Source organism: Johannesbaptistia floridana, from assembly GCF_057440575.1.
The window spans coordinates 1-47,267 of record NZ_JALKVM010000382.1; the positions used below are offsets into that span (position 1 = coordinate 1).

The window sequence follows — 47,267 nt, forward strand, 5'->3', positions numbered from 1 at the left end:
TTTAACCTACTTCAACAGGAACGAATCGCACATCGAGATGTGAACAGAGTCTATTGACTCGCCCAATGTCTTTCTCGCCAACTTCTAGAAGAGTTTCTCCATCATATCCAGTCAAAAAAGTTCTATTGCCGGGATCCAAAGCAATTACTCTTTCTACGTCTAAATTTTCAGTAGCTTTAACTATTGGAAAGCAAGCGAACCATTTCCCTTTTTGGTATACAAGCTGAGTGCCGTATATACATTCTTTGGGGAACTCTTGTTTAGAGTAAAAACTTAAACCTTTAGTTAACTTGCTATACCAAGTTCCTTTTTTATAGTTACCTGGTTTAAACTTTATAACTTGAGAAGTTGCTTTACAGGACTTAAATTTAGCCATTCCTCCACTTGCTTTAGCTTGACGATGAGCATCTACAGCATCAGCTACGGCTTCCTGTAATTGGTGCCCTGGTAACTTCTTAACCCAATCGGGGAAATCTGCACTCCTAGCAATAGCTTGTAAACTGTATGTTGAGTACTGGTTATCAACTCTTAATTTTTCAATAGTCCAGTTATATATCCGACGATAGGCAGCTAACCATAACTTCCAAATTTTGTAGAGTTCTTTAGATGGATAAACCCTGATTTTCAAGACACTGTTTGGGGTCGGTTTTTTGCTCTGGTTCCGTGGTTTTTTCTTGTACTGCTTTGGTGACTTCTTTTTTGTCCTTGCGTAGTCCGTATAACCTTGCAGAAAAACAGTGGAGGATTGACAGGATATCTTCAACGAGTTCTTGCTCGGGAGAAAGTTTACGCTCATTGAGAACCACGAGTTTTGTTTTTGTTTGCTGGCATAGCCACTCAACAAATGGGAACCCAAATCAGAAGAGTCGGTCGGGATAGGCGCACACAAGACATTGAACATTTCCTTGGAGTATACGCTCCAAAATTTTGAGCAACTTTCGCCTCCTAAAGTTGAGCCCGCTTCCAACTTCTGTAATAAGTTCTCCTCCTGGGTAAGCTTGTTGTAAAAATTGAGCTTGTCGTTCGAGGTCATCTCGCTCTTGATGAGGTAGAGACTCGTGCATAGAGAATAATGGGTTTTTCTTCTTCTTTCTATTTGTTGATGCAGAATCTTCTTTGACCTCCTGGTGTTCTGATTGACTTGATTTTTCCTTCATTTTCCCATCGCCGGAGGGTGGAGACTGAAACCCCGAGGTATTCGGAGGCTTTTGCTGGTGTGACATAACTCATTGTTTATTTTTGATTCATCAATCTTATCATACACGGCTTTAGCAAGTTATGACAAGGTTTAATGAGATATTTCGTTACTAGTCAAAGCTCTAACAGGAGAGGAAACATTTAGAGGTTGAATTAAATAGCCACAACGGTGTTCCCCATTATTAATCCATTGAGTCCTCTCTATTTTACAATCAGGTAAAATCGCTGCAAACATTTCTAACTCATGACCACATACACTAGGATAAGACTCAGCCACATCAGAAATGGCGCAGTTATGTTCTGCTAAAATATAGGAGTTTTGTTGAGCTAAGTGTAATTCCGCCATATAGCCTTCAGCTCGACGTAATTGCATTAATTTAGTTACTCTTTCTTGGAGATTGCCAGAACCAATTCTTTGTTGATATTCCCACGCTTTACGCTGCCATTGTTTGCGCAATACTTGGTTTACCTGTTCTTTGCCCACAGTTTCAGCTAAAGTATCTAAGAAAGTAATGGCAAATTCACCGTAACTATGGGGAAAGCGATCGCGCCCTTGGCGACTTAGTTGATAGATATATTGAGGTCGTCCTAATTTTTGAGTAGACTCTTGATGCTCGATTAATCCTTCGGTTTCTAAGTCTTTGAGATGGCGTCTAATTGCTTGGGCACTTATCTGTAAACTTTGGGCTAACTCCTTAGCACTTGCTTGTCCTTTTCTTAATAAATAGTTAAGAATATCTTGTTTAGAAGATGATGATTGAGATATAGTCATTTTTTTAGCAGTTTTACTATCCAGCTTAAATGTAAAATTATACTTTGACAACAAACTTGTTGTTAATCTATTATATAATAGAGAAAAACAACACGCTAGTTGTTAAAGTCCTCAACTAGTGCCTTCCCATTGAGTAAACATAGTCAATTAATAAATAGAGAGAACACATATAAATATGAGCGCTACATCAGTTAAAAACCTGGTAAACCAACCATATAAGTACGGATTTATCACTGACATCGAGACAGATAGTCTGCCTCGTGGCCTGAGTGAGGACGTAATTCGCCTAATTTCAGCCAAAAAAAATGAACCAGAATTCATGCTCGAATTCCGTTTAAAAGCCTATAAACAATGGCAAAAAATGACTGAGCCAAATTGGGCAGAAGTCGGCTATCCCCCTATTAATTATCAAGATATTATTTACTATAGTGCCCCCAAAAAAAGCAAGGAAAAACTAGAAAACCTAGATGAAGTAGACCCAGCCCTTTTAGAAACTTTTGAGAAACTGGGTATACCACTATCAGAACAAAAAAGATTAGCCAACGTAGCAGTAGATGCAATCTTTGACAGTGTATCCATTGCCACAACCTTCAAAGAAAAATTAGCAGAAGCGGGAGTAATTTTCTGCTCAATCTCTGAAGCCTTACAAGAGCATCCCGAATTAGTTGAGCGTTATTTAGGTGCAGTTGTACCCATTAACGATAATTATTTTGCAGCTCTCAACTCAGCAGTTTTCAGTGATGGCTCCTTCGTATATATTCCAGAAGGAGTAACCTGCCCCATGGAATTATCTACCTATTTCCGAATTAATAGCGGCGATACAGGACAATTTGAGCGCACCCTAATTGTTGCTGAATCAGGAGCCTCTGTAAGCTATCTAGAAGGCTGCACTGCTCCCATGTACGATACTAATCAATTACACGCCGCTGTAGTTGAGTTAGTGGCTTTAGACAATGCCGATATTAAATACTCCACAGTACAAAACTGGTATGCAGGAGATGAAAACGGCAAAGGCGGTATATATAACTTTGTGACTAAAAGAGGACTGTGTAAAGGAGTTAACTCTAAAATATCCTGGACACAAATAGAAACAGGGTCTGCAATTACCTGGAAATATCCTAGCTGCGTATTAGTAGGAGATAACTCCATTGGAGAATTTTACTCAGTTGCTTTAACTAACAATAAGCAACAGGCAGATACTGGTACCAAAATGATACATATAGGCAAAAATACCCGCAGTACTATCATTTCTAAAGGAATATCCGCGGGTAAGTCTCAAAATAGCTATCGCGGTTTAGTAAAAGTAGGACCAAAAGCCATAGGCGCCAGAAATTACTCCCAGTGTGACTCCATGTTAATCGGAGACCAAGCCCAAGCAAATACATTTCCCTATATTCAAGTAGGCCAAAACACTGCTAAAGTTGAACACGAGGCTTCTACTTCTAAAATAGGAGAAGATCAATTATTCTACCTTAGCCAACGAGGTATTTCTGAAGAAGATGCCGTATCTATGTTAGTAGGTGGCTTTTGTAAAGATGTCCTCAACAAATTACCTATGGAATTTGCCGCAGAAGCTGATAAACTTCTAAGTCTCAAGTTAGAAGGCTCCGTAGGTTAAATTCAGACTTCCCTCTTTTCCCCAAGCTACTAGTAGCTTTTGGAATTAGGAATTGAGAGTGGTGAAATAACAATTAAGTGTAATTACTTGATTTTGTAGTAAAAAGGCTCTTTTTACTACTACCTCAACATGCTGGAAATGTGTATCAATCACCAGCAAGAATACTAGTGCAAAATTTTAGGAATTAGGTCATCTATATTCCTAAGTTGAAAATCCCAAAAGGTGACACACCAACAAACCAACAAACCTAATTGTCAATTTTTTATTATCCATGAGTCAAACAGAAAACCAAGTAATACTATCCGTTCGTAATTTAACCGCTAATATAGATGATGTGCCCATTCTCAAGGGAGTCAATCTAGAAGTAAAAGCCGGAGAAATCCACGCGATTATGGGGCGTAATGGCTCCGGTAAGAGTACTTTTTCTAAAGTATTGGCAGGGCACCCTAGTTATGAAGTAACTGGAGGAGAAATTATCTACCAAGGGAAAAATTTACTGGAATTAGAGCCCCAAGAGCGCTCTTTAGCCGGAATTTTTCTAGCCTTTCAGTATCCTATCGAAATTCCTGGGGTGAGTAATTTAGATTTTTTGAGAGTTGCTTACAATGCTAAATTGAAACACCAGGGGAAAGAAGAAATAGATACTTTTGATTTTGAAGACTTGATTGAATCTAAGTTAGATATCGTGAAAATGGATCCCCGCTTTTTAGAGCGAAGCGTTAATCAAGGTTTCTCTGGAGGAGAAAAAAAACGGAATGAAATTCTACAAATGGCTTTGTTAGAGCCTAGTTTAGCTGTGTTAGATGAAACAGATTCCGGTTTAGATATTGATGCTCTGAAAATAGTTGCTAATGGCGTTAATCAGTTAGCATCTCCTGATAATGCTTTTGTTTTAATTACTCATTATCAACGCTTACTTAATTATATAGAGCCTGATTTTGTCCACGTTATGCAAAATGGACAAATTGTTACCACGGGAGGTAAAGAGTTAGCCCTTGAATTGGAATCCCGCGGCTACGAATTCTTAGAAGATGAGTCAGAGGAGAAAGCAGAGGTAGAAGTTTAAATGAGCACCTTAGTAGATAAAAAAGAAACAATAGATAGTTATTTAACAAATTTAGTTAGTAAATTAACTGAGTTAGAAACAAGCTTAGAATTAGAAGAACTACAAAAATGGGCGATCGCTCAATTAGCTAATCAGAAGTATCCCGGCAAAAATGATGAAGATTGGCGCTTCACTGATTTATCAGAGTTAACTAGTTTTCCTTGGGAATTGTCTACCCCTAGGGAAATAGATACAGAAACTTTAGCTCAGTTTATCCTTCCTGAGGCACAAACTAGTAGAATGGTCTTGGTTAACGGTGTCTATCAACCTCAACTGTCTGATGTATCGGGATTGCCAAGGGGAGTGTATGTAGGCAATTGGCAGGATTTGAGTGCTAAGGAAAAAACCACAGTTATTGAGTATTTAACTAGCAATCAGTCCCATAGAGATGTATTTTCTCTACTTAATAGTGCTAGTGTGAAAGAATTGGCAGTTATTTGGGCAGAAGCTAACGTAGTAGTCGAACAACCAATTCATCTGGTAAATATAAGTATACCGACAACATCCCCTAGTTTAAGTCAACCATATTTAGTGGCGATCGCCCAGAGAAACTCTCAATATACTCTCATTGAACAATATTCTACTATAACCCTTAATTGTTCCGACATACCGCAAAATCTCCCCTACTTCAACAACGTTGTCACGGACATTTTCCTAGAAGACAACGCTCAAATCAAACATAATCGGATACAAAGAGACTCAGGAGATGCCTTTCATATAGGCAACACAGTAGTTAATCAAAAACGCGATAGCAGTTACAGTATCATTGAAGTAAATATGGGTGCTAAGCTATCCCGTCACAACCTTTTAGTCTTACAACAAGGTGAACAAACCACAACTAATCTACAGGGATTTAGTTTAGTAGGCGGGCAACAATTAGCCGATACTCATACTAAAGTTGCTCTCAACCATCCCCATGGAACTACCAATCAACTACACAAGTGTATTGTAGACGATACAGCAACGGTTGTCTTTAATGGTAAAATAATAGTGCCCCAAACAGCGCAACTTACCAGCGCTAACCAGCTTAATCGAAACTTAATGCTCTCAGAAAAAGGCAAAGTAAACACCAAACCAGAACTACAAATTACCGCCGATAACGTCAAATGTACCCACGGCGCCACCATCAGTCAATTAGAAACCGATGAAATATTTTATCTCCAAAGCCGTGGCTTGAGTCAATTAGATGCTCGTCACTTACTTATAGATGCTTTTGGGGCAGAAATTCTAGAGATGATAGAAGTAGATTCCCTAAAAAAACGTCTTTCTCAATGTGTTGCTTGTAGAAATTACTAATTATCAATAAATATGACCTATACACCAACTAAAAGCCTTGCTGACACAGTTAGCGCAGATTTTCCCATCTTAAGACAAGAAATTAACGGCAAACCCTTGATTTATTTTGATAGTGCCGCTACTTCTCAAAAACCCACATCGGTAATTGAAGCTTGGCAAGGATACTATAAACAGGATAACGCTAACGTTCATAGAGGTGCCCATACTTTGAGTAATCGCGCCACAGAAGCCTATGAAGGGGCGCGGGAAAAGGTAGCTAAATTTATCAAAGCAACCTCCGCCAGAGAAATTGTCTTTACCCGCAACGCCACCGAAGCAATTAACCTAGTAGCCAACACCTGGGGATTAGCTAATTTACAACCAGGGGATGAAATTATTCTATCAGTGATGGAACATCATAGTAATTTAGTACCCTGGCAAATGCTCGCCGCTAAAACTGGCGCTGTGTTGAAGTATGTGTCATTATCGGCTGAAGAAGGCTTTGATATGGAAGCCTATCAAGGTTTACTCAACTCTAAAACAAAGTTAGTAGCTGTAGTCCATGTTTCTAACACCCTCGGCTGTGTGAATCCTGTAGCAGAAATAGTGACCTTAGCCCATAATTACGGCGCTAAAGTACTTATTGACGCCTGTCAGAGTGTCCCTCATCTCCCTACTAATGTACAGGAAATTGACTGTGACTGGTTAGTAGCAAGTGGTCACAAAATGTGCGCCCCCACAGGTATCGGCTTTCTTTACGGCAAAGAAGCTTTACTTAACTCTATGCCTCCTTTTTTAGGGGGAGGTGAGATGATTGAAGAGGTTTCCCTCGATGGTTTTACCTGGGGTGAATTACCTCACAAATTTGAAGCAGGCACTCCCGCCATTGGTGAGGCGATCGCCCTTGGGGCCGCCGTAGACTACCTTAGTGCTATAGGTGTAGAGCGGATTCATGCCTACGAAGAGGAGTTAACTAAGTATTTATTTGCCAAACTTTCAGAAATTCCCCAACTAAGAATTTATGGCCCCAAACCCACAGAAAATAGGGTTAATAGAGCTGCATTAGCTGCTTTTAATGTAGAAGGTATCCATGCTAGTGACTTATCTACTTTACTAGATAACGAAGGAGTAGCGATTCGTTCGGGTCATCATTGTACTCAACCTTTGCATAAATTATTTCAAGCTTCTGGAAGTGCCCGCGCCAGCCTCTATTTTTATAACACTTTCGCTGAAATAGACCGTTTTGTCGTGGCTTTAACAGAGACTATCGACTTTTTTCAAGGGATGAGGTAGATATCTTAACCACCTCTTTCGGCATTTGGTGGTAAATTGTATCAAATTTGAGGCAGGACTCTCTTTTTAATTAAAACGCTACAAATAGCTTTTGTATACTCTTTTTGTAGTAAAAAAGAAGAAGCCTTGCTATGTAGGGTACGGGTGAAAAAGTAAGTTTTGGTGAGGAGAAAGGCAAGAGAGGCAAGAGAGGTAATAATGATTTATGAATTTTCGAGTAATCAAAGAAAAAAATGCACTCTTTCTAGCATAATATATCAAAAAACCTTGCACTTTTTATGATAAAAATGGGATCAAACCTTTATCTAGCAAAAGTTTTACATTTATTCAGCAAGCCCTATGTATACTGTTCCTGATGGGGTGACAAGGTGGCGCTTGATATAGACGCCGATTTAAGTTATATAGCGCTACGCACTAGGGAACAGGGAACAGCGGTGGGACCCCGCTGTTCCCTGTTCCTTCCTAAAAACGATAACTTATGCGTCCTAATAGACTATTGCTATAACTTAAAAGTCATAATAGATATCACTATCATATAGAGAAATTCTAACAGATAAACAAGAGCGATATCTAATAGTAAAACAATTAAACCACCATAATCTGCTGATTGCTCAAAGCTGGTTTTGAAGTTAGAGTGGCTAAATGAATTCTGCTACCACCTGAAGAATAAAAAGCATCAGCATCAGGATAAGAATCGAAGAAAAGATTTCCAGTGTTTTGATCGTAAACAAAATTGCCTGTATTAATTTCTGTCTTTTCTGTACCTAAGCTAAAATTGGCTGCTGGCAATTCACCTAAAGGTAGTCTGTCAGAGTTTCGACGAGTACCCCTTGGGTTGCTAAATACTTTTTGAGGAATAACGATTTTATCTTTAAAAATGTCGAAATCTGTAAGCTCATCTTGACCATCATCGGGACTGTAAAAGACAAAGCTATCTTTTCCCGGACCTCCAGTTAGTTGATCTGATCCTCTTCCACCTAACAAAGTATCATTACCTGTATTACCTTCTAATGTATCATTATGAATGCCGCCTGTTAGCTTATCATTACCACTATTTCCACGTAAGAGATCATGACCAGAATTACCGAACAGAAAATCATTGCCGCCACCTCCACTGAGAGTGTCATGACCACTTCCACCAGAAATGCTATCTTCTCCGTTTTCCCCTATGAGAACATCTTGGTTTCGTTGTCCTAAGATTGTATCATTTCTGTTAGTACCTATAATGTTATTGTCTTTGTTATCACCGATTAGAATACTTTGAAACAATGGAAATCGATTGTTTGATTCTTTAACTTGTATTATTTGATTAGCTTTAACATTGCGTAGAATCTGTTTCAATCCAGAGGGCCAAAAAATTTCAACTCTTTGGGCAAATTCATGTTGATTTAAGCCAAAATGCACCCGAGAGGAATTCTGGCCAAATGATTGATTAAGTACAGAATAAAGCTCTCTATATTGAGTCATTCCGTCAGCTGTAGTCAATTTTACTTGAGCTCCCAAAGCATCCCGATTCGATCTAGTTCCTTCTAAATCGATCTGTAACCAATTATTTCTATTTCCTTTATTTGCAAAAAGATAAGACGGTGTTATTTGTTCATGTTGATTATTTTTATCGCGATCGCTTACAACATTCGTAGTGAATACATCAGGAAAACCATTCATATCGTAATCTACATTGAATACTCTTTGAATGTTACTTGTTAACCTTCCGTATACTCCTGTGGGCACTTTGCTGGTTCTTTTCGGTATAATCCCACCATTTCCCTTTACCCATACAAATTCTCCATCTCCTCTATTTTTATACAGAATACCTGCTCCAGTACGAAGTTTATTGTCTTTAGTCTTGGTCCATGTTGTCATGTATATATCGAGATAGCCATCGTTATCAAAATCCGCAACTGTTGCATCCGAAGTATATAAAGGCTTATCAAGTCCTGCATTTTTAGATACTTCTACATAAGTCTTAGTATTATTGTCGTAGTCAAAATATAAGGGAGTTGTAGGTTCTTTGGCGTCTTGTGATACAATAACTAAAACTTCAGGTGTTTCATCATTATCAAAATCTTCTACAAGAACGTCAGTAATAACTTTTCGTTGTACTTCTTCTATTTCAGAAGGTAGAGTATTCAGTTTAATAACAAATCTACCGTTGTTCTGTGATTCGTAGGTTTTTAGAGTGTTTCTATACCCAACTTCTACTAATAAGTCAAGTACTTGGTCTCCCAATAAATCAGCTGGATAAATCGCTGTTGAGTACAGGGGTGATCCTGTAAAATTTCGAATTTGTTTAAATTTATTATTTGGAGTTTGAAGATATAAAGCTGTTTGATCTAGACCTTTATCTGAGAGTTCCCTCATTAAGGGACTTATCTTCTTATGCTGTTCCGTATATTCCCAGTTGCTATGGATTAAGTCTAAGCGACCATCTGAATTAACATCGGCCCAAGCAATTCCTCTACCTCTATGGCCATGAGCATCAACTGTTTTTTCATTAAGATCAACATTACGATCACCAATAATCCCCTCAACACCTAAATCTCTCGCTTTCTCTTTGAGCCATCCGTCTTCATTAACGTAAAAAAGACTAGTCGTGCTTGACAAAGTAAAGCTCGCGGGAGCCCCACCTGTAGTAAATGCTATGTCTTTATCTCCATCATTATCATAATCCGCCACAGTCATGCCGTGTGTATCGGAATTACGCTCATAGTAATCATTCAATACGTAGGGAGCAATATCATCAAAGGTTCCATTCCCATTATTTATATATATACTAAGTTGCTGAGCACCCGGCTTGTCTAATTGGAGCGGTTGGATCCAATGAGGAACATCAACTAGATCCATTAATCCATCTTGATTAAAATCAACCCAACTTGCTGAATAAGTTGCTAATCCTCCATCCCAACTAATCCCAGATCTTTTAGTTTTATCAGTAAACTTCATGTTAATTCCTTACTTATTATGTCATGAGTAAATATACGGCTATCACGGTAAGCTGGGAAATTTTGGGTGGGTAGGAGGTTGAAGGGGTTCAATGGTTTCCCAGGTCCTGGATTGGAAATCCAGGGAACGAATGACCTGACAACTCGTCTCCACTAGCTTGTCCCGCCTTAAGTTGCTAGCCGATATACTTACAAATTTGTACTGTAATTAATCATATCAAAAAAATTCTCAGTAAATTGTACATTCAGTAGATGGAAAAGTTTTTCCCCAGAGCGATCTCGTGCGAGATCCGCTTCGCTCTAGTTAAAATTTTTGGACATTAATTCTATAAAAAATGACGCTTAATTTGTCACTAAAGCTTAAACGACAAAGAATTTGTCACTGTACAAGTACAAACTGTACAGTGACACATTAAATGACGTGATGCCAAATTATTGTCGTCGGCTGTTATCCTTAGATAGTATTGATTCATGACACTTTAATATATTAAAGCCTTTGTTAACAAAATGCCAAATTAGATGTCGCTTATAAGATTAGTGCCAAATTAGATGGCGTGTTCCTAAGCATCGATCTTCAGATTAGTGACAAATTGAATGGCGCTTTTATTGATTATTGGTTAGAATAACATTATGTGTTATTAAAACAAAAATAGTTTAACAAATGGCAGATGATAAGCGATACAAACTCCCCTTCTGAATCTGATGATCAAGTAGTGATTATCTCTGAACTGACTGAAGAAGCACAAACTAAATTAGAAGTGATTCAGTCTCTGTTAGAACCGTGCGATCGCGCAACTTATGGCGAAAGGCTTCGAGAAGGAGCAAAGAAACTTGATATTTCTGTCCGTTCTGTACAAAGACTCTTTAAGCGTTATCAAGAAGAAGGTTTGACAGGTTTAGTTAGTGGAAAGCGTAGGGATAAAGGCAAATACCGAATAGGTGATTTTTGGGAAGACTTTATGATCAAGACTTATAAGCAAGGGAATAAAGGTAGTAAACGGATGACTCCCAAGCAGGTAGCCTTAAGAGTAGAAGTGAAAGCATCGGAAATAGATGATCTTGATCCTCCTAGTTATCGCACAGTTTTAAGAGTATTGAAGCCAATTCTCAATAAGCAGAAAAAGACTATTCGTTCGCCAGGATGGAAAGGTTCTTCTTTATCAGTGAAAACTCGTGATGGCTTTGATTTAGAGATTAACTATAGCAATCAAGTTTGGCAGTGTGACCATACTCGTGCTGATGTTTTGTTAGTTGATAATCATGGTGAGTTAATTGGTCGTCCTTGGTTAACAACCGTAATCGATAGTTATTCTCGTTGTGTTGTTGGGATTAATTTGGGTTTTGATGCCCCTAGTTCTCAAGTTGTCACTTTAGCTCTACGAAATGCTATATTACCAAAGCAATATGGCGAAGAATATAAACTTAATTGTGAATGGGGAACCTATGGTTTACCTCAATATCTTTTTACTGATGGAGGTAAGGATTTTAGATCCAATCATCTGACGGAAATTGCTACTCAATTAGGATTTGTGCTGAAGTTACGCGATCGCCCTTCTGAAGGAGGTATTGTAGAACGTCCTTTTAAAACTCTTAATCAAAGTCTTTTTTCTACTCTACCTGGATATACTAAGGTTCAAGAAGAGGAATTAATAGAGACACCGATAGAAGAGGCTGATAGATTAAAACCAGATACATTCCCAGAAGTACGAGATATTAATGATAAGTTAGAAATTTCAGTGGTTTTAGTTGGTACTGATAGATTAGATGCTGTCATTAAGCGAGATGAACAAGTTTACAATCGTTTTCGCTCTCATCGTCGCTTTGGTAAGTTGACAGGAGCTGATTTTAAGAAAACTGTTGCTATTTGGGAAGAAAAGGTTTTACAGTTGCCTGTTGCTTCTAATTTAAGCCGTCAGGAGATGATCAAGATCTTGTTTAAGGCAACTGAAGGCTACATTGGTCGTTTAGATGAGCTTTTGAGAGAAGCAGCAATTAAGTCTCTGTCTAGAGGCAGTAAAAAAATTGAAAAGACGGTTTTACAGGAAGTAGCCAGGGAATACTCATGAAAGCAAATAATGAAATTAAACCTTGGTTGTTTATTGTTGAACCAATGGAAGGAGAAAGCCTCAGCCACTTTTTAGGACGATTTAGACGACTAAATCATTTAAGTCCCAGTGCTTTGGGACAATTAGCAGGGATTGGGGCAAAAATAGCTCGATGGGAACGATTTTATCTTAATCCTTTTCCTTCTGATGCGGATTTACAGGCTTTAGGAGAGATTGTTGGGGTTCAGGGGGAACGTTTACGTTTAATGCTACCTCCTTTGGGAGAAGAGTTGATGTTCAAGTCAATTCGCTTGTGTGGAGAGTGTTATAAAGAGTTGCCCTGTCATAGGATTGAATGGCAATTTAAGTCAGTTTGGATGTGTGAGAAACACAACTTAAAGCTGTTGTCTAAGTGTCCTAATTGTGACAAGAAGTTTAAGATTCCTGCTTTGTGGGAGTTTGGAGAGTGCGATCGCTGTCGGCTAGTTTTTGAGAAATGGGAGTACATTTAGCACAGGTTTCGCAGAATTAGCTTGTGCTTATAATCTTACCAAGCTTGCCCTAAATATCAAAGTTTTTGTCCTTATTTTAAATTTGCTTATCCAGATATAGAAACCTTTTTGCTACTAACAAAGCCAGATTAGTTTTTATGAGCAGCTTACTATCCATTTTTTTTGACAGCTACAAATAAATTTTTACTCATACTTTTTTCGTACCTAATACCTATTATGCCCTCTAGCTCATTTTTAATGAAATTTATATCATATTCATAGGGCTTTAAAAAAGCTCTTTGCTTATATTTCACAGCAAATAAGACGAAATATAAGTAGTAAAAAAGTCTAGTAATAAGAAGGAGTAATATAAATCTGTTATGCCTAAAAAACAGTATGATCCATGTAACCCACCCGGAGTCACTAATTTTAAAAAGGAGTGTTGCAATACGCAAAAGGAGGTCAAAATCAACTTTTCAGTACCTAAACCTCAATTTAACTATAGTCAGTCATCACAAAAAAATTGCAAACCTTTAACAGATTGCGCAATAGACAAAGCTAAAGCCTGTGAAGTTTTCAAACAGTCGCAGTCCAAAAAATAGAATGAGAGATGACAAGCAAAAATAAAGATAGTGTATATCTTTGCTAACTTTTTTATAGAAGCGCAATTATTGCGCTTCTTTTTATTATAGAGGGTAAATACAGGCAATAAAACAAATGTCCAACCCAGACACAGGTCAACATTGTTAAAATTATATTAATTATGGTTGTTCAATTTGAAATAGTAAGCTAATACGTATTCAAACTGGATATTATCAAATTAATTGAAAAAACTGATAGTCATCACTATTCCCTGTTACCTTGGTCTTAACAGTTTAATTTTGTTTCTCATAAAGTTTCAAAAACTCCTTGGCAAATCCATGCTCCCCAGTTTTCAGGATGGCTAAGAGGTTTGACATCTCCTTGGGATGTCATTAGACTATCAATACGAGTTTCAAAATCATCAGGTGAGCCTAATTTTTGTTTGATAATTTCTTTACCCCAATCAAATTCAAGCAATTCAGCAACAGTTATATCTTTCACATATATTTGTGCCTCTCGGAGAGCTTGATGGCGTTCCATTTTTTGGTCTAAATTGTGGAAGTATCTTTCCATTAATAAGGGTGTGGTTAAATCTGGTACTGAATATAAGCTCATCAATAAGGTTTTTGTACCTGCTAAAGAAAAAGCATACCGTAAGCCATAAACTCCCTGCCCGTTAATTACTTCTCCTAATGCGGTTTGACAAGCATTAAGTATTGTTACTTCTGTTTTCCATAAGTCAAGGGCTAATAAATCTTGAGCAAAAACTACTCCTTTACCAGCATTTTCCGGTAATTGTCCTTTTTTAAGCCATGTATTCGCCCCTGCTAAGGCTAAAAATGACCTTAATAATGGGTTAGGTTGTTGTTGAATGTGATAGAAACGATTTTGGGATGTTATAGTCTGTAGTTTTAATGGTTCTGGAGGCGGTTCGTTGCCTTTATAGGGGGCAAAGACTCCATGAGTAGCTATCATAAAGTATTTAGGGCATTTACTGGCTTTTAAGGCAGATTCAAGGGCTTCTTCACCGAAATAAGGCTGGACCTTGAATTTTTCGGCGAGTTTAGCCGTGGTAATTCTTGTCCCTTCTAATTGTTCTAAATCATGGTTTTGGATCCAATCACGGTATTGTTCGTTGTTTGAGTGACTTGATGATTCTTTAAAGTTTTTTGTTTCTTGATTATCAACGAAACTAGCTGATAAATTAAAATCAGGATCTGCAATGAATAATGATTTGGTAGTGGGGCGGTCAATTTCTACCTTACCTCGCATTATATCCCGTCCACTGGTAAAAAAGTTAAGAGCTATTTTATCCACTAAGAAACCGCCTTTAGTATCCGTAGAAAGAGCAGCAAAGGGGACAAGGTTTAATTGCCCATCGGGGGCTAAAAATAATTGTTCTCTCTCGCCGATAACTCCCCATAAGGGATTAAATAAGGCTTCATAAAGCTCAAAACCTGCTTGGTTATCAAATTCTTTGAGAGTTAATTCCGTTTTTTCAGGATTGCTCAATGAATTTTCTACACTATTAAGACAGCGAGATTTACCATCAGGAGGGATAATAGTATCACGATAAATATTAATAAGTCTGTCAATATGTTCAGCATCAAAAAAGAGCATTTCTACTTTTTCAGGTTGCTCTTGATTGACTATAAAGGCTAAGTAAAGAGGTTTATCCCATTTGTTTTCCTCAAAGTCATAAACATTAAAGTGAATAAATTCGATGAGGCTACTATTTTTAGGTAACTCCAAAGCGATGGATTGACGAGATGCGAACTGATATAGTTTTTTTAATTCCGGTATTTGTGAGGTGAGGTTTTTTTGCAATTCATCCCGTTTGTTGATAATCGTTTGTAAGTCGATGTTAGTTTGATTTAGTTGAGCATCAGAGTATGATAAATAAGTTATTTGTTCATATAAATGACGTAGTTCTTCAAAATCCTTTTCTAAATGAGGATATTTTTCACTATAAAGGTATTGATTAAACAGGGCTTGGGAATAAGCAATAATAGCTTTACGTTGAATAATAAATTCAAAAGCGGTGTTAATCACTTCAGTAGAATCAGAAAAATGTTGTTTAACTAGAGATAGAAAAATATCTAAAGAAACTTTTTTATTGCTAATAAGTAATTCACGGTTAGAAAATGAACTGAAACCAAATTCCCGTTGAATGATATTATTATCAATTTCTACTGATTGTTTTAGGTATTGATATGCTTTTGAGTAGGATTTTTTTATAGAGTATACTAAACCCAAATTCTTGAGATTTGCTGCTATATTTGGATGATTTTCTTCTCCATATATATTTTTCATCATTTTCAAGGCTTCTTCAAGGTAAAACAGCGCGTCCTCTATTCTTCCCCTTTTTTGGGATAATACTCCCAGATTACTGAGGCTTTTTGCTATATTTGGATGATTTTCTTCTCCATATATATTTTTTATCATCTCCAAGGCTTCTTCAAGGTAAGACTCAGCTTCTTTCATTTTTCCCATTTCTTGGGATAAATTTCCCAGATTATTAAGGCATCCTGCTATATTTGGATGATTTTCTTCTCCACATATATTTTTTATCATCTCCAAGGCTTGTTGATAGTAAGACAGCGCTTCTTCCATTTTTCCCATTTCTCGGGATAAATTTCCCAGATTATTGAGGATTGTTGCCATAAAAGGATGATTTTCTTCTATATATACCTTCTTATACATCTCCAAGGCTTGTTTATAGTAAGACAGCGCTTCTTCAATTTTTCCCATTTCTTGGGATAAATTTCCCAGATTATTAAGGGTTGCTGCCATAAGAGGATGATTTTCTTCTATATATACCTTCTTATACATCTCCAAGGCTTGTTTATAGTAAGACAGCGCTTCTTCAATTTTTCCCATTTCTTGGGATAAATTTCCCAGATTATTAAGGGTTGCTGCCATAAGAGGATGATTTTCTTCTCCACATATTTTTTTCATCATCTCCAAGGCATCTTTAAGGTGAGACTCAGCTTTTTTTATTTTTCCCATTTCTCGGGATAAATTTCCCAGATTATTAAGGATTGTTGCCATAAAAGGATGATTTTCTTCTCCACATATTTTTTCCCTCATCTCCAAGGCTTGTTGATAGTAAGACTCAGCTTTTTTTATTTTTCCCATTTTTTGGAATAAAGTTCCCAGATTATTAAGGATTCTTGCTATATGACGATGATTTTCTTCTATATATACCTTCTTATACATCTCCAAGGCTTGTTGATAGTAAGACAGCGCTTCTTCAATTTTTCCCATTGTTTCATATAAACCTCCGAGATTATTAAGGATTGCTGCTCTATGAGGATGATTTTCTTCACCATATATTTTTTTCCTCATCCCCAAGGCTTGTTGATAGTAATACTCAGCTTCTTCCATTTTTCCCATTTCTTGGGATAAACTTCCCAGATCATGAAAGATTTCTGCTATATCAGGATGATTTTCTTCTCCATATATTTTTTTCCTCATCTCCAAGGCTTGTTGATAGTAGGACTCAGCTTCCTCTAGTCTTCCCATTTCTTGAGATAAAAATCCCAAATTATTAAGGCTTGTTGCTACATCAGGATGATGTGTATTAAGGCTGTATAGTACTGTCACATAAAGACATAACTCACAAATATAAATGGCTTCGGGATAATTTCCTTGATTTTTGAATTGAGTAGCCAGAAGAATCAAAACATTGTAAATTATTTGTCCAGCCACTAGTAGAATTTGATGAACTGTATATGCTGCTGTTTTATCTTGCTGTTGATTTAAAGAAATAATAGTCTGATTGAGTTTCTCTAAGATACTCATTATAGCTGGTGAGATTTCATTATTAGCAAATACAAATTCATGATTGTTTATATTATCTAGTTGAAGGATAGCAATTTCTTTTGGTGAAATAATATTCTGAAATAATGCCCATGAAAGTGCTTGGTGATATTCTTGTTCGTCCATTTAAAAAGCTTTAATCCACACAATTAATATTTTTAGTTAACAATGTTGTTGGAACTAAATGACGTAAAACTCACATCGTAAAATTTGATAATCTCTTCTATTTTTTAAATTATTAAGTAATTCTTGTAAATGATGTGTATAAAGTTTTAAATGTGTATATTCCATAGTAAAATGCAGTGGCCAATTTAATTTTATTGGCTTTGATGTAATAATAGCTACTTGTTCAACAGTTCCTTTTGCTATCATTGGAAAATCATCCATATTTTTCTGTGGTAAAATAAGTGGTTCTTTTTTCTGACAACTATAACTTGCAATTATTGAAGGACATAAAAGTCCATAGTTATCATCTACACCCTTTTCTAAAACCATAACATACCTGTTTGGTTCTTCTAAATTAATCTGAATTTGGATTTTTTCTCCTAATCTTACTTGACGGTAAAAAGGACTATCATTATTCTCATTTTCTGTGAACGATAAAAGACACCCTTGCATTTTTTCTGTTTTGATTGCCCCCATTTTAGAAACCTCAGCTTTTTCTTGAAGTTGTTTCCAAAGTTCATCTATTTCAACATATTGTTTTTGAAGATAACTACGTAAAACATCATATTTACCCTTTTTATCTTGCTTTAATTCTTCACATACACTCTCAAAATTTTTATAAACTCCCCCAGCACGATTATCACTATAATATGTTGATTTCTCTATATTTAATGCTTGACAAATTTCTTTTACACTCAAATCGCTGTTGTAATTAGGATACATAGCCTTTAAAGTTTCTAACTGAGTACCTTTCAATTTCCAACTATCTTTTAAACAATTTGCTTGTTTAGTCAAAAATTCTTGCCAATCTCTCATTGCAGTACTTTCCTTATTAATGTAGAGTAGAATACTTCTATCCTAGCTTATGTTAAACTAGGATAGAAGTATAAATATAAGTTTACTGAATATTTTTAACTACAGTACTTGATTAGTATTGTAGTTATTTTTACCACCTTCTTTCTATAGAAAAAGTGGTAAATCCAGTGTTCGTATTGTGATCTAAACAACCTGTAGTTGATCCATCTTGACTAGTATGACAAAAAGTACCTTTTGTAGGATTAACTGTTAAATGATTATGATCATTTGATAAAGAGATGGATCGAGTATTTACATCAACATCAATACAACCTGTATTTGCTCCATCTTGACTAGTATGACAAAAACCGCCTCCTGTAGGATTAACTCTTATCTGAGAATTACCATTAATGTTTTGAGATAGTCCTAGTTCCCCGCTTGGAGACATATAAGGTTGAGGATAATTAGAGGTATTATTTTCTGGCATTTTTGACCTTTGAATTCAACTTAGTAAAGAGCTTTTTTTGCCCTATGAGTATATGATAGAAATTTCCTGAAGGGGTGAAAAGGTACTTTTTTATCAATAAGGTACTAGTTTTGTGGGAGGAGACCAAATTAAGGTAACTTGGCTAACAATCGGCAAATACCGAATATGGTTTTTCAGAATCTAAGCAAAAAACAGATTTCCAAATCCCTTGTTGGAAAGTCATTAGTAGCAAAATATTAACTATTCATGAGAATATGTGAAGGGTGCAACGTAAAATTGCCTAAAATCAATAGCTTTTAATTAACTACCCTACTTTTATCTTAATTTTTAGAAAATTCTTTTAAATTTTCTCTTAAACGTTTATGAATCCTCTCTCCCCAAAACGGCACCAGGGGTAGTCCCTGACCATTGACCCTTGAAAACGCATCTTCATCGTTATAAATCGCTAATTCTAAGTTATTAGGACTCATTAAAATCATTAATCGGTTTAATTCTTCTAATGATACATCCGCTTTAAAAACCTCAGGGTAATGTTCTTTCAAAATTTCCAGGGATTTTTGCGCCGTATCAAAACTTAACCCCACTGACAGCAAATACTCCATTACCATCAACTGTAATAAATCTGAGACGGAATAATAGACATTACGCCCTTTTCCACTAGGGTTAACTGTTGGTATAACAAGTCCTTTATCTCGCCAGTATTGTAATTGCCGACGAGAACATCCTGTAATTTTAGATGCTTCTGTACTGGTAAAAAACATGTTTTCCATATAATTTTGATTATATAAAAAAGCTTTTACAAAACATACTTATGTTTTAAAACACATAATGTGTTAATATAATTAAGATGAGTTTATGTACTAAGTGACGATTCTATGAGTATCATTACAATTCAATGTCGCCTCGTCGCCCCAGAAACAACCCGTCAATTCCTTTGGCAGTTGATGAAGGAAAAAAATACACCTTTGGTAAACGAACTTTTAAGACAAGTAGCCCACCATCCTGACTTTGAAACCTGGAGACAAAAAGGCAAGCTTGAAGCAGGGATTATCAAAAAACTCTGCGAACCCCTCAGAAAAGATCCCCATTTTCGAGATCAACCTGGGCGCTTTTATACTAGTGCGATCGCTCTTGTTGATTACATTTACAAATCATGTTTAAAACTTCAACAACAGTTACAGCGTAAATTAGAGGGACAAAATCGTTGGTTAGTAATGCTCAAAAGTGATCAAGAATTAGTTCAAATCAGTCAGTCTAATCTGGAAACCATTCAAGCAAAAGCCACTGAAATTCTTTCTTCCCTTAAACCAGACCCACAGTCCACTGAAAAAAGTAAAAAATCTCAAAATAACAAAAGCTTGTTTACTCAACTGAATGATTTATATGACAAAACTGAGGATAGTTTAACCCGTTGTGCTATTCGTTACCTGCTCAAAAACAGTTGTAAAATTGCTAAAAAGCCTGAAGATCCCAAAAAATTTGCTCAACGTCGCCGTAAAGTTGAAGTCAAGATTCAACGTCTTATTAAACAGATAGACAGCTCAATTCCTCAAGGTAGAGACTTAACAGGGGACTGTTGGTTAGAAACTTTAAATATTGCGGCTAATACTGCCACCATGGATGCAGAAAAAGTTAAATCATGGCAAAATCAACTTTTAAGCCAATCTAAATCTACTCCTTATCCTGTTGCTTATGAAACTAATGAAGACTTAACATGGAGTATTAATAAGAAAGGTCGCCTCTGTGTGCGCTTTAACGGCTTAGGAAAGCATACTTTTCAAATATACTGTGACCAACGACAATTAAACTGGTTTCAACGCTTTTATGAAGATCAACAAATCAAGAAAAATGGCAAAAATCAAGATTCTAGTGCTTTATTTACTTTAAGATCTGGTCGAATTTTTTGGCAAGAAGGCAAAAGCAAAGGTAAACCTTGGAATATTCATAATTTAGCTTTACATTGTAGTTTAGATACTCGTTTTTGGACAGAAGAAGGTACAGAACAAATTCAGCAAGAGAAATCTAAAAAATTTCAAACAAATCGCCTACGAATGAAACCTGAATTAACTTTTGGTATTTTCTTTCGTTGTCAACAGCTTGAAATTTATTGACACCTATGGTTAATTATTACCGTATCTCGGCTTCAATCATTCAAAGAGAAAGGAAATATTGCCAAAGCTAATCACGATTTTCAAAAAGCTATCCAAAGAAATGAATCTTCCCTACAAAAAATTACTAATTCTTATAATCGTCCCCATAAGCCTTTGTATCAAGGAAAATCTAATATTCTAGTTGGTGTTGCCATGGCACTCGAAAAACCAGCCACCCTTGCTATTGTGGATGGAATAACAGGAGTTGCGATCGCTTACCGTAGTCTGAAACAATTATTGGGTGAAAATTATCATTTGTTAAATCGTCAACGTAAACAGAAGCAAAAAACCTCCCATCAACGCCATAAAGCCCAAAAATCTTTCAGTGATAATAAATTTGGTGAATCACAATTAGGTGAATATATTGATCGTTTACTTGCTAAAGCCATCGTAGCTGTGGCTAAAACCTATGAAGCAGGAAGTATTGTTGTTCCTAAGATTAAAGATATGCGAGAAATTATTCAATCTGAAATTCAGGCAAAAGCAGAAGAAAAAATTCCTGGTTATGTAGACAAACATATATCGGGATGACTGGATTCGAACCAGCGGCCCCTTCGTCCCGAACGAAGTACGCTACCAAGCTGCGCTACATCCCGTCTTTACATATTTTACCATATCAAATTTTTGAAATCTATTTTTTAAATAAAATAAATTCTATAAAGGATACTTAATAACCGGATTTAGTTAGTATGATATGCGATCGCACACTATAGCAGTACCAAAAATAGTTAGGACATCGATACTTGAGTGAAAGGGGAACAGGGAACAACAAAAAATGTCCTAATATTAATGCGTAAGGCTAGATCAAAGATGTTACTTAACTTAACAGAAAAACCCATCTGCCTTTTTTGAGGCACCGAGGCAGATGCGCGAACCGCAGAAGCAATGGAATAGCCTGATCATCTTCTGAATTTATGAGATAAAATGGCTTAAGTTAAATATCCATATATTTTTTTCTTAGCTTAGCCTTACTGAGTTTTTCCTTTGTTATTAAACAATTAAACAATAAGGTGATGTGTCATAAGTTTACTGTTGGGTAGAGCCAATTCGGAAAAATTTATAGATAAGGTATCATTTAAGTCTTAGAATAAAAATGAGGAGTTAGAATCTACCTATAGATTAAGATCCCATTTCAGAAAGGACATTTAACTTTACTGTTCCGTCTAGGTAGCAAAAATATATCTATATCTGCTAATATATTATAAAGTTTAGGAGATTATAGGAGTCAATAATTGAATGCTAGAGACAAACCAGGTGAATTTGCCAAAAAGATTAACCGAAGCCTTGGAACCTTAAGAATTTGGGATAAAAACGGGAAATTGCCAGCCAAACGACTTCCATCAGGACACCGCTATTATACAGAGGAAGATTACTATCAAGCCTTAAGTTTAGAAAAGCCAAAAGTTAAGAAACAAACGGTTATCTATGCAAGAGTTTCTTCTAGCAAACAAAAACAAGACCTAATTCGACAAAGAGAAGCTAAGGAACAGTTTTGTCTGGCGAGAGGCTATATTATTGATGAAGTTATTGAAGAAATTGGAGGGGGATTGAACTATACTCGTCCTCAGTTTTGGCGACTAATGACAATGATTGAAAATAAAGAAATTGGGACTTTAGTAATTGCTTTTAAAGATAGATTATGCCGATTTGGATTTGAATACTTTGAAGACTTTTTAGCAACACATGAAGGAAGGTTAATAGTGGCTAATGCACAAAATTTATCTCCCCAACAAGAGCTAGTAGAAGACTTGATGGCTGTGATTCATTCTTTCTCCTGTCGTCTTTATGGATTAAGGAAATATAAAAAAGAGATTAATAAAATAGTTAAAGAGACTCTTGATGAAAAAATATGTTAGAATAAAAAAGTGATTTTCTTGAAAGAAATAGCGAAAAAGAAATGGCGAAAAAGAAATCCTTAAAAGCTAAGTTAACACGGATTAGTCGGTCAAAACAGAAGAATGAAATACCCGTGTATCAAAGAATTATAGGGATTGAAAGTAAGGTAGAATATCATCCATTTCTAGAAGATTGGGGTAATGAATATCAAAGTCTTTTACGCAGGGCTTTAAATGATAGACAAAAAGGAATATCCGAAACTGAAATAGAGAAAAGTTTTCAGAAAAAGTATAATATTCAGTGGGCTTATGCTGATAGTTTGGCTAGAAATGCTAGTTCTGTATTTGACCAATTAACCACTGCTAAAGAACATCAAATCTCTCTTCTTGAAACGGATTTAAAAGCGGGATTTAAGAAAGTAGGAGAAAGTTTAGAAAATCTAGATAATGCTTATTATAATCCGACTCAGGGAAATCTAAGAAACTTTAATAAGAAATTATTAGGAATTAAATCTAAGTTAGAAAGGCTAAAACGAAAGCAACAGCAACTCCTCAAGTTACAGCAAGAAGAAAGGTTGCATATTTGTTGGGGGTCAAAGAAATTATTTAAGGCTCAATATAATTTAGAAGAAAATGGGTATAGTAATCATGAAGAATGGTTAGAAGAATGGAGAAGAAAACGAGGGGGAAACTTTTATAGTGTAGGAAAAGGGTCAGTAAATGGTAATAATCCTGTGACTAAAATTCATCACAAAGCTGATGATATTTTTACTGTGACAATTACGGTTCCTCGTTGCTATCAGAAGATTTATGGGAATAAAATTACTTTAGAGTTTGAAATTACTAAACAACGCAAACATGATTTATTGTATGCTTTAGAATCTAATAAACCCGTTACGGTTCAAATTTATAGAAGAGAACATAAAGATAATCAATGGTATATTCATTTATCCACTTATGTGCAAGGGGTCCCTTATATTTCTCACAAAAGAAATGGTTGTTTAGGTATTGACTTAAATGCTAAATCAATTGACCTTGTTTATGTCAAAAGAGATGGGAATTTACATCAAGTTAATGGACAAAAAACTTTGTTTTCTTGGGATATTCCTACGGGTACCACGGGACAAGTTGAAGCCAAGTTAAGGGATATTGTAGCTGACATTGTTAGGATAGGGGAGAGTTATGGATGTCCCATTGCTTGTGAAGACTTAGATTTTAGTAAAAAGAAAGCTACTTTAAGACATTCTCCGAAAAAATACAACCGAATGCTGAGTGGTTTTATCTATGATAAATTTAGAGCTTTCTTAGTAGCTAGAGCCGAAAAATATGGCATCGAAGTAATTTTCAAGAATCCTTTTGCCACCTCAGTTATTGGGATGGTGAAGTATATGGCTAAATATGGGCTGAATTCTGCTTATGCTGCGGCCATGGTGATTGCCAGACGAGGGTTAGGGTTCTCTGAACGCATACCTCGTTCTTATTGGCAAATAATAGGAATTTGCACCTCTTCACCAGAGGATAAGGAGGTGCAATCATGGGGTCAATGGGGGAAAATTTGCAAGCTTATTGGTAAGCTCAAAATCTCCCGACACCAAATGTTTGAATCAGCGAAAGTCCTAGAGGTACTGCATGATGCAGTTTCCCGAACTAGAAGGGGGAAATCCCCCCCTGACAGGAAAGGAAAGTCAAATCTGCTTCAAAACCAGTAGTTTTTCAAACAGTAAAATTCACGGGGAGTCACCGATGCCCCAAAACTGTTAGCCTAACAACACATTGTTAGATATTAACAGGTTTTTAGTAGGTGTACACAAGAGTTAAACTTTGTTCTTTTTCGGAAGAAACTCATAATGTGGGCTCAAAATTCCCTTGTTTTTGGGTTGCAACAGCTACAATTATGAAACTAAATCAATTTTTTGAGGTACCTACGTGAAAAAAATTTTTCAAGAAGAAATAGAAAGTAAATCAATTTCTTCCAATTTCTCAGAAATTTCCCTGAATCAAAACAAGAGTCTAGGAAGTAAGATAGGTGTGCTGCTTGGGCGTTCACTTTTTCCTCTAACGGCAATCTTGATTATCATGGGTACTATTGTCTGGGGACCATGGATTAGCCTAATTTTAGCAATTGTCTGGTTTAGCATAGTTTTAGTATGGATTGGTTAAATATCTTGAGCAATATCAAAGAACAGACAATTTCTAAAAAGTCTATACTTAAACATCCAGAAGATGTACACTGTATTATTTTTCATTTATTGTGCCTTTTCGCTTATGTTTTGGCGTTTTGGTTATACCTTCATCCAGAAGTAGCTCAGATCAAGGGTGTGTGGTCACGTACAGCGTTTGTCGGTGCTTGTGTGATAATGTTGGGTTGGATTTCGGGAATTAATGTAGGAGTTAATTTTCATAACCACGCTCACCGAAAAATTTTTCGCTGGAAATGGCTAAACGACTGGTTTGGTCGGTTGTGGACTTTCTCTGGAGGTTGGCCATCTTTTTTTTGGGAGTATTCTCATGTGGTTATTCATCATGCTAATTTATTGGGGGAAGAAGACTGGACAGTTCCCAAATGTAAAGCTGATGGTTACTTTGAGAATATTTATCTTTATAGTTTCTTTCACTGGCCATGGCGTTATGCTCTAGATTTGTGGCGCGATTTTCGTGGTGAACGAGGTGGAAAGAAAATTAAAAACAACTTTGTTAAAGAGTTTATTATTTTTCTGCTCCTATGGTCAATTCCCTTTTGGATAGATCCATTCATGGCTCTTGTTTTATGGGTTTTACCCCACTATTTCGCTAATGTGGTCATTATGGGACCAGGGATGTATGTTCAACACGTAGGATGTGAGAAGCCTTCCTCTTCTAATTCTTACAAGCATTCAAACACTTTTCTTTCTAAATTTTTTAACTTGACGATGTTCAATATTGGATATCATATCGAACACCATTCTTTTGCTAATATACACTGGAGTGATCTACCAAAGTTACATGAAAGTTTAAAAGAAGATTTGAGTAACAATGAGTCATACATATTTCCTTTTGGATGTTATTATTTGGCAAGTCGTTTTTTAGGAAATCCAATCAAATCTTCTTATCAAGTTTTTGAACATATTATTCGCTTTAAACAATCAGTGTCGGTCAAATAAAATGATTCTTCTGATTGAACGCACCCCACCTACTTCGTGAGGTGGGGAGTGACCGGAGATAACCCGGTCGTAGCTGCGAATAGCGTTCATGGAGTTTTGCGGTAACACTACTGGTTGCTTTTCTAGACCGGGCTATCTGTCAGGAGTAAAATAAGTATTTATGCTTATACTTAACGGGGATGCACCCAGTGTCAAGTAGCAGGTTAAGCACAAAAAGATTAAGCTACAATCCCATAGTCACTTTGGTATTCATCGGTTAAGATTGCCATACCAGTTTTTACCGCCGGACGTTGCTCAATAGCTTCTATCCAACCTTTTACATAGGGTAACTCGTCTCTAGAAAAGCGCTGAGGATAACGATTCATCACCGCCACTACCCAAGGATAAGTAGCAATATCAGCAATAGAATAATCTCCCGCCAAATAAGAATTAGACTCTAATTGACCATTCATCACTGTTAACAAACGTAGGGTTTCTTTTTGATAACGTTCAATAGCATAGGGAATCTTTTCTGGCGCTGCATGTTCAAAATGGTTAAACTGTCCAAACATAGGACCAACACTAGCCATTTGAAACATTAACCACTCAATAACAGCATATTTATCCTTGAGTGCCGAAGGTAAAAATTTCCCTGTTTTTTCTGCTAAATATATCAACATTGCACCAGATTCAAAAACTGTAATCCCCGTTTCGCTATCTTTAAGGGCGGGGATTTTGCTATTGGGGTTAATTGCTATATATTCAGGAGAAAATTGGTCATCTTTGGTGATGTCAATTTTATGGAGAGTGTAGGGGAGAGCTAATTCTTCCAGGAGAATAGCTGGTTTGCGACCATTAGGAGTAGTAAAAGTATATAAATCAATCATTGGGTATCTCCTTAGTGTAATTTATCAAAGCATGAAAGGGATTGAGAATTTAATTTTTCAATCGATTCTCTTAGCTTATTACAACTTCTTTTTTTCTTTGTCCTAAGTTCATGTTTCTCTGACATTGTCATACTACTATCGGGAGATGAGTATGAGTGAAAACTGAACTTAGTGTGAGAATTAAGAACGGAGATATTAACAATGCAGTATCTAAATCAACAATTTAACAAAACTTTACAATGCTCTAATTTTTTGTTAAACTGCCAATATCCAAGGTTAAATTTTGGAACAACAAGGGGAAAAGAGCCTATGAGTATCATTCAAACTAAAACCCATTTAACTGCTAAAAATGGGCAAAAGTCATCGAATTTGATGACTAAGTATAATGACTCAGAAAAAAAATCACACCAAGGAAGAAAGAATATACTTCCAGGGATAGAAGAGAAGGGAGTTTGAGCACTGGTATATCTATGTATTAGATTTTATAACCATGCTCAAGATATCTCAGTATCTGATTTGCTACAAAAATTTGTGGCTAAACAAAAGTGGCTAGGTGCCTCTATTCCATAAGATGGTCAAGGCAAGAAAATCCCCGTAAGTAAATTTGGAATTAAATAGGAAAAAAAATGGTAAATGTATTAGAAAAACGAGCTAGACCCGTTACTCCTTTAGGAATTTTAGTAGAAAAGTTAGAAAAAACCGTAGAAATGGCCAGAAAAGCTCAAGTGCCATCTAACGTTATGGAATCTCTAGTAGAAGTATATGATTTAGCCGCAGGTATAGATCCCTACCTGGAAAAATGTTCTACTGATGAATCACCAGCTTTAGCGGCTTTGGCTAGAAAAACAGCCCAAGAAGATTGGAGTAAAAGATTTTCTGATGGAGAAACAGTAGCACAACTAGAACGAGAAATGCTCTCAGGTCATATCGAAGGACAAGCCCTGAAATTATTTGTCCAAATGATCAAAGCTAAACGCATTCTGGAAATAGGAATGTTTACTGGTTATTCAGCTTTAGCTATGGCAGAAGCATTACCAGAGGATGGATATCTGATTGCCTGTGAGGTGGACCAATATGTAGCAAACTTTGCCCAAGCTTGTTTTCAAGAATCTATCCACGGCAGCAAAATTGAAGTAAAAGTAGCTTCAGCTATCGATACTTTGCAGAAATTAGCTCACAACCAAGAATCCTTTGATTTAGTCTTCATAGATGCAGATAAGAAGGAATATATTAAATACTTTGAGCTATTGCTAGACTACCAATTAGTAATTCCCGGTGGGTTTATTTGTGTAGATAACACCCTACTACAGGGACAACCCTATTTACCTCCACATAAACGCACACCTAACGGAGAGGCGATCGCACAATTTAATGATTTTGTAGCCAACGACCCTAGAGTTGAGCAAATCATACTACCTTTGCGGGATGGTTTAACCATCATTAGACTTAAATAAAAGGAAGAGGGAAAAAGACAATCAACAGAATTTGTTTATTGTCTTCCCTTTTCCATCAAATCACATACATTAACTAATCATGATAGCAGTTTGGAAAAATATTGGTACTTTAATTCTTTTATTTATAGCCTTGCCTTTTAATTTGGCTATTGTAATCATCTCCCTGTTATGGGATTTGATAACCAGTCCTTTTCGTCAAAAAATAGTGGCTGAAAACCCCAAAAAGATACTCTTAACCGGGGGGAAAATGACTAAATCTTTACAATTAGCCCGGTCATTTCATCAGGCGGGACATCAGGTATTTCTGCTAGAAACTGATAAATATTGGCTATCTGGTCATAGATTTTCTAAATCTGTGCAAAAATTTTATACAGTCCCAGCGCCAGAAAAAGACAAAGATGGTTACTGTCAAAAAATTCTCTCTATTGTTAAGCAGGAAAAAATAGATGTTTTTATTCCTGTCTCTAGTCCAGTAGCGAGTTATTATGATTCTATAGTTGGAAATATTATCTCCCCCTATTGTGAAGTAATTCACTTTACCCCGGAGACTACCCAACTATTAGATAATAAATTTACTCTCTGTGAAAAAGCTCGTTCTCTTGGACTATCATCCCCGAAATCTTTTTTTATTACCAATCCTCAACAAATTCTCCAACACGACTTTCACAAAGATGGTAGTAAATACATTCTTAAAAGTATTGATTATGATTCTGTCTCCCGCTTAGATATGACTAAGTTACCTTTTGAGGGAATGGAAGAGTATGTTAAAAGCTTACCCATTACCTCCGAGAAACCCTGGATTATGCAAGAGTTTATCACTGGACAAGAATACTGTACACACACTACAGCACGAAAGGGAAAAATAAGATTATATTGTTGTTCTAAATCTTCTCCTTTTCAGGTTAATTATGAACATGTAGATAACCCTGAAATCTACCAATGGGTGAAGGATTTTGTGGAAGCTTTAAAGTTAACAGGACAGATTTCCTTTGACTTTATGCAAACAGCAGAGGGAAAAGTTTATCCTCTAGAGTGTAACCCTCGTACTCATTCTGCTATTACCATGTTTTATAATCATCCTGGTGTAGCAAAGGCTTATCTTGAAGATAGTAAAGATGAGCAGGAAATGCCAATTTTTCCTCTGGCTGACAGTAAACCCACTTACTGGCTTTACCACGAAATTTGGCGATTAACAGAGGTAAAATCTTGGACAGAATTACAGGCATGGTTTAAGAAACTAACTAAGGGGACTGATGCCCTTTTGCAAGTAAATGACCCCTTACCCTTTTTTACAGTCCCTCACTGGCAAATAACTTTACTTCTGTTGCAAAACTTGCGCAAGCTTAAAGGTTGGGTAAGAATTGATTTTAATATTGGCAAATTGGTAGAGTTAGGGGGAGATTAGGCTAATTTTATAGTAAGCTCGCCAACTCAGATCTTGCATCTTTATCAAAAGTTATAGCAATGAGCGTTGTAGTGTTAACAATATTTATATTTACAGATCCCCCCAACCCCCCTTAACAAGCTGATAAGGGTAGGTTTTTAACATTTCGGTGAGGACGGGACTCCGGGAGGAACGAAGACAAGGAGACAAGGGAGATAATACAATTAAAACAGCGTATTGTCATACTAATGTACATCTAAAATACAGATACTTCCTTGTCTTACTTTTACTACAAGCTCTTTGTAAAAAACCTACCCTTGTGAGCCTTAACAAGGGGGGCTTTTCATGATAACTGTAAACATCTATTTGGTCATTGCTATACTTGTAGCGGTTGAGTTTTGAAGTAATGAGTTTTGGAGTAATGAGTTAAAGAATTAATCCTAACCCCTTAAACTCAGACCCTCGCATCTTTACCCAAAGTTATAGCAGTGACCGCAGTGGTGTTAACAACATTTATCACTAACTTTTCCCCCCAACCCCCCTTACTAAGGGGGGCTTTTCATCATTTTTGTCAACATCTATTGGCTCATTGCTATACTTGTGGATGAATAATGAGTTTTGAAGTAATGAGTTTTGAAGTCTTGACGTCTTAAAATTTTGAAGTTTTAAAGTAATATCAAGTCCGTTTAATCAGTTATATTATGGGGTTTTAAGTAAAATTACTGAATTTGCTGATTAAATGTATATTTTTATACATTATTTTTTCAAACAAAATCTGAAAAAGCACTGACCCACAAGTTATGGTTTTTGTCAAGTTTTGTGTAAAGAAAGATGTTGATAAAGCCCCCCGAAATTGCGCTATGCTTGATAAGGAACTCTGAAATCCTTGTATAGCAAGGGAGAGGGGGAGCTCCGGGAGCAGGGGAGAAATTTTAAGTAAAATTACTTAAGTTGTGGATAAAATGTATATTAATATACATTAATTTCTTAGACAAAATCTGAAAAAGCACTGACCCACAAGTTATGGTTTTTGTCAAGTTTTGTGTAAAGAAAGATGTTGATAAAGCCCCCCTTAATAAGGGGGGTTTGGGGGGATCATTTACTCAACCACCACAAGTAACTTTGGGTAAAGATGCAAGTTAAGAGTTAGATGTCCGTTCTAAATTCGCCCATTCTAACTACTACGTACTTTTTCTGTATAGTTTTGAGGACGAACTTGACGAAAGCTATTCAAAGCTTGTTGGCGCAATCCTAAAGGTAAATAAGATAGCCATAACCCCATAGTTGCTTTAGTAGATTTACCTAAGACATTAGTAGCCATTTTTAATAACTTTCGTCCTTCTGTTACTTCTCCTTGTTCAATTAATCTTAAACCTAATGCTTGCTGAGTTATGGCTAATTTCTTGATTCTCATAGCTTCTAACTCAGGAGTAGGAAAACGATAACTATCAATACAAAAAGTTTTAGCATTGAGAAAATGAATATCTTGTTTGAGACTCGTTTGTCCACCGTGAAAACGATACTCCATCAGTAACTCCGGGAGAAAATAACCAGTTTTTCCGGCGATCGCCAATCTCACCAGTAAATCAAAATCCTCACAACCATCGGCTTGAGGTCGTAAATAATCTACCTCTAAAAGACAATCACGTCTAAACAAAGTTGAACCCACTTGTAAGCTTTGAGATTCAAAAGTCTCTCTCATCAAATCAGGAATTATCCCTTCAACTAAGTTATTTTTACCCCATTTAGCAGCATTTAACCTGGTTGCCTCTGTTTCTCTAACCCCTTGACTATTAATCACCCAATGATCGCTACAAACAAAATCCACCTCTCTATACTTATCTAACACTGCTACAGTTTTAGAGAGAAATTCTGGTGTTAAAGCATCATCATCATCGAACTTAATAAAATATTCCCCTGTGGCGGCGGTAAAACCTGATCGCATATTACGACTTCTGCCGATATTTTCAGGATGTCTCAGATAGCGAAGACGAGAATCCTTCCATTGCTTCACCATCTCTGGAGTCTTATCAACCGAGGCATCATCACAAATAATTAATTCTATATCTGTATAACTTTGTTGCCAGACACTATTTACTGCATACTGTAAATAGTCAGCACGATTATAAGTAGGAATGCAAACAGTAACTTTAGGCATAGTTAAAAGGAGACCAAGACAAAATATCTTTAATAGTACTATTAACTTGACGTGCTAATTTAATATGGGGTTCATCTGCTTCTACTGGTATGATACTTGCTTCTTTTCCTTGTTGAAACTGTTTAATCACTAAATTAGCCGCCTGTAATCCAGTTACATAAGCCTTTTCTTGAGACCAAGAACCATGATTGTTAATAATCCAATCACCACTTAAGTATAGATTGGGAATACTAGTTTTACTAGGTAGCATATATTGATAACTCCCCGGTGCAAAATGAGTAACTCCTTGACTAACTCTAATCACACTGTAATCTATTACCTTAGCTTGGGCAAAAGCAGGAATACATACAGCTAAATCTCTCTGTACTTTAGTAATAATTTCCTGGTCACTCATTGGCAGAAGTTGGTTAGCATGATAATAGTCTACTTCAATAACGCTCCCAGGTTCTTGACGATAGCCATCATGGAGGGAATTAAGATCAAAAAAGGTCCAACCAGTGGTGGGATCAAAACCAAATCCAGCGTTAGAGGGTAGAGGTATGTTGATTTTTTGGTCAAACCATAAACGAGTTGCTAACACGTCAATACCACCTAGGTTATTGAGATTGATAAACTCTGGATAATTAGACAAAGTAGAACTATTTTTAACTATTTTTTTCATTCCACTGATACTGACAGAAAAAATTACTGCATCAGCCTCAAATACTTCTTCGCCACAAACTACCCCTTTAACTTCTCCTTGGGTATCTAAGACAATGTCATCAACTCGCTGATTAGTTAAGACTCTACCACCATAACTATTAATTTTAGCGATCCAAGGAGCAAAAATCTTTTCAGCCACTGTCCCGCGACACCAAACCACGTCAAAATCAGGCTGATGAGCTAAGATGAAGTAATAAAGCATACCTAGGGTAGCTGCGGCGCTACATTGTTCCCCAGGTGCAAATAATCCTACGAGTAGCATAGGTTCAAAAGCATCCTTGTAGAGTCTTGGGGAAACGCCAAACTGACGGAATAATTCTCTTGCTGACATTTTATCGTAGCGTTGCCAAGCAGAATCAGAGTTATCAAAATCAATGACAGCGTATAGTAGAGGAAGAGCTGATAATCTTTCAGCTACAGGTAAACGGTAAAAATCTGTATATAAGAAAGTACCTAGGGGAGTAGGTAATCGCGACTGATTTTGAAAAATGGGCGATCGCACCTCTAAACCTGCGGGAGAATACTGAGATGAGCGGGTAAAGGGTGTAAATGGTTGAATTCCTAATTGCTTAACTAGGTGAAAAATATTACTATAGGGATACCAAAACCCATGAATACCCCCTTCTACTGCACGTCCTCCCGGAGTCCGCCATCCCGATACTAATCCTCCTGGATAGGGAGAGGCTTCTAGTAGAGTAACATCATAGCCTTGTTGGGTGAGATGATAAGTGGCGCCTAAACCTGCCCAACCTGCGCCTACTACAACAATTTTTTTAGATTTTTGCATTTTATCATAGATTATAGCAATAATCTTGCCTTTAGATAAGGTTATGGTGTTTGAATTTTAAGCAAAAAAAAGATAGGAAAGATAATTTTATGGTTATTGAATGGTTAAAATATGAAGTAGTACCAGCAGCTAAACAAAAATTTATTGAAGCCAATGAGCAAATATGGAATCAATCATTAAACAATTATCCTAGTTATCTAGGTAAGGAAATTTGGGTAAATCCTTGTTTAGAAACAGAAGTGATTATCGTGATTCATTGGCAAAATAAAGAGCGATGGAAAGCAATTCCCAAAGCTGTGTTAGAAGAGATTGAGGCTAAATTTGCTGAAGCAGTAGGAAAAGATAATTACCAAATGCTAGAAAGTAAACAATATCAAGTTAAAATTTTGCGTCAGATTCAATAATATATTTGTATCCTATGAATATTACTCTCTGCATGATTGTTAAAAACGAAGAAACCTCTTTACCTCGATGTCTTGATAGTGTTAAAGATGTTGTTGAGGAAATGATCATTGTCGATACAGGCTCCACTGATGCTACCATAGACATTATTAAAGCATACGGTGCCAATTTATATCATTTTGAATGGAATAATAATTTTTCCACAGCCCGCAACTATGGACTACAGTATGTAAAAACAGACTGGATAATCTCTTTAGATGCTGATGAGGTTTTAGCTAAAGAGATAGTACCAGAAATTAAGACAGGCATAAAATCTCAGAAAAATTTATTAATTAATTGCTTACGTCAAGAAGTAGGTGCAAGTCAATCTCCTTATTCTCTAGTTTCTCGTTGCTTTCGTCGTCATCCTCAAGTATATTTTAATCGTCCCTATCATTCTATGGTTGATGATAGTGTGATTGAATTATTAACTGTAGAACCAGATTGGCAAATAATTGAAATAGATAAAGTAGGTATTTATCACTATGGTTATCAACCAGGGGCGATCGCCTCTCTAGACAAAGATACACGGGCGCGTACCATTATGGAAGGGTTTTATCAAGAAAATCCCCAGGATGCCTATGTGTGTAGCAAATTAGCGGGGATATATATCAAAAATGGAGAAGTAGAAAAAGGTATTTCTCTACTGCAACAGGCTTTAAACTTTTCAACTACTCCCCATATTTTATTTGAAATACACTATCATCTAGGTAATGCCTATACACGGAGAGAATCTATTTCCCAAGCTTTAGAACATTATGAACAGGCGATAGAGCAACCAATCAGCGATATATTGAAACTAGGCGCCTATAATAACTTAGCTAGTTTGATGCAAGCCTTGGGAGATTCTGAAACAGGGATAGAGATATATAGAGAAGCTATATCTATAGACCCTGGTTTTGCCTTGGGTTATTATAATTTGGGGATGAGTCTTAAACAAGTTGGGCGTTATCTAGAAGCAATAGAAGCCTATCAAAAAGCAATTGAACTAGATCCTGACTATGCCTACACCTATCAAAATTTGGGAGTAGCTTATCTAAAAATTGGTAAAATAGAACTTAGTTTAGAAGCATTTGAACGGGCGATCGCTCTTCATCGCAGTCAAAATAATCATCAAGAAGCTGAACGTTTACTCCTTGGTTTAAATAATCTTGGTTTAAGAAGAAAATAGCGATTTATATACTAGATTGGGAGAAAACAAGCTTAAAGGAGAATTAATCATGTGGGCCACACTCATTAACTGTTGATTAACTAGGGCCATTAATTGTAGTAAAAAATATTTTGGCAAGAGGTCTATTTAGTAAGATTATTTCTTTTTAGAAATGTCGCCACTTGAAGAGCGGCTGTGTGGAGAATTGCTGATCGCCACCAAAGAAAGCCCCTTCAGGAGATTTGGAGTTGATGAATCAGGTTAAATAAAGCCGTAGCTTTTTATATTTTAACATATTAGCAAGCAACATTTTGTGTTGCAAATACAAAATGATTACTTGCCTTATTCTAGCTAATCCACTGCTTATTCAGCAACGTCTCATAACAAAACTTCTTACAATTATTGCAAAGCTACAGAGACTTTAAAGTGGAAGTAATAATAGCATCTAAATTGTTATTAAACTTTGGCTTCCATCCCAAAATCTGATAAATTTTGTCAGCACAAGCAATAACACAAGCTGGATCTCCTGCACGTCTGGGTAACTCTTTTACACAAAATTCTCTTCCAGAAATTTTCTTCACTTTTTTGATGACCTCTTGCACACTATAACCATGACCATAACCACAGTTAAATATCTGACTTTCATTTCCAGACTCTAAATAACGTAAAGCATCAATATGGGCTCTAGCCAGATCTTCAACATGTATGTAATCTCTGACACCACTACCATCATCCGTCGGGAAATCAGTGCCAAAGATACTAACATAAGGACGACGGCCTAAAGCACAATCACAGACAATATTGATTAAATGTTCTGTTTTATTCACTGACTGACCAATTTTACCGGTTGAATCAGCACCAGCAACATTGAAATAACGTAAAATGATGTACTTGAATTCCGATACTTGACTGTAGTCTCTAATCATCTGTTCGCTCATTAGTTTAGACCAACCATAGGGATTGACTGGTTTAATCAGCGATGACTCCTTTACAGTATTCTCCTCAGGTTCACCATAAACAGCAGCAGTACTAGAGAAAACGAATTTGTTGATTCCAAAGGCTTGACAGCATTGCAACAAATTTAAGGTATTACATGTGTTATTAGCATAATAATTAAGCGGATTAGCTATAGATTTTGGCACGGAAATACTGGCAGCCAAATGTAATACGGCATCAAACTGATGTTCAGCAAAAGTACGGTATAACAGTTCTGTATCTTCCAAATTACCAACAATCAATTGACCATATAGAATAGCTTCGACTGACCCTGTAGAAAGGTTATCATAAACTACTATATTATAGCCTGCTTCTCCTAATTGATATATTACATGAGAGCCGATGTAACCGGCTCCCCCGGTAACTAGAATTTTTTGACTAATCATGGTGTTTTTACTTCATTAAAACAATAGTATCTTCAATTACATTACCGTATTTTCAATTTTGTTGGAAAACTGGTTGCGAGTTTGTGGTGAAGTTGAGTTAAAAGTGTTGCAGTTGTAGAAAGACTTATTTGTCAGACAGTTACAGAGAATTTTCGGTAATTTTTAATTTTTATCAACATTTTTTCATATTACATTAATACTAATATATGTTTATTAAAGGCTTCTAATCCATTGCCACAAAGATTGATACTGACACCCATCTACACAAGCTATCCATTGTTCTTTGTCAATTAGGTGAGGATCTAAATGATGCATCCCGATTTTATTCCACCCTAAGCCACTAGGCTCTAAAATAGGATTTTCTCTGACTTCTTTCTCCCGATAAGTTTTTGGTGTTAGCTCAGTTATTTCAAAGGCTCGTACTTTTTCTCCATAGATTCGCTGATCATCTTGAGCATACCTGAAAATTTTTTCGTCGAAGATAACCACTCTTCCCCCAGGTCTAGCGATACTTTTATCTTGAACTATAATTGGATTTTTGGGGTGTTTATTCCATGAACCAGTTAACTCTTTAGAATAGTAAAGATGAAGAATATCCCAAGTTATCGATGAAGTAAAAAGCCACCAATAATCTTGGAAATAAAAAATTGAAGAATCCACATAAGTCACGTCTTCTATTAATTCTTTAAGCAACTGCCATTCTAGGGGAAATTTAACTGCCTTATATAGACGAACTGATTTTGCTTCATAGCTTTCGGGGATCATATAATATTCATTTTTCCACCTAAATACATAAGGATAGGATAAGTGGAAAGGTTCATCAAGTACAATTTTCTGATATGCCCAATGATATCCATCCGAGCTAGTTGCTAACCCAATTTTTCCTTTTCTTTCTAGTTTATCAAAGACCTCAAAAAACATATACCAAGTTCCATTTTCATAAATCATGAAAGGATCAGCAATAAAATCTGCCTTAAAATCAGTAACATCTTTAGCAGTTAAAATAGGATTTATATTATTTTTCGCAGGAATTAAATCTAGGGGAGTTCTACCTGTATAAATTCCAATAGACCAAATAACCTTTCTATTACGGCATACTTGAAAAAAATCCTTTAAGAAATTTTCGGTAAATTTCTTAACTTTTTCTAACGATTTCATGATTAATAATAACTTTTCAATAAGTTGAGGTTTACTCGCTGCTATAATTGATGCCCGTGTCAAACTCAAGAAATTCTATCTCTCAATTCAAAGTGGTTTTACTTTTCCAGAAAAACCATTTTTAACTACATTAGCGGTATAGCAACGAGAACATTTTACCGTAATCTCAACAGTCATCTAAACATTTTTTGAATTCTTGCTCATCTCACCTTCAAACATCAGAACTTATGTACTAAATTAACCTCAGGGGAAAGTTAATTGTTTTGGTGGATAAAAAAATCTTTGTTAGCACTCAGGCGTGCGCTATCGGTGTGCGCCGGAAACCGGCGCCAAAGTAAGTATACATATTATGTATACATTACAAATAGATATGATTAGTGAAAAGTTTTCTTAATATTTTAGCTAAAATACCACTAAACGTGAGACGATATTATTATGCTTCATAGCTGAAACTGATTGATATTAAACCATAAGATTTAGTTTCAGTCTTTTCTTGCCCGTTTAGAAGTTCATCAAACTGACGTAAAATTATGATTTTCTCAACTGATTCAATCAATAAAGTGCCAGCAGATATATTAACTATCCCTGATGCCAAAATGTTTACTAATCCAACTCATTTAGGTGACGCATGGACTCGAACTATTTTGGAAATTAATAAACCAGGTTATCAAAGACATTTGCCAGAAATAGAATACGGTATTACCAGAAGAACTACAAATGCTGCTAATTTTCAATTTATTTCTAAAAAAAATAAACTTTATAAAAAAATTATGTTTCCTATTCAAATAAAAGATGACCGTATTTTTTATGACTGTCGTTTTTCTGTTCAAAATAACGTTGCTCTTATGCTAACTGACATCTTACCATTAGCTTTGTTTATAGTCAAAAAAAATGGTTATAGTTTGACTTTAATTATAGATAAAAACCTGCCTAAGTATATTTACAGAATGTGTGAACTACTAAATTTTAAAGTATTTCTAACTAATCGTGAGTTAGAAGGAAACATGGTTACTGTTAAAGAAGATAACATGACCACAACAATAGGTTCAAAAATGTATCAATCTATGTTGTCTATTTATGAAAATATAAAAATTGAAGGCTACAAAAAAGAAACGCCAGAGAGAATTTTTATCAGTCGTAAAAATTCCAGAAAACTGATTAATGAAAGAGAAGTAGAAGAATTTTTAAAACAATATAATTTTGTTAAGTATTATTTTGAAGATATAAGCCTAGAAGAACAATGGTCTATTTGTAAAAATGCGAAAGCAATAGTAGGAATCCATGGAGCAGCTTTTGGAGCATTGGTATTTAACCGTACCAATGTCAAAGTATTAGAATTATTCAATCCAGGATATGTAGTTGAAAGTATTCGAGATATAACAGGTGCAATAAATGGTACATGGTGTGCAGTAATGGGAGAACTTCCCAAAAATTATAATGATTCTCAAATAGATAAAAATGGTAGAAAATTTGCTTGTCATCCTTTAAAAATAGACATTCAATCTCTTAGATTAGGCTTAGAATATTTACAAATTAAATAATAGTTAGCGCAATTTGTGCTAATTTGATTTCTCCTTTTTTATTTTACCTGATTAATGAATCCTAAACATTCTTTTAAATTTGGAGTTTATTAATTAGGTTCAATAGCTCAGTATTGTTGTATAAATATACAACAATACTCAATGGTGCAGAATTTTTGCAACATAACTAAATATTTAACCTCCACAGATTGCCCACAGTACATCTTAATACAAGGAGTAAATCATGAAAATTGCCTATTTAACTGGCGAATATCCCCGAGCAACTGATACATTTATTCAACGTGAGGTAGCTGTTCTAAGAAACAAAGGCGTGGAAGTTTACACCTTTTCAGTTCGTAGAACTAGTGATGAAAATATGGTAGGAGCAGAACAAAAATGGGAACGTCAGAATACTTCTTATATTTTGCCTGCTAATCCTTTTACTTTGCTGAGATCTCATCTTAATTTATTAATTAGCTCACCTAGAAGATACTTACGAGGGCTAAAGTTGGCTTGGGTTATTAGACAAGATGGTTTCAATGGTCATCTCTATCAACTTTTCTACTTTGCTGAAGCTGGCATTTTAGCCCACGAGATTAACAGTAAACAGATTCAACATCTCCACAATCATTTTGGTTCTTCAAGCGGTAGTGTAGCTATGCTTGCTGCTGAACTAGGGGGATTTACTTTTAGTTTTACTTTACACGGTTCATATATTTTTTTTGAGCCTTATCGTTGGCGTATTGATGAAAAAATTAAAAGGGCACTGTTTGTTTGTTGTATTAGTTATTTCTGTCGCAGCCAAGGAATGTTTTTTGCTGAATCTGAACATTGGCGGCGGATGTATGTTATACACTGTGGCGTAGACCCTACTCTTTTTACTCCAGTTTCTCATCATAAAAACAGCCAAAAATTGCTCTATGTCGGACGTTTGGTGCGAGGGAAAGGTTTGCCTATCCTTTTAGAAAGTCTTGTAGCTTTAAAAGCTTCTTATGCCGATTTAATCTTGACAGTTGTTGGAGATGGTTCAGAGCGCAAGCACTTGGAATTATTGACGGCTCAATTGGGATTAAAGGAAAAGGTAAAATTTGTCGGCTATAAATCTCAAACTGAAGTACGTCAGCTTTTGCAGGAAACTGATATCTTCGTCTTACCCAGCTTTTCTGAAGGACTTCCCGTAGTGCTTATGGAGGCAATGGCAGCTTGCATTCCAGTAGTGGCTACGCAAATTGCTGGGGTCAGTGAATTAGTTGAGCATGGAGTTAATGGTTATCTAATTCCTCCAGGAGATACTATTTCATTAACTAAGAAAATTGATACCTTACTTCAGGATCATCAGTTACGAACCAAATTAGGAGTTGCTGGCAAAAAAAAGGTTGAACAGGAGTTTAATATCTATCATGAAGTAGAACGGCTTTATAGAGTTTTTAATAGTGCAAAAGAAGGAAAACTAGAAGCTATTCGTCCTCAAATACAACTGTAATAATATTGTAAAGTGAACGGCAAGCCTGAGGTAAAACTCCCCCAGGGCTGTTGCATTCTTCCAAAAGAAAATGGTGAGGAGAAGGTGGGAGCTTCTGAGCACGGTCGCAGGGAGAGGAGAATTTTTATTAATAATAAATCCCTATAAAATATTTGAGTGTGGGGAATTATTTGTAATATTTGCTCAAATGATTAAGATAGACTATAAATATACTAGAACGATATAAGCTAAAAATGAATGTAGATATCCAAAAGATTCAAGTAATAGGTGCAGGGTTAGCAGGCACAGAGGCAGCATGGCAAATAGCCGAAGCTGGTGTACCAGTTATCTTATACGAAATGCGCCCAATCCGTACTAGTCCAGCTCATCACACCACAGAAGTGGCCGAGTTAGTTTGTAGTAATTCTTTTGGCGCACAAGCAAAGGATCGCGCGGCGGGTTTATTGCACGAGGAATTACGACGTTTAAACTCAATTATTATTCAAACTGCTGATAAGCACGCTGTGCCCGCCGGAGGGGCTTTAGCTGTAGATAGAGCGGTTTTTAGTCAAGAATTAACCCAGAAGCTAGAAAGTCATCCCTTAATTGAATTTCGCCGTAATGAAGTTGAAAAAATCCCCAGAGATGGTATTGTGGTATTAACCACAGGTCCTTTGACTAGTCCTGCTCTCGCTGAAGACTTACAAGCTTTTACAGGCATGGAGTATTTTAGTTTTTTTGATGCCGCTAGTCCGATTGTCTTGGGGGAATCTATAGACTATAATCAGGCTTTTTTAGCTTCCCGTTATGACAAGGGGGAGGCGGCCTATTTAAATTGTCCTATGGATAGAGAGCAATATCTACACTTTTGGCAAGAACTTACTCAAGGAGAACAGGCTGAATTAAAAGATTTTGAGCAGGAAACGGCTAAATTTTTTGAAGGCTGTCTACCAATTGAAGAACTTGCCAGGAGAGGTGAAGATACTATGCGTTTTGGCCCTTTAAAACCCGTAGGGCTTCCTAATCCTCATGACCTAGGTAAGATTCCCTACGCTGTGGTGCAACTGCGTCAGGAGGACAAAGGGGGTCAGCTTTGGAATTTAGTTGGTTTTCAGACCAATTTACGTTGGGGAGAACAAAAAAGAATATTTCGCTTGATTCCTGGATTAGAAAAGGCAGAATTTGTGAGAATGGGAGTAATGCACAAAAATACTTTTATTAATTCTCCTGAGTTGCTCTATCCTACTTTACAGTTTAAGAAACGGCCTAATCTCCTAGCCGCAGGTCAATTAGTAGGGACAGAGGGTTACACCGCAGCTTGTTGCGGCGGTTGGTTGGCAGGGACTAATGCTGCGCGTTTAGCTTTGGGTTTAACCCCGGTTAGTTTGCCACCAACAACCATGATGGGTGCCTTGTTTAATTTTATTAGTTCGGCTTCGGCTAAACATTTTCAACCGATGCCCCCTAATTTTGGTATTTTTTCCCCTCTAGAGGTTAAAATTCGTAAAAAGCAAGAGCGTTACGCGGCTTATAGCCATCGCTCTCTTTTAGCTTTAGATGATTTCAAAACAAAGATCTATGAAAGAGCAATTAGTTAATTGGTTAAATCGTTTTTTGGTTTTCGATGTTTTTTTGGTATTGTTTGGCTTTTTTTGGTTTGGAACCGCCTTGATTGGTCGCAGTTTCGGTGTGCCTTTGGGGTTAGACCTCTGGTACAAACTCTGGCAACCCCTATTCAATCCAGCGATCGCCATTTTAATTCTTGGTGCCTTAGTTAACTGGTTAATTAACAAAGTTCGTCAGTTCAGCCAAGAATAGCCTAAGAATTTTACCAATCCATTGGTGCTGGAATCATTTCCGTTCTAAGATCTAATAACTGAACTATAATCAAATAGGCCAAAGCCAACAAAATTGATAAGCTTCCGGTAATAATAGCTACTATTTTTTCTCTCTTCATTTGCTACTGTGAATTGTGTTGTTTTTACTGATGTAAATACATAACAGAAAGTGATAAGTTGGGTGAAATAACAGTTAGTTGAGCTTTTTCCCTATTTCACCCACCTAGTAATCGATGACTCACATTTAGCGGACGTATTCTTTCAATATACTATTACGATTCGGATGTCGTAATTTGCGTAGGGCTTTAGCTTCTATTTGACGAATCCGTTCTCGTGTTACGTTAAAAAGTTGACCAATTTCTTCTAGAGTTTTCATGCGACCATCATCTAAGCCATATCGTAAACGGAGCACATCTCTTTCCCGAGGACTTAAACCATTAAGAACTTGTTCTAAATCTTCTCTGAGTAAGCTTTTAGATACATCATCTTCAGGAGTTTCTCCGTCAGCTTCGATAAAATCACCAAGGCGAGAATCTTCTTCTTTACCTATTGGTGTTTCGAGAGAAATAGGTAATTGAGCTGATTTAGCGATAAATCGTAGCTTTTCTATAGTCATTTCCATGTGAGTGGCAATTTCTTCTTCGGTGGGTTTACGTCCCATTTCTTGAGAAAGAATTTTGGTGGTTTTTTTGATGCGGGAAATTGTTTCGTACAAATGTACAGGGAGACGGATAGTTCTGGATTGATCAGCGATCGCTCTTGTGATTGCTTGTCTAATCCACCAGGTAGCGTATGTAGAAAACTTATAACCTTTTTCGTGGTCAAATTTTTCTGCTGCCCTGATTAACCCCAAAGAGCCTTCTTGAATTAAATCTTGAAATGAAAGTCCTCGGTTCATGTATTTTTTAGCTATTGACACCACTAGGCGCAGATTAGACTGAACCATTTTATCTTTGGCACGTCTTCCCAAATATAAGCGACGACGAAAGGCTGGTAATTCCATATTTACTAGCTGTGCCCATTCTTTGTCTGTGGGTATGCGTTTTAGCTGTTGCCATAACTTTTCTCTTTTACGCTCTAAATCTAATAAGTCAGCTATTTTACGGGCTAATTCTATTTCTTCTTCTGCTCGTAGTAGTCTGACTCTTCCTATTTCTTGTAAATAAATTCTAATTGAGTCTTCCGTAAACGGCTTCTTCTTGGTGTTGTCTTGTCGCAAAATCTTTGACAACTTCTGCGGTTTTTTGTTGATTTGAGAAACTGCTTCTTCAAATTCTTCTTCTATGTTAACTATTTCGTTTTCCTCGTCGAGGATTACCTCTTCCCATTCTTCATTAGGGTTAATTTTTGTTAGTACATCATTAGCTTGACTCATTCTTTTTCCTCTTTTTCCTTTATTTTTTGAAATCATCATTTTTGACGATGATTATTTCTTTTGTCGAGATTGAAAAATATTTAACCATTTGGTTTTCTGGCTATAACCAGAGCTGACGATTATTGCTTATTAGCTGGTTTTGGAAAAACACCTATCTGATTGTAACTTTGATCACAATAAAATGGGGATCAATTTGGTTCATTTGGGTAACACTTTTTAATTTTTTTTTAGCAACTGAATCTGGTTATACCCGAACAACGCCTTTGTCTGTGAAATCTCAGGAAGACTCAAAACCATAGAATTCCTTAATTATGGGGAAATTATAGTTATTTGGCTTAAAAATAAGGGGGAAAGAATCTAATCAAGACTTGGTTTATTGATAATTGAGGAGCTAGATGATACATGTTACTTAAAAAAATTGTTGAGCTTTGACATCTACGATAACAAAATAACTAGGATTTTGCTGGTATTTGCTAAATTTTTTTTTACATATCTAGAGTTTTCCCAAGAAGGGTTAGGTACATTTTTTGCTCCTTCTTCGGTATTTCGTTGTTTCGGTGTTCCTTTCTAGTCTGTAGGAGACTCAAAAGCCAGATCCTTTTGCCGTTTGATGAAAGTTAACCCTGAACTTTGAACTCCCGTTGATGAAGTAGACAGCTTGATTGAATTGGTGAATTTATACAGCTAAAAAAGGTAAGAGCATAGTGATATAGTAAAATACCAAAGGAGCTGTAAAAACGTAACTATCAGTGCGATCTAAAATGCCCCCATGTCCGGGAATTAATTTCCCCGAATCTTTAACCCCAGCATCCCGCTTCATCATTGATTCAGTTAAATCACCAAGTAAGCTAACTATACCAATGAGTAGACCAAAAATAGCACCAGTAATTTCCCAAAAAGGCCAATCTAGATACCAGGATCCTAATTCAGCCATAGTCAGACTGCCTGCAATGCCAAAAATAGCACCTTCTACGGTTTTTTTCGGACTAATCGACGATAGTCGCGTGCGTCCAAAATACTTACCCACAATATAAGCGCCAATATCTGCCGCCCAAATACAACTAAAGGCTAATAAAGTCACCATCAAAGCTGAGGGAAAATTATTTAAATCAGTCCAAGACTCCGGCCAATATCCTTGTAAAAATAGTTTATTTTCACTCAAGGTTACATCTGAACCGACTCTTAAACGAATCCAAAAAGAAGGAAGATAGCCACCGTAGAATAACCCAAAAATTGAGGTTGCTAAATCAGCAATAGTAGCAGGAGAGGATTGAAAAAGTAGATAAAAACAAGTTAAAGCACCTGCTAAGGGGAAAATTACTGTAATTAATTCTGGGGCTACATTAGCAGTAACTAGTAAAATTTGAGAAACAACTAAAATAGTTTTCGTAGCCGGAGCGTAACCTTTAGCTTGAAATAGTTGAAATAGTTCTAGTTGTCCTAAAAAAACGATGATGCAAAAACCAATAGTAAAATACCAACTACCGAGGATAATCATGGTGAGGGCGATCGCGATGGCTACTATAGCACTCAAAACACGAGTCATTAACATTTATACTTTTAGATAAGGGTTAAGAAAAGGTTAACAAATCTTAGTTAAAATTTGTCAGCACTAAGGACAAAAATAGGGTCTAGGGCGGCAAAAACCTGTTGAAGACCTCTAGTTTCTAAGCGATTAACGGCAGATTGAACAACTTCTACATTTCTTGCTTGTAATTCAGCGAGTCCTTCTGAGAGGAGATATAAATGCTCTAAATTACTAGCTGTAGCAACTACTTTACCGTTTAATTGTAGATGTTGCCAAACCTCTTTGAGAACGGATTTTACTGGTTTACCACCTTCTAAACAAATACGATCTGGGGGTGGTTGAAGATCTTTTAAACAATCAGGTGCTTTACCTTCGATCACTTCTACATTAGTTACTCCAAAGCGAACACAGTTACGACGAATTAAATTAGCCACTTCTTCATCTCTTTCTACCGCGGTAATTTTTGCTTGCCGACACAGTAAACCTATTTCTACAGGAATTGTACCTGTTCCTGCTCCTATATCCCAAATTATTGAATTTTCTTGAATTTGTAAAGCAGAAATTAATATTAGTCTTATTTCCTTTTTACTCAAGGGGATGCCGGGAAGTCTTTCAAACAGATGATCAGAAATACCAGGGGTTTTATATGGCCAGAGCATGGAGGTTATCCTTTTGCTTATATCTAAGTTAAATTATAGAAAAAATTGCCATAATCTATTTAAATTATTGGATTGTCAAAAAAATGCTCAAATACTTTGGTCATCAGGGTGAAGTTAGAGATCCACAATCTTTTTTTCAGGAGGAAAATTATATAATTTGTCGAGGTGCCACTAATCCGAGAGATTTAGAAGAATTATTTGATTTTTATAATCAACATATTGTTACTTCTGACTATTTATATCTACGTCAGTCTAAATAATGGGAAACTAATCGCTATACAGACTATGGAGGTGTTAGTAATGCTTTTTTGCAACCCCATTGCTACCAAAAAGGAACTAAAGGCAAGTTTGCTGATAAAATACTCAAAGTCACAGCTAATCCTCAGTTACAAGTAGCCTTGACTGCAATTAGTGGTTTAGGACCTTATCATTTAGCCCAAACCATGTTTTTTGACCAAAAAACCACTAGACCTCATCAAGACTGGATTTATTTAGATACTAAACCAAACGGTTATTTAATTGCTGCTTGGATTGCTTTAGAAGATATTCCTCATGAAGGAATTAGATTCTTTGTCTATCCTGGGACACAAAATTTCCAGCCTCAAACTACTTACAATCAGGAAACTAAGGGGTTAGCAATTTTTAATAGTTTCCTGCAAGAAATTGATGCTTTGTTAGCCACGGAAAAATATTTTATGTATGCACCACCAATTAAAAAAGGTGATATCTTCTTTTGGGGATCTAAAATAGTGCATGGGTCAATTGCTGGCACTAATCCATCTTTACGCAGAAGATCTCTTGCTGCTCATTTTTTACCGGAAGGTTTTAAATTTGGTAATTTAGCTGAAGAAGTAAACATCGATTTTGCTCAAAAGTATGATATCAAATATCGTATGTTGGGTCATATCAATCGTGAATGGAATCGACATAATCCCCAGACTTCTCCTTTGCATTTTTGGCAGAAATTCCTAAAACTTAAGAAATGAAAATTATTCTGCTAGGTAATGCTGGTGCTGGCAAAAGTACTATGGCAAAACGGCTAATAGGTAATCAAACAATTGCCTATTTGTCTCTTGATGACATTGCCTGGAATTATGATATCCAAAGAAAGCCCTTAGCTGAAAGTATCGCATTACTTCAAGAATTTATTAAACAAGAAGATTCCTGGATTATAGAAGGTTGCTACGGCGATTTAGTAGAAGCCGCACTCCCCTACTGTGATGAATTGCGGTTTCTCAATCCCGGTGTTGAGGTTTGTATTACTCATTGTCTTCAACGTCCTTGGGAAGTTAGTAAATTTGATTCCCCTCAAGCACAACAGTCCATGTTAAACTCATTGATTGACTGGGTTAGTCAATATGAGTCTCGTCTTGATGAATTTGGGTTAAAGCGTCATCGTCAGATTTTTGATTCGTTTTTCGGTAATAAGCAGGAATATCTCAGTGTTGCAGAATACGAGTAACTACTAAATTCGATTACAAATAAGTAATAAGTAATAAGTAATAAGTAGTACTTGTAGTAGGGTGCGTTAGGCTGTCGTTATCTTTGGTCAATCACAAGTAAGATAACGGATTGCCGTAACGCACCAAACATGAGTAATGAGTAATAAGTAATGAGTAATGAGTAGTATTAGTAGTAGTAGGGTGCGTTAGGCCGAAGATTTCTGTAGTCAATCACAAGTAAGATAAC

At 36.3% G+C, this 47,267-nt stretch carries 37 protein-coding genes, 1 tRNA gene and 2 pseudogenes; 23 read left to right on the forward strand and 17 right to left on the reverse strand.

The annotated features are described in order from the left end of the window. Position 1: 1 nt before the first annotated feature. The 3 genes and pseudogenes from MW688_RS21400 to sufR all read right to left on the reverse strand — a co-directional run bounded on the left by MW688_RS21400 (position 2) and on the right by sufR (position 1,969). Positions 2-628: a nuclease/transposase family protein gene (locus MW688_RS21400; protein WP_486738042.1), complete on the reverse strand. Its 627-nt coding sequence runs from the start codon at positions 626-628 to the stop codon at positions 2-4. Then, positions 603-1,230: pseudogene (locus tag MW688_RS21405) on the reverse strand (IS607 family transposase). Before MW688_RS21405 ends, MW688_RS21400 begins: the two are co-directional and overlap by 26 nt. A 58-nt stretch (positions 1,231-1,288) precedes the next feature. Beyond that, positions 1,289-1,969 (reverse strand): iron-sulfur cluster biosynthesis transcriptional regulator SufR, encoded by a 681-nt coding sequence (gene sufR, locus MW688_RS21410; protein ID WP_486738043.1) that lies wholly within the window; start codon positions 1,967-1,969, stop codon positions 1,289-1,291. A 175-nt stretch (positions 1,970-2,144) separates the two neighbouring features. Here sufR and sufB point away from each other — a divergent pair, with 175 nt between their 5' ends. The 4 genes from sufB (at position 2,145) to MW688_RS21430 (ending at position 7,260) form a co-directional block, all read left to right on the forward strand. Continuing rightward, positions 2,145-3,587, forward strand: coding sequence for a Fe-S cluster assembly protein SufB (gene sufB / locus MW688_RS21415; protein WP_486738044.1), 1,443 nt, complete (start codon positions 2,145-2,147; stop codon positions 3,585-3,587). Positions 3,588-3,858: 271 nt separating this feature from the next. Continuing rightward, positions 3,859-4,653, forward strand: coding sequence for a Fe-S cluster assembly ATPase SufC (gene sufC / locus MW688_RS21420; RefSeq protein WP_486738045.1), 795 nt, complete (start codon positions 3,859-3,861; stop codon positions 4,651-4,653). Further along, the gene (sufD, locus tag MW688_RS21425) at positions 4,654-5,988 is read left to right on the forward strand and encodes a Fe-S cluster assembly protein SufD (protein ID WP_486738046.1); all 1,335 of its coding nucleotides are present in this window, start codon (positions 4,654-4,656) and stop codon (positions 5,986-5,988) included. Positions 5,989-6,000: 12 nt separating this feature from the next. Continuing rightward, positions 6,001-7,260, forward strand: coding sequence for a SufS family cysteine desulfurase (locus tag MW688_RS21430; protein ID WP_486738047.1), 1,260 nt, complete (start codon positions 6,001-6,003; stop codon positions 7,258-7,260). A gap of 585 nt (positions 7,261-7,845) precedes the next feature. On the opposite strand, the gene MW688_RS21435 is transcribed toward MW688_RS21430, so the two are convergent. After that, positions 7,846-10,203, reverse strand: coding sequence for a CRTAC homolog protein (locus MW688_RS21435; RefSeq protein ID WP_486738048.1), 2,358 nt, complete (start codon positions 10,201-10,203; stop codon positions 7,846-7,848). Between the two features lie 667 nt (positions 10,204-10,870). Here MW688_RS21435 and MW688_RS21440 point away from each other — a divergent pair. Together MW688_RS21440 and MW688_RS21445 are read left to right on the forward strand one after the other, a co-directional pair. Further along, the gene (locus tag MW688_RS21440; RefSeq protein ID WP_486738049.1) at positions 10,871-12,268 is read left to right on the forward strand and encodes a TniB family NTP-binding protein; all 1,398 of its coding nucleotides are present in this window, start codon (positions 10,871-10,873) and stop codon (positions 12,266-12,268) included. After that, entirely contained in the window at positions 12,265-12,759 is a 495-nt protein-coding gene (locus MW688_RS21445) for a TniQ family protein (RefSeq protein WP_486738050.1), read from the forward strand. Before MW688_RS21440 ends, MW688_RS21445 begins: the two co-directional genes overlap by 4 nt. An 867-nt stretch (positions 12,760-13,626) precedes the next feature. Here MW688_RS21445 and MW688_RS21450 read toward each other — a convergent pair. The 4 genes from MW688_RS21450 to MW688_RS21465 form a co-directional block, all read right to left on the reverse strand. Then, positions 13,627-17,268, reverse strand: coding sequence for a CHAT domain-containing tetratricopeptide repeat protein (locus MW688_RS21450; protein WP_486738051.1), 3,642 nt, complete (start codon positions 17,266-17,268; stop codon positions 13,627-13,629). Positions 17,269-17,322: 54 nt separating this feature from the next. Continuing rightward, entirely contained in the window at positions 17,323-18,123 is an 801-nt protein-coding gene (locus MW688_RS21455) for a hypothetical protein (RefSeq protein ID WP_486738052.1), read from the reverse strand. A 130-nt stretch (positions 18,124-18,253) separates the two neighbouring features. Further along, positions 18,254-18,589: a hypothetical protein gene (locus MW688_RS21460; protein ID WP_486738053.1), complete on the reverse strand. Its 336-nt coding sequence runs from the start codon at positions 18,587-18,589 to the stop codon at positions 18,254-18,256. A gap of 320 nt (positions 18,590-18,909) precedes the next feature. After that, the gene (locus tag MW688_RS21465) at positions 18,910-19,350 is read right to left on the reverse strand and encodes a MerR family transcriptional regulator (RefSeq protein WP_486738054.1); all 441 of its coding nucleotides are present in this window, start codon (positions 19,348-19,350) and stop codon (positions 18,910-18,912) included. 114 nt (positions 19,351-19,464) lie between these two features. Between MW688_RS21465 and cas12k the strand changes: the two are divergent. Continuing rightward, positions 19,465-21,270, forward strand: a pseudogene (cas12k, locus tag MW688_RS21470) (type V CRISPR-associated protein Cas12k). Here the strand turns inward: cas12k and MW688_RS21475 are convergent. Next, positions 21,262-21,335: transfer RNA gene (locus tag MW688_RS21475), tRNA-Pro, on the reverse strand. The pseudogene cas12k and the gene MW688_RS21475 overlap by 9 nt on opposite strands. 636 nt (positions 21,336-21,971) lie before the next feature. On the opposite strand from MW688_RS21475, the gene MW688_RS21480 reads away from it, so the two are divergent. The 4 genes from MW688_RS21480 (at position 21,972) to MW688_RS21495 (ending at position 25,714) form a co-directional block, all read left to right on the forward strand. Then, positions 21,972-22,595, forward strand: coding sequence for an IS607 family transposase (locus tag MW688_RS21480; RefSeq protein ID WP_486738055.1), 624 nt, complete (start codon positions 21,972-21,974; stop codon positions 22,593-22,595). A gap of 41 nt (positions 22,596-22,636) precedes the next feature. Beyond that, the gene (locus MW688_RS21485) at positions 22,637-24,283 is read left to right on the forward strand and encodes an IS200/IS605 family accessory protein TnpB-related protein (RefSeq protein ID WP_486738056.1); all 1,647 of its coding nucleotides are present in this window, start codon (positions 22,637-22,639) and stop codon (positions 24,281-24,283) included. Between the two features lie 217 nt (positions 24,284-24,500). Continuing rightward, positions 24,501-24,734 carry a hypothetical protein gene (locus MW688_RS21490; protein ID WP_486738057.1) on the forward strand — a complete coding sequence of 78 codons (234 nt, stop codon included), beginning with the start codon at positions 24,501-24,503 and terminating at the stop codon, positions 24,732-24,734. Further along, the gene (locus MW688_RS21495) at positions 24,722-25,714 is read left to right on the forward strand and encodes a fatty acid desaturase family protein (protein WP_486738058.1); all 993 of its coding nucleotides are present in this window, start codon (positions 24,722-24,724) and stop codon (positions 25,712-25,714) included. The genes MW688_RS21490 and MW688_RS21495 overlap by 13 nt, the downstream gene beginning before the upstream one ends. A gap of 218 nt (positions 25,715-25,932) precedes the next feature. On the opposite strand, the gene MW688_RS21500 is transcribed toward MW688_RS21495, so the two are convergent. Next, entirely contained in the window at positions 25,933-26,580 is a 648-nt protein-coding gene (locus MW688_RS21500; RefSeq protein ID WP_486738059.1) for a glutathione S-transferase N-terminal domain-containing protein, read from the reverse strand. Positions 26,581-26,889: 309 nt separating this feature from the next. Between MW688_RS21500 and MW688_RS21505 the strand changes: the two genes are divergently transcribed. The 3 genes from MW688_RS21505 to MW688_RS21515 all read left to right on the forward strand — a co-directional run bounded on the left by MW688_RS21505 (position 26,890) and on the right by MW688_RS21515 (position 29,439). After that, a complete protein-coding gene (locus MW688_RS21505) occupies positions 26,890-27,036 on the forward strand; it encodes a hypothetical protein (protein WP_486738060.1) in 147 nt (48 codons plus the stop codon). A 170-nt stretch (positions 27,037-27,206) separates the two neighbouring features. Continuing rightward, entirely contained in the window at positions 27,207-28,034 is an 828-nt protein-coding gene (locus MW688_RS21510) for an O-methyltransferase (protein WP_486738061.1), read from the forward strand. A gap of 79 nt (positions 28,035-28,113) precedes the next feature. Next, the gene (locus MW688_RS21515; RefSeq protein ID WP_486738062.1) at positions 28,114-29,439 is read left to right on the forward strand and encodes an ATP-grasp domain-containing protein; all 1,326 of its coding nucleotides are present in this window, start codon (positions 28,114-28,116) and stop codon (positions 29,437-29,439) included. A 1,153-nt stretch (positions 29,440-30,592) separates the two neighbouring features. Here the strand turns inward: MW688_RS21515 and MW688_RS21520 are convergent. Both MW688_RS21520 and MW688_RS21525 read right to left on the reverse strand, forming a co-directional pair. Further along, entirely contained in the window at positions 30,593-31,576 is a 984-nt protein-coding gene (locus tag MW688_RS21520) for a glycosyltransferase family 2 protein (RefSeq protein ID WP_486738063.1), read from the reverse strand. Then, entirely contained in the window at positions 31,569-33,065 is a 1,497-nt protein-coding gene (locus MW688_RS21525; protein ID WP_486738064.1) for a hydroxysqualene dehydroxylase, read from the reverse strand. The genes MW688_RS21520 and MW688_RS21525 overlap by 8 nt, the downstream gene beginning before the upstream one ends. Before the next feature lie 89 nt (positions 33,066-33,154). Here MW688_RS21525 and MW688_RS21530 point away from each other — a divergent pair, with 89 nt between their 5' ends. Together MW688_RS21530 and MW688_RS21535 are read left to right on the forward strand one after the other, a co-directional pair. Beyond that, complete coding sequence (locus MW688_RS21530; RefSeq protein WP_486738065.1) at positions 33,155-33,469, forward strand: TIGR03792 family protein; 315 nt, start codon at positions 33,155-33,157, stop codon at positions 33,467-33,469. 32 nt (positions 33,470-33,501) lie between these two features. Further along, complete coding sequence (locus tag MW688_RS21535) at positions 33,502-34,677, forward strand: tetratricopeptide repeat protein (protein WP_486738066.1); 1,176 nt, start codon at positions 33,502-33,504, stop codon at positions 34,675-34,677. Positions 34,678-35,066: 389 nt separating this feature from the next. Here MW688_RS21535 and galE read toward each other — a convergent pair whose 3' ends face one another. After that, entirely contained in the window at positions 35,067-36,038 is a 972-nt protein-coding gene (galE, locus tag MW688_RS21540; RefSeq protein WP_486738067.1) for a UDP-glucose 4-epimerase GalE, read from the reverse strand. Positions 36,039-36,251: 213 nt separating this feature from the next. Beyond that, positions 36,252-37,196 carry a glucosamine inositolphosphorylceramide transferase family protein gene (locus MW688_RS21545; protein ID WP_486738068.1) on the reverse strand — a complete coding sequence of 315 codons (945 nt, stop codon included), beginning with the start codon at positions 37,194-37,196 and terminating at the stop codon, positions 36,252-36,254. A 530-nt stretch (positions 37,197-37,726) separates the two neighbouring features. Here MW688_RS21545 and MW688_RS21550 point away from each other — a divergent pair. From MW688_RS21550 to MW688_RS21565, 4 genes are all read left to right on the forward strand, one after another. Further along, positions 37,727-38,737: a glycosyltransferase family 61 protein gene (locus tag MW688_RS21550; protein WP_486738069.1), complete on the forward strand. Its 1,011-nt coding sequence runs from the start codon at positions 37,727-37,729 to the stop codon at positions 38,735-38,737. Positions 38,738-38,960: 223 nt separating this feature from the next. After that, complete coding sequence (locus MW688_RS21555) at positions 38,961-40,199, forward strand: glycosyltransferase (protein WP_486738070.1); 1,239 nt, start codon at positions 38,961-38,963, stop codon at positions 40,197-40,199. A 233-nt stretch (positions 40,200-40,432) separates the two neighbouring features. Further along, positions 40,433-41,776, forward strand: a complete 1,344-nt coding sequence (gene trmFO, locus MW688_RS21560; RefSeq protein ID WP_486738071.1) for an FADH(2)-oxidizing methylenetetrahydrofolate--tRNA-(uracil(54)-C(5))-methyltransferase TrmFO — start codon at positions 40,433-40,435, stop codon at positions 41,774-41,776. Next, positions 41,757-41,996, forward strand: a complete 240-nt coding sequence (locus MW688_RS21565) for a hypothetical protein (RefSeq protein ID WP_486738072.1) — start codon at positions 41,757-41,759, stop codon at positions 41,994-41,996. Before trmFO ends, MW688_RS21565 begins: the two co-directional genes overlap by 20 nt. Before the next feature lie 264 nt (positions 41,997-42,260). On the opposite strand, the gene rpoD is transcribed toward MW688_RS21565, so the two are convergent. The 3 genes from rpoD to cbiT form a co-directional block, all read right to left on the reverse strand. Next, positions 42,261-43,391, reverse strand: a complete 1,131-nt coding sequence (rpoD, locus tag MW688_RS21570; RefSeq protein ID WP_486738073.1) for an RNA polymerase sigma factor RpoD — start codon at positions 43,389-43,391, stop codon at positions 42,261-42,263. A gap of 676 nt (positions 43,392-44,067) precedes the next feature. After that, the gene (locus MW688_RS21575) at positions 44,068-44,943 is read right to left on the reverse strand and encodes a phosphatidate cytidylyltransferase (protein ID WP_486738074.1); all 876 of its coding nucleotides are present in this window, start codon (positions 44,941-44,943) and stop codon (positions 44,068-44,070) included. A 44-nt stretch (positions 44,944-44,987) separates the two neighbouring features. Next, positions 44,988-45,578, reverse strand: a complete 591-nt coding sequence (gene cbiT / locus MW688_RS21580) for a precorrin-6Y C5,15-methyltransferase subunit CbiT (protein ID WP_486738075.1) — start codon at positions 45,576-45,578, stop codon at positions 44,988-44,990. Between the two features lie 83 nt (positions 45,579-45,661). On the opposite strand from cbiT, the gene MW688_RS21585 reads away from it, so the two are divergent. The 3 genes from MW688_RS21585 to MW688_RS21595 are packed head-to-tail and all read left to right on the forward strand — an operon-like array spanning position 45,662 to position 47,040. Continuing rightward, positions 45,662-45,838 (forward strand): hypothetical protein, encoded by a 177-nt coding sequence (locus tag MW688_RS21585; RefSeq protein ID WP_486738076.1) that lies wholly within the window; start codon positions 45,662-45,664, stop codon positions 45,836-45,838. Between the two features lie 48 nt (positions 45,839-45,886). Then, the gene (locus MW688_RS21590) at positions 45,887-46,564 is read left to right on the forward strand and encodes a phytanoyl-CoA dioxygenase family protein (protein WP_486738077.1); all 678 of its coding nucleotides are present in this window, start codon (positions 45,887-45,889) and stop codon (positions 46,562-46,564) included. Next, positions 46,561-47,040: a P-loop NTPase family protein gene (locus MW688_RS21595; protein WP_486738078.1), complete on the forward strand. Its 480-nt coding sequence runs from the start codon at positions 46,561-46,563 to the stop codon at positions 47,038-47,040. Before MW688_RS21590 ends, MW688_RS21595 begins: the two co-directional genes overlap by 4 nt. Positions 47,041-47,267: the final 227 nt, after the last annotated feature.

What these genes read in the sequence shown, in the direction of transcription:
- sufR (WP_486738043.1), bottom strand. Translation starts at nt 1,969, where the DNA reads ATGACTATATCTCAATCATCATCTTCTAAACAAGATATTCTTAACTAT.
- sufB (WP_486738044.1), top strand. Translation starts at nt 2,145, where the DNA reads ATGAGCGCTACATCAGTTAAAAACCTGGTAAACCAACCATATAAGTAC.
- sufC (WP_486738045.1), top strand. Translation starts at nt 3,859, where the DNA reads ATGAGTCAAACAGAAAACCAAGTAATACTATCCGTTCGTAATTTAACC.
- sufD (WP_486738046.1), top strand. Translation starts at nt 4,654, where the DNA reads ATGAGCACCTTAGTAGATAAAAAAGAAACAATAGATAGTTATTTAACA.
- MW688_RS21430 (WP_486738047.1), top strand. Translation starts at nt 6,001, where the DNA reads ATGACCTATACACCAACTAAAAGCCTTGCTGACACAGTTAGCGCAGAT.
- MW688_RS21435 (WP_486738048.1), bottom strand. Translation starts at nt 10,203, where the DNA reads ATGAAGTTTACTGATAAAACTAAAAGATCTGGGATTAGTTGGGATGGA.
- MW688_RS21440 (WP_486738049.1), top strand. Translation starts at nt 10,871, where the DNA reads ATGATAAGCGATACAAACTCCCCTTCTGAATCTGATGATCAAGTAGTG.
- MW688_RS21445 (WP_486738050.1), top strand. Translation starts at nt 12,265, where the DNA reads ATGAAAGCAAATAATGAAATTAAACCTTGGTTGTTTATTGTTGAACCA.
- MW688_RS21450 (WP_486738051.1), bottom strand. Translation starts at nt 17,268, where the DNA reads ATGGACGAACAAGAATATCACCAAGCACTTTCATGGGCATTATTTCAG.
- MW688_RS21455 (WP_486738052.1), bottom strand. Translation starts at nt 18,123, where the DNA reads ATGAGAGATTGGCAAGAATTTTTGACTAAACAAGCAAATTGTTTAAAA.
- MW688_RS21460 (WP_486738053.1), bottom strand. Translation starts at nt 18,589, where the DNA reads ATGCCAGAAAATAATACCTCTAATTATCCTCAACCTTATATGTCTCCA.
- MW688_RS21465 (WP_486738054.1), bottom strand. Translation starts at nt 19,350, where the DNA reads ATGTTTTTTACCAGTACAGAAGCATCTAAAATTACAGGATGTTCTCGT.
- MW688_RS21485 (WP_486738056.1), top strand. Translation starts at nt 22,637, where the DNA reads ATGGCGAAAAAGAAATCCTTAAAAGCTAAGTTAACACGGATTAGTCGG.
- MW688_RS21495 (WP_486738058.1), top strand. Translation starts at nt 24,722, where the DNA reads ATGGATTGGTTAAATATCTTGAGCAATATCAAAGAACAGACAATTTCT.
- MW688_RS21500 (WP_486738059.1), bottom strand. Translation starts at nt 26,580, where the DNA reads ATGATTGATTTATATACTTTTACTACTCCTAATGGTCGCAAACCAGCT.
- MW688_RS21505 (WP_486738060.1), top strand. Translation starts at nt 26,890, where the DNA reads ATGAGTATCATTCAAACTAAAACCCATTTAACTGCTAAAAATGGGCAA.
- MW688_RS21510 (WP_486738061.1), top strand. Translation starts at nt 27,207, where the DNA reads ATGGTAAATGTATTAGAAAAACGAGCTAGACCCGTTACTCCTTTAGGA.
- MW688_RS21515 (WP_486738062.1), top strand. Translation starts at nt 28,114, where the DNA reads ATGATAGCAGTTTGGAAAAATATTGGTACTTTAATTCTTTTATTTATA.
- MW688_RS21520 (WP_486738063.1), bottom strand. Translation starts at nt 31,576, where the DNA reads ATGCCTAAAGTTACTGTTTGCATTCCTACTTATAATCGTGCTGACTAT.
- MW688_RS21525 (WP_486738064.1), bottom strand. Translation starts at nt 33,065, where the DNA reads ATGCAAAAATCTAAAAAAATTGTTGTAGTAGGCGCAGGTTGGGCAGGT.
- MW688_RS21530 (WP_486738065.1), top strand. Translation starts at nt 33,155, where the DNA reads ATGGTTATTGAATGGTTAAAATATGAAGTAGTACCAGCAGCTAAACAA.
- MW688_RS21535 (WP_486738066.1), top strand. Translation starts at nt 33,502, where the DNA reads ATGATTGTTAAAAACGAAGAAACCTCTTTACCTCGATGTCTTGATAGT.
- galE (WP_486738067.1), bottom strand. Translation starts at nt 36,038, where the DNA reads ATGATTAGTCAAAAAATTCTAGTTACCGGGGGAGCCGGTTACATCGGC.
- MW688_RS21545 (WP_486738068.1), bottom strand. Translation starts at nt 37,196, where the DNA reads ATGAAATCGTTAGAAAAAGTTAAGAAATTTACCGAAAATTTCTTAAAG.
- MW688_RS21550 (WP_486738069.1), top strand. Translation starts at nt 37,727, where the DNA reads ATGATTTTCTCAACTGATTCAATCAATAAAGTGCCAGCAGATATATTA.
- MW688_RS21555 (WP_486738070.1), top strand. Translation starts at nt 38,961, where the DNA reads ATGAAAATTGCCTATTTAACTGGCGAATATCCCCGAGCAACTGATACA.
- trmFO (WP_486738071.1), top strand. Translation starts at nt 40,433, where the DNA reads ATGAATGTAGATATCCAAAAGATTCAAGTAATAGGTGCAGGGTTAGCA.
- MW688_RS21565 (WP_486738072.1), top strand. Translation starts at nt 41,757, where the DNA reads ATGAAAGAGCAATTAGTTAATTGGTTAAATCGTTTTTTGGTTTTCGAT.
- rpoD (WP_486738073.1), bottom strand. Translation starts at nt 43,391, where the DNA reads ATGAGTCAAGCTAATGATGTACTAACAAAAATTAACCCTAATGAAGAA.
- MW688_RS21575 (WP_486738074.1), bottom strand. Translation starts at nt 44,943, where the DNA reads ATGTTAATGACTCGTGTTTTGAGTGCTATAGTAGCCATCGCGATCGCC.
- cbiT (WP_486738075.1), bottom strand. Translation starts at nt 45,578, where the DNA reads ATGCTCTGGCCATATAAAACCCCTGGTATTTCTGATCATCTGTTTGAA.
- MW688_RS21585 (WP_486738076.1), top strand. Translation starts at nt 45,662, where the DNA reads ATGCTCAAATACTTTGGTCATCAGGGTGAAGTTAGAGATCCACAATCT.
- MW688_RS21595 (WP_486738078.1), top strand. Translation starts at nt 46,561, where the DNA reads ATGAAAATTATTCTGCTAGGTAATGCTGGTGCTGGCAAAAGTACTATG.